The organism is Phytomonospora sp. NPDC050363 (genome assembly GCF_040655735.1).
Classification (GTDB): domain Bacteria; phylum Actinomycetota; class Actinomycetes; order Mycobacteriales; family Micromonosporaceae; genus Phytomonospora.
Genome location: NZ_JBFAKK010000001.1, coordinates 172248 through 228897 on the forward strand (window position 1 = coordinate 172248; position 56650 = coordinate 228897).

The 56650-nt window shown below is 72.4% G+C and carries 50 protein-coding genes (2 of these 50 only partly in view); 24 read left to right on the forward strand and 26 right to left on the reverse strand.

Annotated features, from left to right (window positions below):
- On the forward strand, nucleotides 1-1566 hold the 3' portion of the coding sequence (locus tag AB0I28_RS00720; RefSeq protein ID WP_357488561.1) for a glycoside hydrolase family 2 TIM barrel-domain containing protein. Its footprint begins 1299 nt before the window's first position; 1566 of the gene's 2865 nt are visible here — the last part of the coding sequence; the start codon falls outside the window, past its left edge; the stop codon is at nucleotides 1564-1566.
- A gap of 41 nt (nucleotides 1567-1607) precedes the next feature.
- On the opposite strand, the gene AB0I28_RS00725 is transcribed toward AB0I28_RS00720, so the two are convergent.
- Nucleotides 1608-2138, reverse strand: a complete 531-nt coding sequence (locus AB0I28_RS00725) for a hypothetical protein (protein WP_357488562.1) — start codon at nucleotides 2136-2138, stop codon at nucleotides 1608-1610.
- 274 nt (nucleotides 2139-2412) lie between these two features.
- Here AB0I28_RS00725 and AB0I28_RS00730 point away from each other — a divergent pair, with 274 nt between their 5' ends.
- Nucleotides 2413-3660 (forward strand): ROK family transcriptional regulator, encoded by a 1248-nt coding sequence (locus tag AB0I28_RS00730; RefSeq protein WP_357488563.1) that lies wholly within the window; start codon nucleotides 2413-2415, stop codon nucleotides 3658-3660.
- Between the two features lie 26 nt (nucleotides 3661-3686).
- On the opposite strand, the gene AB0I28_RS00735 is transcribed toward AB0I28_RS00730, so the two are convergent.
- Together AB0I28_RS00735 and AB0I28_RS00740 are read right to left on the reverse strand one after the other, a co-directional pair.
- The gene (locus AB0I28_RS00735) at nucleotides 3687-5129 is read right to left on the reverse strand and encodes an RICIN domain-containing protein (RefSeq protein ID WP_357488564.1); all 1443 of its coding nucleotides are present in this window, start codon (nucleotides 5127-5129) and stop codon (nucleotides 3687-3689) included.
- 285 nt (nucleotides 5130-5414) lie between these two features.
- On the reverse strand, nucleotides 5415-6038 hold the full coding sequence (locus AB0I28_RS00740; RefSeq protein WP_357488565.1) for a hypothetical protein: 624 nt from the start codon (nucleotides 6036-6038) through the stop codon (nucleotides 5415-5417).
- Between the two features lie 170 nt (nucleotides 6039-6208).
- On the opposite strand from AB0I28_RS00740, the gene AB0I28_RS00745 reads away from it, so the two are divergent.
- Nucleotides 6209-6997, forward strand: coding sequence for an FHA domain-containing protein (locus tag AB0I28_RS00745; RefSeq protein WP_357488566.1), 789 nt, complete (start codon nucleotides 6209-6211; stop codon nucleotides 6995-6997).
- Here AB0I28_RS00745 and AB0I28_RS00750 read toward each other — a convergent pair.
- Nucleotides 6994-7326 (reverse strand): hypothetical protein, encoded by a 333-nt coding sequence (locus AB0I28_RS00750; protein ID WP_357488567.1) that lies wholly within the window; start codon nucleotides 7324-7326, stop codon nucleotides 6994-6996. The two genes, AB0I28_RS00745 and AB0I28_RS00750, sit on opposite strands and share 4 nt — an antisense overlap.
- 207 nt (nucleotides 7327-7533) lie before the next feature.
- Here AB0I28_RS00750 and AB0I28_RS00755 point away from each other — a divergent pair, with 207 nt between their 5' ends.
- Genes AB0I28_RS00755 through AB0I28_RS00790 form a run of 8 tightly spaced genes read left to right on the forward strand, consistent with a single transcriptional unit; the run spans nucleotide 7534 to nucleotide 13597 of the window.
- Complete coding sequence (locus AB0I28_RS00755; RefSeq protein ID WP_357488568.1) at nucleotides 7534-8811, forward strand: sugar ABC transporter substrate-binding protein; 1278 nt, start codon at nucleotides 7534-7536, stop codon at nucleotides 8809-8811.
- A 6-nt stretch (nucleotides 8812-8817) separates the two neighbouring features.
- On the forward strand, nucleotides 8818-9747 hold the full coding sequence (locus AB0I28_RS00760) for a sugar ABC transporter permease (protein ID WP_357488569.1): 930 nt from the start codon (nucleotides 8818-8820) through the stop codon (nucleotides 9745-9747).
- The gene (locus AB0I28_RS00765) at nucleotides 9747-10604 is read left to right on the forward strand and encodes a carbohydrate ABC transporter permease (protein ID WP_357488570.1); all 858 of its coding nucleotides are present in this window, start codon (nucleotides 9747-9749) and stop codon (nucleotides 10602-10604) included. The genes AB0I28_RS00760 and AB0I28_RS00765 overlap by 1 nt, the downstream gene beginning before the upstream one ends.
- Nucleotides 10601-11170, forward strand: coding sequence for a hypothetical protein (locus tag AB0I28_RS00770; RefSeq protein ID WP_357488571.1), 570 nt, complete (start codon nucleotides 10601-10603; stop codon nucleotides 11168-11170). Before AB0I28_RS00765 ends, AB0I28_RS00770 begins: the two co-directional genes overlap by 4 nt.
- A 26-nt stretch (nucleotides 11171-11196) precedes the next feature.
- Complete coding sequence (locus tag AB0I28_RS00775) at nucleotides 11197-11412, forward strand: hypothetical protein (RefSeq protein ID WP_357488572.1); 216 nt, start codon at nucleotides 11197-11199, stop codon at nucleotides 11410-11412.
- 31 nt (nucleotides 11413-11443) lie between these two features.
- Nucleotides 11444-12064 (forward strand): DJ-1/PfpI family protein, encoded by a 621-nt coding sequence (locus AB0I28_RS00780; RefSeq protein ID WP_357488573.1) that lies wholly within the window; start codon nucleotides 11444-11446, stop codon nucleotides 12062-12064.
- Nucleotides 12061-12519 (forward strand): MarR family transcriptional regulator, encoded by a 459-nt coding sequence (locus AB0I28_RS00785; RefSeq protein WP_357488574.1) that lies wholly within the window; start codon nucleotides 12061-12063, stop codon nucleotides 12517-12519. The genes AB0I28_RS00780 and AB0I28_RS00785 overlap by 4 nt, the downstream gene beginning before the upstream one ends.
- The gene (locus tag AB0I28_RS00790; RefSeq protein WP_357488575.1) at nucleotides 12509-13597 is read left to right on the forward strand and encodes an epoxide hydrolase family protein; all 1089 of its coding nucleotides are present in this window, start codon (nucleotides 12509-12511) and stop codon (nucleotides 13595-13597) included. Before AB0I28_RS00785 ends, AB0I28_RS00790 begins: the two co-directional genes overlap by 11 nt.
- Here the strand turns inward: AB0I28_RS00790 and AB0I28_RS00795 are convergent.
- Complete coding sequence (locus tag AB0I28_RS00795) at nucleotides 13594-15993, reverse strand: Hsp70 family protein (protein WP_357488576.1); 2400 nt, start codon at nucleotides 15991-15993, stop codon at nucleotides 13594-13596. The two genes, AB0I28_RS00790 and AB0I28_RS00795, sit on opposite strands and share 4 nt — an antisense overlap.
- Before the next feature lie 84 nt (nucleotides 15994-16077).
- On the reverse strand, nucleotides 16078-16794 hold the full coding sequence (locus AB0I28_RS00800) for a hypothetical protein (protein ID WP_357488577.1): 717 nt from the start codon (nucleotides 16792-16794) through the stop codon (nucleotides 16078-16080).
- 30 nt (nucleotides 16795-16824) lie between these two features.
- Between AB0I28_RS00800 and AB0I28_RS00805 the strand changes: the two genes are divergently transcribed.
- From AB0I28_RS00805 to AB0I28_RS00820, 4 genes are all read left to right on the forward strand, one after another.
- Nucleotides 16825-17454 (forward strand): hypothetical protein, encoded by a 630-nt coding sequence (locus AB0I28_RS00805; RefSeq protein ID WP_357488578.1) that lies wholly within the window; start codon nucleotides 16825-16827, stop codon nucleotides 17452-17454.
- A gap of 69 nt (nucleotides 17455-17523) precedes the next feature.
- The gene (locus AB0I28_RS00810; RefSeq protein WP_357488579.1) at nucleotides 17524-18078 is read left to right on the forward strand and encodes an isochorismatase family protein; all 555 of its coding nucleotides are present in this window, start codon (nucleotides 17524-17526) and stop codon (nucleotides 18076-18078) included.
- Between the two features lie 95 nt (nucleotides 18079-18173).
- On the forward strand, nucleotides 18174-18944 hold the full coding sequence (locus AB0I28_RS00815) for a 3-hydroxybutyrate dehydrogenase (protein WP_357488580.1): 771 nt from the start codon (nucleotides 18174-18176) through the stop codon (nucleotides 18942-18944).
- On the forward strand, nucleotides 18941-20818 hold the full coding sequence (locus tag AB0I28_RS00820) for a helix-turn-helix domain-containing protein (RefSeq protein ID WP_357488581.1): 1878 nt from the start codon (nucleotides 18941-18943) through the stop codon (nucleotides 20816-20818). The genes AB0I28_RS00815 and AB0I28_RS00820 overlap by 4 nt, the downstream gene beginning before the upstream one ends.
- On the opposite strand, the gene AB0I28_RS00825 is transcribed toward AB0I28_RS00820, so the two are convergent.
- From AB0I28_RS00825 to AB0I28_RS00845, 5 genes are read right to left on the reverse strand one after another with little or no spacing between them, the layout of a single operon-like run.
- Nucleotides 20804-21772, reverse strand: a complete 969-nt coding sequence (locus tag AB0I28_RS00825; RefSeq protein ID WP_357489265.1) for a branched-chain amino acid ABC transporter permease — start codon at nucleotides 21770-21772, stop codon at nucleotides 20804-20806. The genes AB0I28_RS00820 and AB0I28_RS00825 overlap by 15 nt on opposite strands.
- 29 nt (nucleotides 21773-21801) lie before the next feature.
- Entirely contained in the window at nucleotides 21802-22662 is an 861-nt protein-coding gene (locus AB0I28_RS00830; protein WP_357488582.1) for a branched-chain amino acid ABC transporter permease, read from the reverse strand.
- A 48-nt stretch (nucleotides 22663-22710) separates the two neighbouring features.
- The gene (locus tag AB0I28_RS00835) at nucleotides 22711-23973 is read right to left on the reverse strand and encodes an ABC transporter substrate-binding protein (protein ID WP_357488583.1); all 1263 of its coding nucleotides are present in this window, start codon (nucleotides 23971-23973) and stop codon (nucleotides 22711-22713) included.
- Between the two features lie 12 nt (nucleotides 23974-23985).
- Complete coding sequence (locus tag AB0I28_RS00840; protein WP_357488584.1) at nucleotides 23986-24678, reverse strand: ABC transporter ATP-binding protein; 693 nt, start codon at nucleotides 24676-24678, stop codon at nucleotides 23986-23988.
- Nucleotides 24665-25420, reverse strand: coding sequence for an ABC transporter ATP-binding protein (locus AB0I28_RS00845; protein ID WP_357488585.1), 756 nt, complete (start codon nucleotides 25418-25420; stop codon nucleotides 24665-24667). The genes AB0I28_RS00840 and AB0I28_RS00845 overlap by 14 nt, the downstream gene beginning before the upstream one ends.
- A gap of 361 nt (nucleotides 25421-25781) precedes the next feature.
- Here AB0I28_RS00845 and AB0I28_RS00850 point away from each other — a divergent pair, with 361 nt between their 5' ends.
- Nucleotides 25782-26366: a hypothetical protein gene (locus tag AB0I28_RS00850; RefSeq protein ID WP_357488586.1), complete on the forward strand. Its 585-nt coding sequence runs from the start codon at nucleotides 25782-25784 to the stop codon at nucleotides 26364-26366.
- Nucleotides 26367-26600: 234 nt separating this feature from the next.
- Nucleotides 26601-27626 carry a hypothetical protein gene (locus AB0I28_RS00855; RefSeq protein WP_357488587.1) on the forward strand — a complete coding sequence of 342 codons (1026 nt, stop codon included), beginning with the start codon at nucleotides 26601-26603 and terminating at the stop codon, nucleotides 27624-27626.
- 7 nt (nucleotides 27627-27633) lie between these two features.
- On the opposite strand, the gene AB0I28_RS00860 is transcribed toward AB0I28_RS00855, so the two are convergent.
- From AB0I28_RS00860 to AB0I28_RS00875, 4 genes are all read right to left on the reverse strand, one after another.
- Complete coding sequence (locus AB0I28_RS00860; RefSeq protein WP_357488588.1) at nucleotides 27634-31836, reverse strand: hypothetical protein; 4203 nt, start codon at nucleotides 31834-31836, stop codon at nucleotides 27634-27636.
- 129 nt (nucleotides 31837-31965) lie between these two features.
- Nucleotides 31966-32406, reverse strand: coding sequence for a hypothetical protein (locus tag AB0I28_RS00865; RefSeq protein WP_357488589.1), 441 nt, complete (start codon nucleotides 32404-32406; stop codon nucleotides 31966-31968).
- A gap of 167 nt (nucleotides 32407-32573) precedes the next feature.
- Entirely contained in the window at nucleotides 32574-34073 is a 1500-nt protein-coding gene (locus tag AB0I28_RS00870; protein WP_357488590.1) for a serine/threonine-protein kinase, read from the reverse strand.
- Nucleotides 34074-34278: 205 nt separating this feature from the next.
- A complete protein-coding gene (locus AB0I28_RS00875; RefSeq protein ID WP_357488591.1) occupies nucleotides 34279-34902 on the reverse strand; it encodes a class I SAM-dependent methyltransferase in 624 nt (207 codons plus the stop codon).
- Nucleotides 34903-35043: 141 nt separating this feature from the next.
- On the opposite strand from AB0I28_RS00875, the gene AB0I28_RS00880 reads away from it, so the two are divergent.
- Together AB0I28_RS00880 and AB0I28_RS00885 are read left to right on the forward strand one after the other, a co-directional pair.
- A complete protein-coding gene (locus tag AB0I28_RS00880; RefSeq protein WP_357488592.1) occupies nucleotides 35044-35928 on the forward strand; it encodes a sigma factor in 885 nt (294 codons plus the stop codon).
- Nucleotides 35929-35990: 62 nt separating this feature from the next.
- Nucleotides 35991-36386 (forward strand): nuclear transport factor 2 family protein, encoded by a 396-nt coding sequence (locus AB0I28_RS00885; protein WP_357488593.1) that lies wholly within the window; start codon nucleotides 35991-35993, stop codon nucleotides 36384-36386.
- Nucleotides 36387-36521: 135 nt separating this feature from the next.
- On the opposite strand, the gene AB0I28_RS00890 is transcribed toward AB0I28_RS00885, so the two are convergent.
- Nucleotides 36522-37091 (reverse strand): TetR/AcrR family transcriptional regulator, encoded by a 570-nt coding sequence (locus tag AB0I28_RS00890; RefSeq protein WP_357488594.1) that lies wholly within the window; start codon nucleotides 37089-37091, stop codon nucleotides 36522-36524.
- A 191-nt stretch (nucleotides 37092-37282) separates the two neighbouring features.
- Here AB0I28_RS00890 and AB0I28_RS00895 point away from each other — a divergent pair, with 191 nt between their 5' ends.
- A complete protein-coding gene (locus AB0I28_RS00895; protein WP_357488595.1) occupies nucleotides 37283-38278 on the forward strand; it encodes an NADPH:quinone oxidoreductase family protein in 996 nt (331 codons plus the stop codon).
- Between the two features lie 55 nt (nucleotides 38279-38333).
- Here AB0I28_RS00895 and AB0I28_RS00900 read toward each other — a convergent pair whose 3' ends face one another.
- The 4 genes from AB0I28_RS00900 to AB0I28_RS00915 form a co-directional block, all read right to left on the reverse strand.
- A complete protein-coding gene (locus tag AB0I28_RS00900) occupies nucleotides 38334-39377 on the reverse strand; it encodes a CU044_5270 family protein (RefSeq protein ID WP_357488596.1) in 1044 nt (347 codons plus the stop codon).
- Complete coding sequence (locus AB0I28_RS00905; protein ID WP_357488597.1) at nucleotides 39374-40015, reverse strand: RNA polymerase sigma factor; 642 nt, start codon at nucleotides 40013-40015, stop codon at nucleotides 39374-39376. The genes AB0I28_RS00900 and AB0I28_RS00905 overlap by 4 nt, the downstream gene beginning before the upstream one ends.
- 130 nt (nucleotides 40016-40145) lie before the next feature.
- On the reverse strand, nucleotides 40146-41336 hold the full coding sequence (locus tag AB0I28_RS00910; RefSeq protein ID WP_357488598.1) for a glycosyl hydrolase: 1191 nt from the start codon (nucleotides 41334-41336) through the stop codon (nucleotides 40146-40148).
- A 62-nt stretch (nucleotides 41337-41398) separates the two neighbouring features.
- Nucleotides 41399-42310, reverse strand: coding sequence for a MurR/RpiR family transcriptional regulator (locus AB0I28_RS00915; RefSeq protein WP_357488599.1), 912 nt, complete (start codon nucleotides 42308-42310; stop codon nucleotides 41399-41401).
- Nucleotides 42311-42408: 98 nt separating this feature from the next.
- Between AB0I28_RS00915 and AB0I28_RS00920 the strand changes: the two genes are divergently transcribed.
- Together AB0I28_RS00920 and AB0I28_RS00925 are read left to right on the forward strand one after the other, a co-directional pair.
- Nucleotides 42409-43401 carry a BadF/BadG/BcrA/BcrD ATPase family protein gene (locus tag AB0I28_RS00920; protein WP_357488600.1) on the forward strand — a complete coding sequence of 331 codons (993 nt, stop codon included), beginning with the start codon at nucleotides 42409-42411 and terminating at the stop codon, nucleotides 43399-43401.
- A 76-nt stretch (nucleotides 43402-43477) separates the two neighbouring features.
- Complete coding sequence (locus AB0I28_RS00925) at nucleotides 43478-44023, forward strand: dihydrofolate reductase family protein (RefSeq protein WP_357488601.1); 546 nt, start codon at nucleotides 43478-43480, stop codon at nucleotides 44021-44023.
- A 10-nt stretch (nucleotides 44024-44033) separates the two neighbouring features.
- Here AB0I28_RS00925 and AB0I28_RS00930 read toward each other — a convergent pair whose 3' ends face one another.
- Nucleotides 44034-47072, reverse strand: a complete 3039-nt coding sequence (locus AB0I28_RS00930; protein ID WP_357488602.1) for a BTAD domain-containing putative transcriptional regulator — start codon at nucleotides 47070-47072, stop codon at nucleotides 44034-44036.
- A gap of 68 nt (nucleotides 47073-47140) precedes the next feature.
- Here AB0I28_RS00930 and AB0I28_RS00935 point away from each other — a divergent pair, with 68 nt between their 5' ends.
- Together AB0I28_RS00935 and AB0I28_RS00940 are read left to right on the forward strand one after the other, a co-directional pair.
- Nucleotides 47141-47896: an alpha/beta fold hydrolase gene (locus AB0I28_RS00935; protein WP_357488603.1), complete on the forward strand. Its 756-nt coding sequence runs from the start codon at nucleotides 47141-47143 to the stop codon at nucleotides 47894-47896.
- Nucleotides 47897-47968: 72 nt separating this feature from the next.
- Nucleotides 47969-48730 (forward strand): TIGR03089 family protein, encoded by a 762-nt coding sequence (locus AB0I28_RS00940; RefSeq protein WP_357488604.1) that lies wholly within the window; start codon nucleotides 47969-47971, stop codon nucleotides 48728-48730.
- 6 nt (nucleotides 48731-48736) lie between these two features.
- Here the strand turns inward: AB0I28_RS00940 and AB0I28_RS00945 are convergent, their stop codons facing one another.
- The 5 genes from AB0I28_RS00945 to AB0I28_RS00965 all read right to left on the reverse strand — a co-directional run.
- The gene (locus AB0I28_RS00945) at nucleotides 48737-49897 is read right to left on the reverse strand and encodes a hypothetical protein (protein WP_357488605.1); all 1161 of its coding nucleotides are present in this window, start codon (nucleotides 49895-49897) and stop codon (nucleotides 48737-48739) included.
- The gene (locus tag AB0I28_RS00950) at nucleotides 49894-51327 is read right to left on the reverse strand and encodes a hypothetical protein (RefSeq protein WP_357488606.1); all 1434 of its coding nucleotides are present in this window, start codon (nucleotides 51325-51327) and stop codon (nucleotides 49894-49896) included. Before AB0I28_RS00950 ends, AB0I28_RS00945 begins: the two co-directional genes overlap by 4 nt.
- 221 nt (nucleotides 51328-51548) lie before the next feature.
- The gene (locus AB0I28_RS00955) at nucleotides 51549-55325 is read right to left on the reverse strand and encodes a S8 family serine peptidase (RefSeq protein WP_357488607.1); all 3777 of its coding nucleotides are present in this window, start codon (nucleotides 55323-55325) and stop codon (nucleotides 51549-51551) included.
- A 104-nt stretch (nucleotides 55326-55429) separates the two neighbouring features.
- The gene (locus AB0I28_RS00960) at nucleotides 55430-56461 is read right to left on the reverse strand and encodes a hypothetical protein (RefSeq protein ID WP_357488608.1); all 1032 of its coding nucleotides are present in this window, start codon (nucleotides 56459-56461) and stop codon (nucleotides 55430-55432) included.
- Between the two features lie 136 nt (nucleotides 56462-56597).
- Nucleotides 56598-56650: the 3' end of a beta-eliminating lyase-related protein gene (locus tag AB0I28_RS00965; protein ID WP_357489267.1), read on the reverse strand. It continues 907 nt past the right edge of the window; 53 of the gene's 960 nt are visible here — the last part of the coding sequence; its start codon lies off the right edge, out of view; its stop codon occupies nucleotides 56598-56600.

Genomic DNA, 56650 nt, shown 5'->3' on the forward strand with positions numbered 1-56650 from the left:
CGGACGAGCCGCCACACCGACGTCTACAGCCGCATGTACGCCGACCACGCCGAGGTCGAGCGGATCGGCCTGGGCACCGAGGACCGGCTGGACGATCCGGGGCTGGACGCCCGCCGGCGGGCGATGCCGTTCATCCTCTGCGAGTACGGGCACGCCATGGGCAACGGGCCCGGCGGCCTGTCGGAGTACCAGCGGCTCTTCGAGCGCTTCGAGCGCTGCCAGGGCGGCTTCATCTGGGAGTGGATCGATCACGGCATCCGCACCCGCACCGCCGACGGCCGCGAGTTCTTCGGCTACGGCGGTGACTTCGGCGAGGAGCTGCACGACGGGAACTTCGTCTGCGACGGGCTGCTGTTCCCCGACCGGACGCCCTCGCCGGGCCTGGTCGAGTACAAGAAGGTCATCGAGCCGGTCCGGATCACCGACGGTGGCGGGGGATCGGTGCTGGTCGCCAACGGCCACGACTTCGCCGACCTGTCCCACCTGGCCTTCGTCTGGACGCACGAGGTCGACGGCGAGGAGATCGCATCGGGGACCTTGACCTGTCCCACCGTCGCGGCGGGCGAGCGGGTCGGCTTGCCGATGCCCGTGGTGGCCGCCCCCGCCACGGGCGAGGCGTGGTGGACCGTTCGTGCGGTCCTAGCCAAGGACACCGAGTGGGCGCCCGCCGGCCACGAGGTCGCGTGGGGGCAGTGGCCGGCCCGCCCGGCCGTGCGCGCGTCCCCTGCCGTCGTGGCCACAGCAGTCGAGCCGGCCACCGGCGGGCACCGGCTCGGTACCGCCGCCTTCGGAGAGAACGGCGACCTCACCGCGTTCGCGGGCCTCGCTGTGGTGCCGCCCAGGCTCGACCTGTGGCGAGCGCCCACCGACAATGACGACGACGGGTGGGGCATCCGGCTGGCGAAACGCTGGCGGCACAACGGACTGCATCGCGTCGGCCACCGGCTCGTCGGCGTCGACGCCGAGTCCTCCGCCCTGGTCGTGCGCACCCGCGTCGCGCCTGCCGCCGTCGACTTCGGTCTGCTCACCACCTATCGGTGGAGCGCCGAGGGCGACCGGCTCCGTCTCGACGTGACGGTCGATCCCGACGGGGACTGGCCGGTTCCGCTGCCGCGTCTGGGAATCAGGCTCGGCCTGCCCGGCGCGCTCACCGCCGTCGAATGGTTCGGCGGCGGTCCCGGTGAGGCATACGCCGACAGCCGCGCCGCCGCCCGGGTCGCACGGCACACCGCCACGATCGACGAGCTCCAGACCCCGTACGTCTACCCGCAGGAGAACGGGGCGCGCATCGACGTGCGGCACCTCATCCTGCGCGACGGCGACGGGCGAGGGCTGCGCGTCGACGGTGATCCCGCGTTCATGTTCAGCGCCCGCCGCTGGACCTCCGAGGAACTGGCCGCGGCCCGCCACCCCACCGACCTGGTGCCCGGCGAGCACGTGTGGCTCAACCTCGACCACGCCCAGCAGGGTCTCGGCAGCAACTCCTGCGGCCCGGCCGTGCTGCCGCGGCACGTCCTCGAAGCCGGTCCGGCCGCGTTCGGTCTGGTCTTCTCACCGGTCGGCTGAGCGAGGCGGGTCCGGGGCGCGGCGCCGCGCCCCGGACCCGCTCATTCGCCGTGGTACCAGCCGGTCGGGTAGTGGGTCGACTGGACCCGCGCCCAGACTGAGGGGTCGCAGCGGCCCCGGCGCCTGTCGAGGCCGCCGTCGTCGACGGTGTAGACCTCGTTCAGGTAGAGGTAGCTGTTGCGGTCGCGCCTGCGGTCCCAGCCGCGGGTGTTGAGGATCTCCAGGTACCGGTTGTCGCCGGACTTGTCCTGGCCGGTGCTCTTGAGGACCTCGATCTGGTTCCAGTAGGTGCGGATCACCAGCGCCGGGCGCCATTTCCCGTCGCCGGGCATGTCGTGGTGGGGGACCCAGACCTGCCAGATGTCGCCCGGCGCCGGTCGTTTGCGCCAGGAGGAGTCCGGTGGCGCGTTCCCGAACGAGGCCGCCCAGCGCTGCCGTTCCCGGTCCCGCTCGGCCTGTTTGCGGGAGTTGAGGTTGACCAGCGTGACGATGACGCCGACGACCGCGATGACCAGCAGACAGCAGAAGCCGAGGAGGAATAAGCCGCCGGCGTCGGAGGTACCTGTGTCCATCGTCGGATTATGCCCTTGGCGTGCGAAGCCGTACCGAGCGCCGGTGCCGGCGAGTCCGACGAGCCGGCCGGCGCATCACGTCCACCTCACTGGGAGACGCCCGAGATCACCGCGCTGATCGCCGCGACCGCCGACCACGCCGTGGGCGAGTTCGACCGGTGGGAAGGTCGACGACTCGGCCGCCGACACCACCGCCCAGTGGAGCACCGGTCATATAACGGAACCGTTAGAACAACCGCTTTACTATCCTCGCGGCCGATCATAGGCTCCCTTGGTGAAACGAACCTCCCGCGACATCAGGCTCGCCAACACCTTCGAGATCCTCCAGCACATCGCCGCGTCCTCGCCGGTCTCCCGGCAGGTCCTGGCGGGCGAGACGGGTCTGAGCGTGGCCACCGTCTCCACGTTGGTCGGTGAGCTCGTCGCGCTCGGCGTCGTGCGGGAGGTCGGCTTCGAGGAGTCCGGCGGCGGGCGCCCGCGAGGACTGGTGGCCGTCGACTCCGGGGGCGGCGCCCTCGTGGGCGTCGACATCGCCGAGACCTATGTGCACGTCGAGGTCTACGACCTCGGCCTGCAGGTGCTGGCGACCGCAGAGGAGGAGCTTCGCGCTGACGAGAACACCCCCGCGCAGGTCATCGCGCACATCGTTTCCACGATCACCGGCGCCGCCGGGTCCGGCGGACCGCGACTGCTCGGCGTCGGCGTCAGTGTTCCCGGCCAGGTCGACCGCGAGGGCGGCGTCTCGGTCTTCGCCCCCAACTTCAACTGGCACGACATCCCGCTGCGCGAGGAGCTGGCCACCGCGCTGCGCGCCGAGGGCGTCGACCTGCCGATCTACCTCGACAACCCGCTCAAGGCCGCCACGGTCGCCGAACTGTGGTTCGGTGCGGGCCGCAAGCGCCGCGACGTGGCGGTCGTCAACCTCGGCACCGGCGTGGGCGCGGGTCTCGCCCTCGGCGGAGAGCTCCACAGGGGAGTGACCAACAGCGCCGGCGAATGGGGCCACACCACCCTCGTCCTCGACGGCAGGCTCTGCCGCTGCGGCGCCCATGGTTGCGTCGAGGCCTACATCGGAGCGCCCGGCATCATGCGGCAGCTGCGCGAGACGGGCCCGGACTCGCTCCTTCTGGCCGGCGACGACCAGACCGCGACCATCGAGGCGATCGCCGCCGCGCACGCCGACGGCGACCCGGTGGCGATCGCGGTCGTCGCCGAGACCGGCCGCTACCTCGCCGCCGCCCTCGCCGGGCTGGTCAACCTCATCAACCCCGAGGTCATCGTCCTCGGCGGCTGGGTCACCGACCGCATCGGCGAGGCGCTGCTCGCCGAGTGCCGCGCCGCGCTGCCCCGCTACGCGCTGCGCCTGCCGCTGGAGCACGTCGAGATCGCCGTCGGCAAGCTCGCGCTGAACACGGTGAGCCTCGGCGCGGCGACCTTCGCGCTGGAGGGCTTCCTCGGCGCGGTCGGCACGACCAGCGCGCCGGTCAAGGCCCGCACGGCCCGGCCGGCGCGCCGGGACTGAGCGGGCCACGCAGGCCGGGCGCCTGGTCACAGGGACGCGCGGGTGAACTGCTGGTTGGCCGAACCGTTGCACGGGTACTGCTTGAACTGCGCGTTCTCGGCCGTCGATGAGTTCGGCAGGTCGACGCACTTGCCGGAATGCCGCGCCACCAGTGAGATGTAGCCGCCCGAGGCGCGCAGCGTGAACTGCTGGTTGTGCCCGCTGCCGCAGGAGTACTGGAGCACCCCCGCGCCGTCGGCGGTGCTCGCCCCGTTCACGTCGAGGCATTTGGCGGAGTTGCGGGCGACGATCTGCACGTACCCGCCGCTGACGGTCTGGATCCGCCACTGCTGGTTGGTGCCGCCGTTGCAGCCGTACTGGACGACGGGCGCGCTGTCGGCCGAGGACTGGTTGGAGACGTCGAGGCACTTGCCCGAGTGCCGCGCCGTGAGCCGGTCGTGGCCCGAACCGGTCGCGGTGAGCGCGCCCGTCGCGGTGTCGACGGTGATCTCGCGGGCGTTGCCCAGGGTCATGCTCGTCGAGCCGGGGAAGCCGATCGGCAGCCACACGTAGCGGGAGTCGTTGACCGGGCCGCCCCAGGCACCGGCCCAGCGGTCGCCGAGGTAGAGGTAGGACGTCGTCTGGGAGCCCTGGACGGGGAGGACGTAGGTCGGCTGGGAGCCGTGGGTGAGCGGGTCGCCGACGTTCTGCCAGCCGCTCCAGGCGCCGGTGATGCTGGTGGCGGTGGCGTACTTCGCCTGGTTGGGCGACCAGCCGGTGGCGCCGGAGGTGAGCATGAAGTACACGCCGTTGCGCTTGAACAGGGCCGGCGCCTCGCGATGGTCGCCGTCCCAGGCCCGGACCAGCGCGGCGACGCCGGTGTAGTCGGCGGTGAGCCGGTAGACGTGCAGGTCGTAGTTCTCGTCGGCGGCCGAGACCATGTACCCGGCGCCGTCGGTGTCCACATAGGCCGTGATGTCGCGGGACATGTGGCCGAGGGGCCGGAAGCTGCCCCGGTAGGAGTAGGCGCCGTCCACCGTGGACGACACGGCGACCGCCGCGCGGGCCTCGCCGTAGTCGCGCCCGTTCTCCTTGTGCATCCACATCACGAACTGGCCGGTGCTCGCGTTGTAGATCACCTTGGGCCGCTCGATGTTGGCGACCTGGAGTTCGGCGTGACTGGCCTGCGTGAGGACGTGGCCGCGGAACTGCCAGGACCTCAGGTCGGTCGAGCGGTAGGCCGACACGTAGCGGAAGGTCCCGTCGGCGTTGCGGTTCTCGCCGAAGAGGTAGAAGTAGGAGCCGACCTTGAGGACTCCGCCGCCGTGGGCGTGGAGGAGCGCGCCGGAGGTGTCGGTGAACTGGGTGCCGACGGGAATGGTGACGGGCGCGGCGGCCGCGGGCGTCGAGGGGAGTAAGGAGGCGGCCAGCGCCGCCACGCATACCAGGGCCGTGCGCAGCGCCCTGGGGATCTTCGCTGCGGGTTTCATGCCGGTGAAGCTATCGTTTCCGGGCGGGGTTTGTAAACGCCTTCGTAAAACGATCAAAAAATGTCGGGGAGCGCCAGGTTTGGACCTTGACGCTGAGGTCGCGGTCGCAGGGCGGCGGGGACCGCTGCTTGGCCTACGCCTCGGCGAAGGCCGCGATCGACGTGAACGCCGGGCCACCCTAGCCGGTCGGACGCCTCGCGAAAAGGCTGCCGGCGCCGGAGTGACCATCCGCCACGCGCACGGGCACCCGGGTTCGCCGGGTGCCCGTGCGATCCCGCCCCGGGATCAGTGGCCGCCGAGTTCCGGCAGGGCCGCGAACGACGGCTCCACCACCGCGCTGCGCGCCGCGTGCGTCGCCCAGCGGCGTGCGCGCGACAGCGGGTGGTCGGGGAACTGGGCGTCCCAGCCCGGTTCGTCGCCGCGGTGGAAGGGCAGCTTCGTGCGCAGCTCGGGGTCGTAGGGGTGCGGCCGGGTCCAGTCGGCGGGGGTCCCCAGGCGCATGAACAGCATGGACTCGCGGACGCCGGTCGTGCCGCGCTCGGGGGCCTGGTAGATCAGCTGCGCGTAGGCCGGCGACTTGGTCAGCGTGAAGATCGCCAGGAAGACCTGCCCATGGGCGGCGTTCGGCATCGGCACCTTCACGAGCTGATACACCGCCCGGGCACCGCCGAACGGGACCAGGTCCGCCTCGATGAGGCAGCCGGCGTCGGCGAACATGCGCGCGAAGCCCTTGCGGAGGGCGGCGAGGCCGGACATCCACGACGCGTCGAAGGGCGGGCCGTCGTTGACCTGGAGGCTGACGGCGTCGCCGGAGGCGGAGTCGACCCAGGTCCGCCCGTTCTCGTGCGGCCGGAGGCCGCTGGTGTCGAAGACGATGGGCATCGCCGGGCGGTGCTGCTGGGCGGGCATGGGACCTCCAAAAAGGGGAGAGGGGATCAGGTGGAACTCCGCCCTCACGCGCATCCGCCTCCCCTCGACCGTGAACCGTGCCGTCAGGCTAGGAGCGCGCGAGGGGGAGGGGTCCCGGCCTGCTCTCGATAGCCTTGAGCTCGTCCGCGTCGAGGAAGAAGGGCGAGAACGTGGTGAAGGACTTCCTGCCGCAGGTGCTGTCGCCGTCCACCCGCAGGCTCGCCGACGGGGTCCCGTCGGCCCCGCCGGGCACGATCTTCGCGCTCGCCGACGCCGGCGGGTACGCCGTGCCGCTGCGGAAGTTCACGCTGCACTTCGGTCGCGGACGCGATGACGTACATGTGCCGATCGGTGTCAACGACCCCTCCGTGAGCCGTCTGCACGGGGTGCTCAGCTGCGACGGGAGCGAGTGGTGGATCCGCAACACGGGCCGGCTGCCGATCGAGATCCCGGGCGCGCCGATGCTGCTGTCGGGCCACGAGGCGCTGATCAGCCCGGGGTACACGCCGATGCTGATCGCCTCGCGGCGCAGGCCCTCGCACCTGCTGGAGATCCACGTGGTCGGCTCGGGACCCACCGATTCCAGCGAGGACCCGCACGTCGAGACCCGCCCGCCCGACGTGTACGACCTGAGCCTGGTCGAGCGCATGGTGGTGACCGCTCTGGCGCAGCGCTACCTCCGGCAGGAGCCGCATCCGCAGCCGGTGTCGTGGCGCCAGGTCGCCGACGACCTCAACCGGCTTCCCGACGGGCGGACGTGGACCCCGAAGTCGGCCGAGCACAAGGTCGGCGGAGTCCGCGAGCGGCTGGCCTCCGGCCGTGACCCGATCCCCGGGATCCTGCGCGAGGAGGTCGGCGAACCGGTCGGCAACGTCCTCAACCACAACCTGATCCAGGCGCTGCTGCGCACCGCGACGCTGATCCCGGAGGACCTGGCGCTGCTCGGCGACGAGATCTAGCCGCCCAAAGCGCTTCCGACGGGGCTCGCGCACGCCGCCAGCGAGATCACCGTGGCCACGGCGAAGCCCGCGGCGGCGAAGGGGAAGCGGCCGCGCAGTGCGATGCCCAGGCCTGAAGCGGAACCGCCGACGGCGACCACGGCGGCCGATACGGCGAGCACTTCGATCTCCCGGTGCATCCCGCCGGTCTGGAGGGCGTTGACGAACACCGCGACGTAGACCAGACCGAGAAGCAGCAGCGACCCCAGCCAGGCCGGAGTGAAGATCCGCAGCGTTCGCGCGGCGCGCTCGCGACGGTCGTCGACGGCGCCGTCGGGGGGCGGCTCCATGGCGGCTCCTCTCTCCGGGGCCGCAAGCATGCCAGGCGTCCGCCCGTGGCGCCGGCGGCCGGCCCGACTGAAGTCGCTTTCGTTGGGTCGATCAACCAACTAAAGACGCGAAAACCTTGACAGGTCGGCGACCGCGTCCCTAGCGTCAGAACGACCGTGCGCCTGAATCGTTTCATCCCGCCGGGACGACGACCGAGGAGACCGAACATGACCGCCCGACGAACCATCAGATCAACCGCGGCCGCCTTAGCCGCGCTCGCCTTGACCGTCACGGGCCTCGTCGCCTGCGGCGACGACTCCGGCGAGACCACGATCCGCTTCTCCTGGTGGGGCAACGCCGACCGGGCCGCGGTCACCCAGCAGGCGATCGACCTCTTCGAGAGCCGCAACCCCGGCATCACCGTCGAACCCGACTTCTCGGAGTTCGCCGACTACTGGCAGAAGATGTCCACCCAGGCCGCCGGCGGGGGTCTGCCCGACGTGCTCCAGATGGACTACTCCTACCTGCGGCAGTACGCCGACCGCGGCCTTCTGCTCGATCTGGGCACACAGTCGGCGCAGATCGCCACCGACGCCTTCCGTCCGGGCCTGCTCGACACGGGAGTCGTCGACGGCAAGCGCGCCGGGATTCCCATGAGCGCCAACACGCTGGGCATGTTCTACCGTCCCGACGTCTTCGAGCAGGCCGGTGTCGAGCCGCCGAAGGCGGGCTGGACCTGGGACGACTACCACCGGCTCATCGGCGAGGTCTCGCGCGCCGAGGTCGCCGAGGGCATGACCGGCGGCGGGGACTACACCTCGCAGTACCACTTCATGGAGCTCTGGCTGAGGCAGAGCGGCGGATCCTTCTACACACCCGACGGCGCGTTCGCCTTCGGTCCGGAAGTCTTGAAGCAGTGGTGGACGAGGACCGAGCAACTGCGCGCGGAGAAGCTGGTGGTCTCGCCCGAGACCGCCACCCAGATAGACCCGAAGGGCGCGATCTCCTCGAACGTCGCGGCCACCGAGATCTCCTGGGACAACTTCATGGCCCGCTACATCGGCGAGGGCCCCGACGGCGAGTACGCCCTGGCACCGGTGCCCAGCGACGATCCGGCGGTGTCGGGCCAGTACCTCAAGCCCTCGATGCTGCTGAGCGTCTTCTCCGGCACCGAGGAGGCCGAGGCCGCCGCGAAACTGGTGAACTTCCTGGTCAACGACGCCGAGGCGGCCAAGATCCTGGGCGTCGGGCGCGGCATCCCCGCCACGACGACGGCGTTGTCGGCCGTCACGCTCAGCGAGACCGACCAGAAGGTCGTCGAGTACGAGGAGTCGATCGCCGCGCTGATCTCCCCGCCGCCGCCCCCGCCACCGGCGGGCGCGGGCAGCGTCGAGCAGACCTTCCGCACGATCCACGAGGCGCTCTCCTTCGGGGAGATAACCGTCGACGAGGCCGTCGAGCGCTTCTTCGCCGAGGCGCAGCAGGCGCTCGACGCGGCGAAGTAGGCGCTCGTGGCGGCAGCGCGCACGGCCGGCCGGCCCCGGCGGACCCGCGGGTCCAAAGGGGACGGTCCGGTCGCCTACCTGTTCATGACGCCGTGGCTGATCGGGATGGCCGGCCTGACCCTCGGCCCCATGCTCGCCTCGCTGTACCTGTCCTTCACCGACTACAACCTGTTCACCGCGCCGGAGTGGGTCGGCCTCGACAACTACCGGCAGATGCTCGCCGACGACCAGTTCCGCCAGGCCTCGAAGGTCACCGGCGTCTACGTCCTGCTCGCCACGCCGCTCAAGCTCGGCGCCGCGCTGGCCGTGGCGATGATGCTGGTGCAGCGGCGGCGTGGCATAGGCCTGTACCGCTCGGCGTTCTACGCGCCCTCGCTGATCGGCGCCAGCGTCGGCGTGGCGATCGTGTGGCGGGCGCTGTTCTCCGACGGCGGCGTCCAGGACTCCGCGCTCGGCGCGGTCGGCCTCGACACCGGCGGCTGGATCGGCAATCCCGACTACTCGCTGCTCATGCTGGTGCTGCTGGCGATCTGGCAGTTCGGCGCGCCGATGGTCATCTTCATGGCGGGGCTCATGCAGGTCCCCACCGAGCTGTACGAGGCGGCCGAGGTGGACGGAGCCGGGCCCTGGCGGCGCTTCCGGCGCATCACCGTCCCGATGATCTCGCCGGTCATCTTCTTCAACCTGCTGCTGGAGACCATCCACGCCTTCCAGGTCTTCGCCTCGGCCTACGTCATCTCCACCGGAGACGGCCGCCCCGCCGGTTCGACGCTGCTGTACACACTGCACCTCTACCGGCGGGCCTTCACCGACTTCCGGATGGGCTACGCCTCGGCGATGGCGTGGACGCTGCTGGTCGTCGTCGGGCTCATCACCGTGCTGATGTTCCGCGTTTCGCGGACCCGAGTGCACTACGCCGGAGAGGACGACCGCTGATGGCCACCCGCTCTTCCGGGCCGCGCCGCGGCCTCGGCGCCGTCGCCTGGCACCTGTCCATGCTCGCCGGCCTCGCGCTGGTCCTCTACCCGCTGCTGTGGCTGGTCGCGTCCTCGCTGAAGCCCTCCGGCGAGATCGTCGGCGACCTGGAACTGATCCCGGAGTCCCCGACCGCCGCCAACTACGGCTCGGCGATGGAAGGGATCGGCCGCGTACCCGCCTGGACCTTCTTCCTCAACTCGCTCGTCCTGTCCAGCGGCGCCGTCGTCGGGATGCTCCTGTCGTGCACGATCACCGCCTACGCCCTGGGGCGCATGCGTTTTCGGGGGAGGGGCGTGATGTTCGCGGCGATGATCGCGACGCTGCTCCTGCCCTTCCACGTCATGCTCATCCCGCAGTACATCGTCTTCCAGCGCCTCGACCTCGTCGACACCTACATCCCGCTGCTGATCGGCAAGTTCCTCGCCGCCGACGCGTTCTTCGTGTTCCTGTTCGTCCAGTTCCTGCGCGGAATACCCCGCGAACTCGACCAGGCCGCCCGCATCGACGGAGCCGGGCACTGGCGGACCTTCTGGAACGTGCTGCTGCCGCTGATGCGACCGGCGCTGATCACCGGCTCGATCTTCACCTTCATCTGGACCTGGAACGACTTCCTCGGCCCGCTGATCTACCTCAACAGCCCCGACCAGTACCCCCTCCCGCTCGCCTTGAAGCTCTACATCGACCAGCAGGAGTTCTCCGACTACGGCGCCATGATCGCGATGTCGGTGCTGTCGCTGGTGCCCGTCGGCCTGTTCTTCCTGGCGTTCCAGCGATTCCTGGTCGGCGGCATCGCCACCTCCGGGATCAAGGGGTGAGCGCTCCGGCGGTGAAGGCCGCCGCCCGGTTCGCGCTGCTCGCGGAGTGCGCACTGACCGGCCTCTGGGTCGCGCTGACGGCCTGGCCGGTGGTGACCGCCCCGGCGGCCTTCGCGGCCGGATGCGCCCACCTGCGGCGGCACCTCGACGGCTACCGGTGCGGCGTGCGCGAGTACGCGTCCGACTTCGCGTCGAGCCTGCGCGGGTCCTGGGCCCACGGGCTGGCGGCGCTGGCCGCGCTCGGTCTGCTCGCGGTCGACGCGGTCGCCGTCCGCAGCGGACTCCCCGGCGGGACACCGGTCCTCGCCGGGCTGGCGGCCCTCACCGCCGCGACGGCGGTGGTCGGCCTGCGCGCCTCGGCCGACTGGCGTCCGGGGGCGCGGTGGAGCGAGCTTCTGCGGGACGCGCGGTCGGCGGCGCTCGCCGACGCGGGCGGCTCGGGCCTGCTCCTGGGCGGGCTGCTCGTCGTCGCGGTGGTGACCTGGCAGCTTCCGCCGCTTCTGGTACCGGCCGTGGGGTGCCTGGTGGGCGCGGCGGTGGCGGTGGAGCGTCGCAGGGAGGGTTAGCGCCTGTTCCCTGTCGCTTCCCTGCGATGCGGGCAGTCCACAACCGCATCGGGCAGTACGTGCAGCCCGACGGTCCCGTCCTGACCGGACATGACGCCCAGCACAGCGTGAGGCTGGAATCCTCACGGGCTTCGAGCGTTGGCGTACCTGCCTGCGCCGCCGGCCGCCGCGAAGGGCTCCGGGTCGGCGAGGGTGACCGGGTGCTCGCCGAGATCGGCGTCCGCGCCACCGGAGACATTTGACAGCACCCTGTCAAAATGACAGGATACTGTCATGAGTACCGAGACCGTTCACCTCGCCCTGTACGACGACCTCGCCGACTGGGAGGCCGCCCACGCCGTCGCCGCCCTCAACTCCGGCTTCGCCCACCGCGAACCCGGCCGCTTCCGCGTGCGCACGGTCGGCGCCACCCTCGAACCGGTGACCACCGCCGGCGGGGTCCGCATGCTTCCCGACGAGCTCCTCGCCGACCTCGCCCCCGCCGACAGCGCGATGTTGATCCTCCCCGGCGCGGGCACCTGGGCCGAGGGCAACGACGCCTTCGGCGGCAAGGCCCGTGAGTTCCTCGCCGCCGGCGTACCGGTCGCCGCGATCTGCGGAGCCACGGCGGGTCTCGCCCGCGCGGGTCTGCTCGACGACCGCGACCACACCAGCAGCGCGCCCCAGTTCCTCGACGGCACCGGGTACGCCGGCGCCGACCGCTACCGTGACCTTCCGGCCGTCACCGACGGCGACCTCATCACCGCGAGCCCGGTCGCGCCGGTGGAGTTCGCGCGCGAGATCCTGACCCGGCTCGACGTCTTCGACGCCGGCGCCCTCGACGCCTGGTACCGCCTCTACGGGCGGCAGGAAGCCTCCGCCTTCTTCGAGCTCGCCGCCGCGGACGCCCGGTGAGCGGCGCCGGCGAGCCGACGGCCGGCGCGCTCATGGGCGCGACCGCGATCGCCGCGTTCCGCCTCAACGGGCAGTTCCTCGCCCTCGCCGAGACCCTTGCCCGCCCGGCCGGGCTGACGGCGGCCTGGTGGCAGGTCCTCGGCGCGGTGCTGGACGAGCCCCTTCCCGTCGCCGGCATCGCGCGGGCCATGGGCATCAGCCGGCAGAGCGTCCAGCGCGTCGCCGACCTGCTGGCCGACAAGGGAATGGCGGAGTACCGGCCCAACCCCGCGCACAGCCGGGCGAAGCTGCTGGCGCCGACCCCGGACGGGCTCGCCGCCGTTCGCCGCATCGCCCCGGCACAACTCGCGGTGGCCGAGCGGCTCGTCGCCGGGCTCGGCCCCGGCGGACTCGAACGCGCCCTCGAAGCCCTCGGCACGCTCTCCCGGGCATTGGAGGAGATCGATGGCGAGTGAGTTCACGCCCTTCCGGATCGCCGTGCCGGAAAGCGAACTCGCCGACCTGCGCGACCGCCTCGCCCGCACCCGCCTCGGCGCGGAAGCACCGGCGCCCGACGGGTCGGCCGCCTACGCAGAACGGCTCCTCCGACATTGGCGCGACGGCTACGACTGGCGCCGGTGGGAGCGCGCGCTCAACGCCCACCCGCAGTACACGACCGTGATCGACGGCCAGACCGTCCACTTCGCACACGTGCGCTCCGCGCTGCCCGGCGCCTTCCCTCTCATCCTCACCCACGGCTGGCCGGGCACCTTCGCCGAATACCTCGACATCATCGAGCCGCTCACGACAAGCAGCCCCGCCTTCGACCTCGTGATCCCCTCGCTGCCCGGCTTCGGCTTCTCCCGGCCGAGCTCCGGCGGCTGGAACCGCCACCGTACGGCGGCGGCCTGGGCCGAACTCATGCGGCGCCTGGGATACCGCCGTTACGGGGCCGTCGGCAACGATCTCGGCACCGCCGTCGCCCTCGAACTCGGCCGCGCCGATCCCGCGCACGTCGTCGGCAGCCACGTCACCCAGATCTTCTCCACGCCCGGCCCGGACCCCGCCGAAGCGTCCGGACTCGGCGAGGAGGACTCCCGCCGCCTCGCCGCCCTCGGCGACCACCTGCGCCACCGGGGCGCCTACCTGGCGCTGCACTCCACGCAACCGTGGGTTCTCGCACCGGCGCTCACCGACTCCCCGGCGGCCCTGCTCACCTGGCACGCGCAGCTGTACGGCGACTCCGTCGACGACGACCTCGCCCTCACCAACATCGCGATCCACTGGCACACCGCGACCGGAGGCTCGGCCGTCCGCTTCTACTACGAGGACGCCGTCGCCGCGCACCCCGCCGAGCCGACACGGCATCCCGTCGGGCTCGCCGAGTTCGGCGGCGACGTCTTCGCCACCATCGCGCGCTTCGCCCACCGCGACCACGCCGCGATCGTGTCCTGGAGCCACCACGAGGGCGGCGGACACTACGCCGCGCACCAGTCGACCGTCGCCTTCACCGACGACGTCCGCGCCTTTTTCGAGGGGCTTCGGGAGCCCTAACCGGCCACTGGGCTCATCCAGGTGTGGATCCGGTCGTCCACGAAGACCGAGGCCACCACCACGAGCCGTCCGCCGACTACACCGCAGGCGACCTGCTGGAGTCCGAAGGCGTTGTCGATGTCGCTCAGGTCGTACTCGGCCAGAGTCTCGCCGGCGGTGTCCCACACGCGCACGACGTCGTCGGCGCCGGAGACCACGACCGTCCGGTCGTTCCACTGCACCGCGTCCAAGTGGGTCAGCGCGGCGCTGTGGCCCTGGAAGTCGCCGAGGCGCGCACCGGTGGCGCTGTTCCACAGCTCCGGCGTGGCGTTCCCGTCGACGGTGACCAGCGTGGGCTGCTCGCCGCCGCCGACGCCCACGAGCGCGCTCATCGGATCGCGATGCCGGTCGCCCCCCGCGACGGGCTTGAGGCCGGTGACCGAGTCGCCGTCGGGCATGGCGAGCACGTCGACCCGGAAGCGCTCGTCGGCGTCGAGCCCGGCGAGGACCACCACCGGTTCGCCGCCGACCTCGGCGACGGCCAGGTCGTTGGCGTTGATCGGGGCGTCCCAGTCGGCGACGGCTTTTCCGGTCGCCAGGTTCCACACCCCGACGTTCGTCTCCGGCTCCCCGTCGATGTTCGTACCCCCGGAAACGCCGACCACGACCGGCTTGCCGTCCATCTTGCCGGTGGCGATGTAGCTGGGCGAGCCGATCTGCTCGGCCGTCGCGATCTTGCGCACCACCTTCCCGTCGGCGGGGTTCCACACGAAGATCTCGTCGTTCATGAACCCGTAGGAGGCCACCACCGGACCGCCGTCCTTGCCTTCCCCGACGGCCAGGCCCTCCACCATCCCGCCGTGCTCATCGAAGGAGGTGATCTCGACCCCGGTCGAGGCGTCCCACACCTGAATGGTCTCGTCCTTGGATCCCGACACCACGACCGCGCGGCCGTCGAGGTCGGCGACCGCGAGGTGTTCCACCAGCCACGTGTGCCCGGTGTAGACGGTGGTCGGGTCGGCGCTGTCACCGAGCGATCCGTCGCCGGCGGCGCCGCCGGGCAGGCCGTTGTAGACGTAGTAGGCGATCCCGACTGCCGAGAGCAGCACCAGGGTCAGCGCGATCGACCCGAAGGTGCGCAGCACGGCCTTCGCGCGTCCGCGCTCGCGCTCCGGAAGCGGCGGCGGCACGTTCGTCCAGGCGGGGGCCGGGGTCTCGACCTGCCGCGTGAGCGGCGGCGGAAACACCGGCGCGTAGACCGGCGACGCGTGAACCTGCCCCGACGGCGGCGGATACACCTGCCCCATCGGCGGCGAATGGACGGCCGGTGTGGCGCTCGCCGTCGCCGAGGTGTCCAGGAGCGCGCCGTGCGCGACCACCTGCTCGATCTGGTCGATCACCGTCGGGGGAGTGCCCAGCTCGCGGTGCAGCATCGTGGCCACCAACGGCATCCGGCTCGATCCGCCGACCAGGAACACGCCCGCGATCGCCTCGCGCGGCGCGCCCGAGACTCGGATGACGGCCTGGACGACCCGGACCGCCCGCGCCAGCATCGGCGCGGTGATCTCCTCCAGCTCACCGCGCGTCAGGTGCACGTCGGTGTCGAACAGCGGGAGGAACAGATCGGCGCTGGTGTGCCGGGAGAGGCGCTCCTTGGCCAGCCGCACGTCCTCGGCGAAGGTGCGCCGGTACCGCGCCTCGGCCGCCGAAGCGGGGTTCAGCAGCCGATGCCACAACTCCGGACGCCCCACCCGCGACCGTAGGTGGCCGACGATCGCCTCGTCGACGTCCACACCGCCGAGGTCGTCGAGACCGTCGACGGCCAGCACCTCGAAACCCTCGGCGGTCCGACGCACCACCGACGCGTCGAAGGTCCCGCCGCCGAAGTCGTGCACGACCACCGCCGACCCCAACGGCACCTCATGCTGGAGATGCCGCGCGAAGTACGTCGCCGCGGCGACCGGTTCGGGCACCAGCCGGGGCTCCGGGAAGCCCGCCTGCCGGGCCGCGTCGGCCAGCACCAGCCGCCGCGCCGGACCCCACGCGGCCGGGTAGGTCAGGCTCACCGCCGGCGGCAGCGCGCCGGTCACCTCGACGCATTCGCGGCGCACCCGGCCGAGCACGGCGGCGAAGAGCTCGCCGACGGGCAGTTCGCGCTCGCCGAGCAGGACGGTCCCGTCGTCGATGCGGCGCTTGGGGTTCGGCTCGAAGCGGGAAGGGTCCCGGCGGGCGGAGTCGAGGGCGTCGCGGCCGACGAGCAGCGTGCCCTCGGCCGGCGCGAACACCGCCGACGGAAGCAGGGGGGACGAGTCGAACATCAGCGGTTCGACGCGGCCGTCGAAGCGGCGCAGCATCGCGACGGTGTGCGAGGTGCCGAAGTCGACGCCGAGTCCGGCGGACTGAGGGGAGGGGAGCACGCGCGGAGTGTATCGGCCGGATCCGACAACGTCCGCGCCGCGTGGATGCCCTTTTCGGGCAAGGGATCCCGCCTCACCCGGGCTCTAGACCGATCGGTCGCCGAGCCGGCCGGTCCACGCCTCGACCGTCGCCGGGAGCCAGCCCGGAGCCCCGTCGAGATCGCCGTCGGGCTGCGGCAGCAGACCCTGTGCGGCAAGAGCCGACACGGTCGCGGGGTCCACGCCGATACGGGCGGCGAGGGCGTCGTGTCCGTACACGGCGGGAAGGGTGACCTGGACGCGTTTCGGGCCACTGGGAACGAGTGCCGCCCGCCCGCCGGTGGCGGCCGCGATGTCCTGGGCGTCCATCCCGAAACGGTCCATCGCCGAGGCGTGGGCGTCAAGAGCCGCCAGAGCCCTCCGGAAGGCCGTCGAACCGGGTGCGGTGGCGTCCAGGGCCGCGCGCAACCGCGAGGCCTTCTCGGCGAAGCGGGTGTGGAGGCGCCCGAAGGCCGATTCCCAGGCCGATCTCGCCGCCCGTTCCGAACGCTCGCCGTCGACGACGGCCGCGGCCGCGGAGCGGATCTCGTCGAGTCCGGGCTCACCGGGTCCTTCGACGCGCACGGTCGCGTCCGGAAGGCCCGCCCAGCGCGTGTGGCGAGTGTGGTCGCCGTGGACCGGACGGCTCACCGTCCATCCCACCGCGGACGCCCCCGCGTCGCCGTCCAGCTCGCACAAAGCCGTGAGCCGCCTGCGCCGGCGGATGTCCACCCGCACACCGTCCGCGCTGACCACCGAGGTGTCATCCTGCCCGATCTCCATCCAGGAACCCTAGGACGTATGGTCGCGGACATGCGTGATGTGCGGGTCATCCTCATCGGCGGGACGTCGAACGTCGGCAAGTCGACGGTCGCGCGGGCCCTCGCCGCCGAACTCGGCTTCGAGTACCGCTCCACCGACGGCATGGCCCGCCATCCCGGGCGCCCGTGGCATACACCGGAGTGGCGGGTGCCGCCGCATGTCGCCGAGCACTACCGCACCCTCACCCCCGAAGAACTGACCGACGCCGTCTTCGAGCACTACGAGCGCCTGTGGCCGCGCGTGGCCGAGCTCGCCGAAACCAACGCCGCCGACGGCCCGGGCCTCGTCCTCGAAGGCTCGGGCGTCCTCCCCGGCCGTGTCGCCGAGCTGACCGACCCGCGCGTCGCCGCGGTGTGGATCACCGCCGACGAGGACCTCATCCGCGCGCGCGTCCACGACGCCTCCGGACACGCGGCGGCCACCGAGGACGAACGCCTCCAGGTGGCGAAGTTCCTCGCCCGCACCACCCTCTACCAGTCCCGGATGCTCAAGACCGTCGACGCCCTCGGACTCGACCGCCTCCACGCCGGCGACCGCACGCCCGCCCAGCTCACCGAGGCCGTGCTCGCCGCCGTCGCCGAACAGGAGTCTCCGGGACGTTCCCGGGCATCACGGGCCTGACCGGCCGAGATTGTCGGAGTGCGGGTCTAACGTGGTCGGGTCAGCGGCCCACACGAGCAAGGGAAGACCATGACCACCCTGGACAACAGGCCCAACACCGCCCTGCTCGTCATCGACGTGCAGAACGGCGTCGTCGAAGGCGCGCACGAGCGCGACGCCGTCGTCGCCAACATCGCCCTCGTCGTCGACAAGGCCCGCGCCGGCGGCGTCCCCGTCGTCTGGGTCCAGCACTCCTCCGAGAAGCACCTCCCCATCGGGAGCGAGGGCTGGGGGATCGTCCCCGAACTGGTCCCGGGCGAGGCCGAGCCCGTGGTCGCCAAGACCTACGCCGACTCCTTCGAGGAGACCACCCTCGAAGAGGTGCTCGCCGGCCTGGGCGCGGGGCGCCTGGTGGTGACCGGCGCGCAGACCGACGAGTGCATCCGCTCGACCCTGCACGGAGCCGTTGTGCGCGGCTACGACGCGACCCTGGTCAGCGACGCCCACACCACCGAGGACCAGAGCGAATGGGGCGCGCCGACACCCGACATGGTCATCGCGCACACCAACCTCTACTGGAGTTACCACACCGCGCCGGGCCGCACGGCCGGCACGGTGGAGTCGGCGAAGGTCGACTTCTCCTAGAAGCCGCGACACGGCCCGGGCCCACACAACCCGCCGCGAAGGTGTGTGGGCCCGGCCCATGGGAGCGGACCCGGCCTGCCCATAGATTCGCGAGCATGAGCAGCCCGCGCAGGCAAGCGCCCACTTTGGACGGACGTACCGCGCTGGTCACCGGCGGCGGCGGCGGGATCGGGCGCGCCTGCGCGCTGCGGCTCGCCGAGGACGGGGCCAGGGTCGTCGTGGTCGACGTCGACGCCGAGTCGGCCGCCGCCGTCGCCGCCGAGACCGGCGGGGAGTCCGTGGTCGCCGACCTCGGCGATCCCGGCGCATGGGAGAGCCGACTCCCCGAGCGGGTCGACATCATCGTCAACAACGCCGGCGTCCAGCACGTCTCACCGATCGAGGACTTCCCACCGGAGGTGTTCGCTCGTATCCTGCGGCTCATGGTCGAAGCCCCGTTCCGTCTCGTACGCCAAGCCCTGCCGGGCATGTACGAGCGCGGCTGGGGCCGCGTGGTCAACGTGTCCTCGGTGCACGGCCGCCGCGCCTCCCCCTACAAGTCGGCCTACGTGGCCGCCAAGCACGCCCTCGAAGGCCTGTCGAAGGTGATCGCACTCGAAGGCGCCGGGCACGGGGTCACCTCGAACTGCGTCAACCCCGGATACGTGCGCACGCCCCTGGTGGAGAAACAGATCGCCGCCCAGGCCGCCGCACACGGGATCAGCGCCGACCGCGTCGTCGCCGAGATCATGCTCGCGCCCTCGGCGATCAAGCGCCTCGTGGAACCCGAGGAGGTCGCCGAGGCCGTCGCCTACCTCTGCGCACCCTCGGCGTCGTTCATCACCGGCGCCTCGCTGATGATCGACGGCGGCTGGACCGCGCATTGAGCCCTTCCCCCGACGCCTCGGCCTACCTCGACCTCCTCGCCCGCGACGCCTCGGCCGTCGAGTTCGAGGGCCCGGTGCTGGCCGCCCGCGCCGCCGGCGCCTCCGCCGAGTCCCTGGACGCCCTGGAACGCGCCAAACTGGTGGCCCTGCGCGTCCGCGCGGCACTCGCCCGCCGCGCTCGCCGGGGCGCCGAGCTGTCCGCGCTGTTCCAAACCGCCGGCGACCTCGCCGAGCTGCGCGACCTCGACGCCGTACTCGACGCGATCGTCAGCCGCGCCCGACAGCTGCTGGGCACCGACGTCGCCTACATGACGCTCTACGACGAGGACCGCGACGACAACTACATGCGCGTGACCGACGGTTCCGCCTCGGCCGACTTCCAGAAGCTTCGGCTGCCGATGGGCGCCGGCCTCGGCGGCCTGGTCGCCCAGAACGCCAGCCCGTACGCGACCGCCGACTACTTCGCCGACGAGCGCTTCGACCATCTGCGCTTCATCAACGACGCCGTCCGGGAGGAGGGCCTGGTCGCCATTCTCGGCGTGCCCCTGCGGCTCGGCAGCCGCGTCATCGGCGTGCTCTTCGCCGCCGACCGCAGCGCGCGGCCCTTCGTGCAGGAGGAGGTGGCGCTGCTCGGATCCTTCGCCGCGCACGCCGCCGTCGCCATCGACAACGCCCGCCTGCTGGAGGGGACCCGCGCCGCCCTTGACGAGCTCAGCGCGGCCAACGAGGTCGTGCGCGCCCACAGCAACGCCGTCGAGCGGGCCGCGCTCGCCCACGACCGGATGATGGACCTGGTCCTGCGCGGCGGCGGAGTCGCCGACGTGGCCGCGATGGTCACCGAGGTCCTCGGCGGGTCCCTGCTGGTCCTCGATTCGGCCGACCGCCCGCTGGCGTCCGTCGGCGCGGTCGGGGACTTGGAGTCGGGCGTCTTCGAGACCGCCGGCACCGCCCGCGCGCTCGGCCGCAGCGTCCGCCGCGGCGACCTCACGATCGCCTCGGTCGACGTGGGCGCCGAGACCCTGTGCACGCTGGTGCTGCGCACCGGCGCCGACGTCGTCGACACCGACCAGCGGATCCTGGAGCGCGCGGCGCTGGTGACCGCCCTGCTATTGCTGGAGCGGCGCAGCGTCGCACAGGCCGAGGACCGCTTCCGCGGTGAACTGCTCGACGACCTGATCTCCCGCGAGATCACCGATCCCGGTCATCTGCGCGAGCGGGGGCGCCGTCTCGGCGTCGACCTCGACCGGCCGCACGTGCTGGTCGTCGCCCGCCACGACGGGCCGCGCGAACGGGTCGGTTTCTGGGCCTCCGCGCAGGCGACCGCAGAGCACGGCCTGGCCACCGCCGGCAGCACCCAGGTCGCACTCCTGCTGCCCGGCGAGGACCCGGGCGCGACCGCCCGCCGCGTCGCCGCCGACCTGTCCAACGCGCTGGGTCGCCCCGCCACGGCCGGGGCCTGCGGACCGGTGGCCGCCCTGACGGGGATCGCCGCCGCCCACCGCGAGGCCCAGCGTTGCGCGGACACGCTGGTGGCCCTCGGCCGGACCGGTCACGGCGCCGGTGCCGCCGACCTCGGCTTCGTCGGCCTGCTGATCGGCGACCACCGCGACGTCGACGCCTTCCTCGACGGCACGATCGGCCCGATCGTCGCCTACGACGCCAAGCGCGGCACCGAACTGGTCGCCACCGTCGGCGTCTACTTCGGACACGGCGGCTCGCCGGCCCGGACCGCGCAGACCCTGCACATACACGTCAACACCGTCGCGCAGCGCCTCGAACGCGTGGGGCGCCTGCTCGGGGAGGACTGGCAGAATCCGGAGCGCGCGCTGGAGATCCAGCTCGCGCTCCGGCTGCACCGGCTACGGCGCCCCTGACGGCACGGGGTCTTCCTTCTCAGCGGCCGGCTCGGCGGCCTTCGCCCGCCGTTCGTCGCGTCGCGCGAGCAGGTCCACGACGGTGCCCCACAGGCCGCGCCGGAAGAGCAGCACGATCACGATGAGGACGCCGCCGGTGACCAGCTCGATCCCGTCGAAGCCCGCGGTGGACAGGAAGTCGTTGAGCTGCACCATGATCAGCGACCCGAGGCCCGGACCCCACAGCGTGCCGATCCCGCCGAGTACCACCATGATCACGACCTTGCCCGAGGTCGTCCAGTTCACCTCCTGGAGAGAGGCGAAGCCGTGCGAGATGGCGTAGAGCCCGCCCGCCAGACCCGACAGGCCCGCCGAGAGGACGAAGGCGAGCAGCTTGTACCGGTCGACGGGATATCCCAGTGCCCGCGCACGGGCCGGGTTGTCGCGGATGGCGACCAGGACCCGCCCGAACGGCGAGCGCACGATCCGCCACGCGGCGAGCAGGCCGAGCAGGATGACGGGGAGGCCGTAGTAGTAGAAGAAGAAGGGGTCGGACAGGTCGGCGCCGAACAGCTCGCGGGGAATGCCCTGCAGCCCGTTCTCTCCGCCGGTGAGGCCGCGCCACTGGTTGGCCAGGAAGTAGACCATCTGCGCGAAGGCGAGGGTGACCATCGCGAAGTAGATGCCGGTGCGGCGGACCGAGAGGAACCCGATCGGCACCGCGAGGGCCGCGGAGGTGACGGCGGCGCCGAGGACGGCGACCGGGAACGGCACTCCGTAGTGGACGGCGAGCAGCCCCGCGGTGTAGGCGGCGGTGCCCCAGAATGCGGCGTGGCCGAAGGACAGCAGCCCGGTGAAGCCGAGCAGGACGTCGAGGGCGACGGCGAACAGCGCCCAGCACAAGACGTCCATGGCCACCGGCGGGTAGATGAGCCAGGGCAGGGCCACGACGGTGACCAGCCCGGCGGCGAGCAGGAGGGGGCGGCGGGCGAGACGGGTCCAGATCACGTGAAGGCCTCCTCGCGGCCGAAGAGTCCGGCGGGGCGCCACAGCAGGACCGCGGCCATCAGGATGAACACGATCGTCTGGGACAGGGTCGGCACGTAGAGGTTGGCCAGTGCCGTGATCAGGCCGATGGCGAAGCCCGCGGTGACCGATCCGAAGATGGAGCCGAGCCCGCCGATGACGACGACGGCGAAGACGGTGATGATCAGGTCGCCGCCCATGAGGGGGTTGACCGCGCGCATGGGCGCGGCCAGGACCCCGGCGAAGCCGGCCAGGGCGACGCCGAAGCCGAACATCGGCGCCACGTAGCGGCCGACGTCGATGCCAAGGGCGCGGGTCAGGTCGGGGCGCTCGGTGGCGGCGCGGACGATCACGCCGACCCGGGTCCGTGACAGCACCAGCCACACCGCGAGGCACACGATCACCGAGATGCCCAGGACCATGACCTGGTAGGCCGGGTAGGTGAACAGGCCGAAGTCGACGGTCGCGCTCACCGGGGAGGGGTAAGGCCGCGACTGGACGCCGTACTCGCGGCGCACGAGGTCCTGGAGCACCAGCGCGAGGCCGAAGGTGAGCAGGAAGTTGTACAGCGGGTCGAGCGCCGACAGGCGGCGGATGAGCAGCCGCTCGACGAGGGCGCCGAACAGGCCGAGGAGCAGCGGGACCGCGGCCAGCGCGATCCAGTAGTTCACGCCGAACTCCGACAGCAGCAGGTAGGCCCCGAAGGCGCCGAGCATGTAGAACGCGCCGTGGGCGAAGTTGACCACGCCGAGCATCCCGAAGATCACCGCGAGGCCGAGGGCGAGCATCGCCAGGAACGAGCCGCTGACGAGGCCGTTGAAGATGTGTTGCACCGTCACTCCTTCGGGCCCGGGACCCGTCCGCCGTGGACGGGCCCCGGGCGTGCGTCAGAACTTGCAGCCGCTGTCGGCGACCGGCCGGAAGGCCTCGGCGGCGGGGATCGTCTCGACGATCTCCTCGTAGTCCCACTCCTCGGTGACCTGGTCAGGGGACTTGACCTCGGCGAGGTAGGAGTCGTGGATCATCCGGTGGTCCTCGGCGCGGACCTGCCCGTTGGTGGCGAACACGTCGTTGAAGGCGTAGCCCTCCAGGGACTTGACGACCTCGTCGGATCCGTCGGTCCCGGCGCGCTGCACCGCTTCGAGGTACTGGAGGGCGGCGGAGTAGTTGCCGGCGTGCGCGAAGCTCGGGCGGGTTCCGGTCTTGGCGGTGAAGCGGTCGGCCCAGGCGCGGTTGTCGGGGTCGGCGTTCCAGTACCAGGCGTCGGTGAACGTGGTCCCGGCGAAGGCCTCCACCCCCAGGGAGTGGATGTCGGTGATGAACATCAGCCCGACCGAGAGGTCGACGCCCTTCTCCCGCAGCCCGAACTCGTTGTACTGCTTGACGAGGTTGACCAGGTCGCCGCCGGCGTGCATGGTGCCGAGCACCGAGGGCTTCGGCGACATCTCGGGGGCCTTGAGCAGGAAGGTCGAGAAGTCGTCGTTGGGGAACGGCGTCGGGTCGGCGGCGAGGACCTGCCCGCCGCCGTTCTGGATCGCCGTCGTGAAGCTCTTCTGCATGTCCTGGCCGAAGGCGTAGTCGGGGTAGACGATGTACCAGTCCTTCGCCCCGGCGGCGGTGACGCTGGTGCCCGTGCCGTTGGCGAGCATGTAGGTGTCGTAGGCCCAGTGGAACGTGTACTTGTCGCACTTGGCGCCGGTCAGCTCGGTGGTCGCGGCGGTGACGTTGATGTGCAGCTTCTTCTTCGCGGCGGCCTGTCCGGCGACGGCGAGCGCGGCGCTGGAGGTCGGCACGTCGAGGATGACGTCGGCCTTCTGCCGGTCGTAGAGCTCCTGCGCCTTGGTGTTGGCCACGTCGGGCTTGTTCTGGTGGTCGGCGGTGACGACTTCGATGTTCGAGCTGACGGCGTCCTCGCCGTACTTGGCCTTGAAGTCCTCGACGGCCATCTCCACGGCCGTGACCGAGTTCTTGCCCGACAGTTCGGAGTAGACGCCGGACTGGTCGTTGAGCACGCCGAGGACGATCTTGTCGTCGCTGATCTTGCCGCCGCCGCCACCGGGTCCGCCGCCGCAGGCCGCGACGGTCGTGGTGAGCGCGGCGGCGAGGGCGACGGCGGACAGCACGCGCCACTCTCTGATGTTGCGGGGCATGGGGTCTCCTAATCAGATGCCGAGGTAGTCGAGGAGTTCGTGTTCGCGGGAGCGGACCTGGTCGTTGTCGAGGCGCTCGACGATCCGGCCTTCGGCCAGCAGGTGGTGCCGGTCGGCGACGGTCGCGGCGAAGTGCACGTTCTGCTCGATGAGCAGGACCGTGACGCCGGCGGCCTTGACCTCGCGGATGATCTCGCCGATGCGCGACACGAGCAGCGGGGACAGGCCCTCCGTCGGCTCGTCGCACAGCAGCAGCCGGGCGCCCATGCGCAGGACGCGGGCGATCGCGAGCATCTGCTGCTCGCCGCCGGACAGCCGAGTGCCGGGGGAGCCGCGGCGGTCGGCGAGGTTGGGGAAGGTCTCGTAGATCCGTGCCAGCGGCCAGGGGCCGGGGCCGACGGCCTTGGGGAGGGTGAGGTGTTCGTGGACGGTGAGGGTGGCGAACATGCCGCGGTCGTCGGGGACGTAGCCGAGGCCGCGCCGCGCCCGCTGGTGCGGTGCGAGGCGGTCGAGCGGGGTCCCGTCGAGGGTGATCGTCCCGGTGGCCTTGGGGTGCAGGCCCATCAGCGCGCGCAGCAATGTGGACTTGCCCGCGCCGTTGCGGCCGACGATGGTGACGACCTCGCCGGCGGCGACGTCGAGGGACACCTCGCTCAGAGCCCGGGCCTGTCCGTACCAGGCCGACAGGCCGTCAACGCTCAACATCGGCGTCTCCCAGGTAGGCGGCCACGACGCGCGGGTCGCGGCGGATCTCGGCGTAGGGGCCTTCGGCGAGGACCTGCCCGTGACGCAGCACGGTGACGGTGTCGGCGAGGGCGCCGACGACGTTCATGTTGTGCTCGACGAGGATCACCGTCCGTCCCGAGCGGACCCGCGCGACCAGTTCGACGGTCCGCTCGACGTCCTCGGCGCCCATTCCGGCCGTCGGCTCGTCGAGGAGCAGGATGCGCGGTTCGAGGGCGAGCGCGAGGGCCAGTTCGAGGGCCCGGCGCCGGCCGTAGGAGAGGGTGTCGCTGGTGGTCTCGGCGAGCGCGGCGAGGCCGACCTCGTCGAGGAGTTCCATGGCCCGGCCGGCGAAGCGGCGCAGGGTCTTCTCGGAGCGCCAGAAGCGCCAGCCGATGGACGTGCCGGCGGCGAGGGCGAGTTCGACGTGCTCGCGGGCGGTGAGTTTGGCGAAGAGGTTGGTGATCTGGAAGGAGCGGGCCAGGCCGAGGCGGGCGACCTTGTCGGGCGGCAGACCGGTGATGTCGCGGTCGCCCACAACGACGGCTCCCGAGGTGGGGCGGTGGAAGCCGGTGAGTAAATGGAACAGGGTGGTCTTGCCGGCGCCGTTGGGGCCGACCAGGGCGTGCACGCTGCCTTCGGCCACGTCCAGGTCGACGCCGTCGACGGCGCGGAAGCCGCCGAAGGCCTTGACCAGCCCGCGGGTGGTGAGTATCGACGCCACCGGCTCGGCTCCTTTGCGCTGGGTGACGGTGGGACCGTGGGGAGCGGTCCACTGCTGCCGTGTGGGTGAACGCTAGGGGAGCGGCGGGGCGGGAGCCATGGCGTGCGGCCACACAAAAGCCGGGGAATGGGGATGGTGCGGGCACATGGGGGCAGCGAGTGCGCGGGTCGAAGGCGTACGGGTCCGGCGCGGCGCTCGGGTGGAGGGCATTAACGAAGCCCGGCTCAGTCGGTCGGCATTTCTGCCTCGCGATCGGGTCGGGCTTCACTACTTAATGTAGTACAGATTTCACTTTCTGTCAAGGTAGAGTTTCCGCGGGCTCGGTCCGCGCGTGGTCGCACCCCCGGGGGATGATCGCCCGATGACCTTCACCGTCCGTCCCCTGCGCGACCGTGACGAGCTGCGGCGCGTCCTCGCGACGACCCTCGACCGACTGGGCCCCGGCTTCGACTTTCGCCTCGTCGGCACCGGTGCCGCCCTTCTCCAGGGCGTCGGTCTGGCCGCGGGCGATATCGACATGCTCGTCACCGAGCGGGCCGACGTCGACCGCCTCGCCGCCGCCCTGTCGGACTACGCGTGCCTCCAGGCGCCGGTGTGGCTCCCCGAGGCGCGGCAGTACTTCGCGTCCTACGCCGTCGACGGCGTCGAGGTCAGCATCAGCACCGTCGAATGGGACCCGCCCGAGTCCGACACCTTCGAGTGCGTCGGCGCCGGGCCCTGGCGGCACCACGTCCGCGTCGACTGCGGCGGTCACGCCGTCGCGGCGGTCGCCTTGGAACTGCGGCTGGTGGCCGAGATCGTCCGCGACCGCCCCGACCGCCTGGAAGCCATCGTCGCGCACATGCGCGCCCACGGCGCCGACCTGGACCTGGCCGCCCGCGCCCTCACCGACGGCGGCGTGCCGCCGGAGCGGCGCGAGGAGGTGCTGAGGGCGTTGCGGGGGTGAGGGACGGGCGCCGACGGGTAGGGAAGGGCGGGAACGGCGTGGCGGTCTCCAGGGCGTCTACCGCCCCGCCGAGGAGTCCGCCGCCGCCCCCACCTCACCCCCACGGCCACCAATCCCACCCACCCCCACCCCCACCCCCACCCCCACCCCCACCCCCACCGAGCCGTTTCGCCCACATAGGACCCCCGGTCTGCATAGACTCCTTCCGCGTACGCGCGATGGAGGGGGACCGGCATGCCGAAAGGCCGGACTGTGGGGGTGCTGGCGCTCGCGGTCCTCGCGGCGGGGGCCGTGTGGCTGGGGACATCGGCCTTCGCGTCGGAGAGCGAGTGCACGGTCAACGGTGAGGAGGTCTCCGGCACGCTGATCGAGGGCACCGACGGCGACGACCTCGTCGACTGCCCCGAGGGCATCGGTCCCGACGTCACCGTCAGCACGGGCGCCGGGGAGGACACGGTGACCGCGACGGGCGTGGCTGGTCGCGGTGAGCCGGGCACGGCGGCCAACCAGGGGACCATCGAGACCGGCGACGGGGCCGACACGGTGACGCTCACCGGCGCGGCCCGCCGCACCGAGTCGCTGCGGCGCGAACTTCTCAACTCCCAGGCCAACTCCGGGACCGTCGACACCGGCGACGGCGAGGACACCGTCACCCTCACCGGCGGCTCGGGCGGCCGGCCGGGCGCCGGCGGCACCGGTTTCGCCGGCAACACCGGCACCGTCCTCGCAGGTCCGGGGGACGACCACGTCGACGTGATCGGCGGCGCCGGATCGAGCGGCGGCGACGGCAACGCGGGCACCCTCGACGGCGGCGACGGCGCCGACGTCATTCGCGCCAAGGGCGTGGGCGCCTACCCCGACGGGCTCGACGGCGACGGGGGCATGGGGAACACCGGCCTCATGGACGGTGGACCGGGCCCCGACCGCCTCGTCGCCACCGGCGGGGACGGCCACAGTGGCGGCGACGGCAACGCCGTCCCCGGTGACGACAGCGAGCGGCGCGCGGTGATACACGGCGGCGACGGCGACGACGTCGTCATCGCCGTCGGCGGCAACCCGCGCATGGACGTCGGCCGCTCCGGCAACGGGACCGGTGAGTTCGGCGAACTTCACGGCGACGCCGGCGACGACTCCATCGAGGCCGCGCCGGGCATCGGCGGACGCCGGGGCGAGGGCAACGCCGACGGCGTCTTCGGCGGCCCGGGAACCGACGCCTGCGAGGTCGACGACAACGGCGGGACGCTCGACGGCTGCGAGTAGCGGGCGCTCAGCGGCCCGCCGCGACCTCGGCGCCGGCGAGCGTCGACCGGGCCTCGGCCAGCTTCGCGGTGAACACTCCCGGCTCGGCTTCCTCGGCCACACCGAGCAACTCGACGGCGCGCGCGGCCAGTTCGACCGCCCGTTCCGGGTCGGAGGCGGTGGCCAGCTCGGCGGCCGTTCGGAGGGTCTCGGCGAGGGCCGGCCGATGCACGGCGGGGAACTCCCGGGCCAGCTCCTCGAAGTGCTCCAGCGCCTCGGCGCAGGCGTCGCGGGCCTCGCCGTCGCGGCCGTTCTCGGTCAGGCGCCGCGCGTGTTCGCGCAGGGTCTCGCCGAGTTCGTCGCGCAGGCCGGGACCCTCGCCGCAGGCTCCCCGCATCAGTGCGAGGCCGCGCTCCGACAGGGCCAGCGCCGCTGCGGGATCCCCGCCGGCGGCCACCGACCACAACGCGCGATGCCGGTGGGACCACGCGATGTCGGTGGCCCCGCCGAGCCCTTCCCAGAGCACCAGCGCCTCCTCCGACAGTGCGATCGCCGACCGGTGGTCACCGAGTTCGGCGACGCACGCGGCATGCCCGTCGAGCGCGTGCGCGAGGTCGCGGTGGCTTTCGGGATCGTCCAGCTCCCGCGCCAGCGCGAGGCAGGCGGCGGAGGCGTCGCGGGCGGCGCCGTGCCGGGCGGCCAGCGAAAGGACCCACGCCTGGACGGAGAGCACGTCGCGCAGCAGCGGCGCGTGCTCGGCCCGGTCCTCACCGGCGAGACGCTCGGCGATGACCAGGGCCGCGTCGACTGCGGGAATCGCGCCCAGCCGGTCACCGACTCCCACGCGATGGCGGGCCAGGCCCTCCCCGCGGCTCGCCAGCTCCGGCAGGAGCTCGGTCCGGCCGTCGTCGACGAGCCGCCGAGTGCGGTCGACGGCCTCCGCTGCCCGTTCGGCGCCGCGCTCGCGGTTCCCCACCCGCGCCTGGAATCCGGCCTGCCAGTACGTGGAGGCGGCCAGCTGCTCCGCCCATTGCTCCGGGTCGAGCTCGCACGCCCGGTACCAGGTCCCCATGGCGTCCTCGGCCACCGTGCCGGCCTCCGCAAGACGGCCGGCGAGCCGCAGCGAATAGGCGTGGAACTGCTGCGCCCAGGCCAGTTCGTCGAGTTGGGCGGCGGGATCGTGCCCGGCGAGTTCCCGCCGGTCGGCCACCCACTTCCCGGCGATGTCGACGGCCTCGGCGGCGCGGCCCGCGCGGTCGAGGCGCCGGGCGTGGTTCTCCCGATCCGCTGCCAGCGCGGGAAGCCACAGCCCGCGATCGGCGGCGACGAGCCCGGCCCTCAACTCCACGACGCGGGCGGCGCTGTCCACGGCGTCGTCGAAGCGGCCGAGCCTGTCGAGGTAGACGATCCGGTTGCGCAGCGCCCTCGCGAGCAACTCGACACTGCCCGGATGGCCGTGGGCGGCGAGTTCCTCCAGCATTTCGACGGCGCGCCCGGTGTGGGCCAGCGCCTCGGCGAACTCGCCGAGCGTGTCGAGCAGGTGGCCGTGGTTGAGCAGCGAGATCGCGAGCAGCTCCCGGAAGGGCGCCTGCCCGCCGGCGGCCAGCTCCTCGCGCATCCCGAGGACGCGCAGGGACGGTGCGACCGCCTCGGCGGAGCGGCCCGCGTCGACCAGCCGGTTGGCGTGGTTGGCGATCGAGGTGCTCAGGGAGCGCGGATCGACGACCTCCCCGGCCGCGAGTTCTTCGAACATCGCCAGCGCGGCCGCGGAGTGCGCGACGGCCTCGTCGTGGCGGCCCAGATCGGAGAAGCGGCCGGCGTGGTTGTCAAGGGAGGCCGCGGCGGCGGGGAGGTGGAGGTGCCGGTCGGCGGCCAGGAGCCGGGTGCAGATCTCCTGCGCCCGTTCGGAGAAGGTCAATGCCTCCTCATGCCTTCCGAGGCCGGCCAGCGCGACCGCGTGCCTGTCGAGGCAGGAGGCGAACTGCGCCAGCCCGCGCGGGCGCAGATCGCCGGCGTGGCCGTCGAAGGCGGCGACAGCTTTGGCGGTGTAGTCGAGGGCTTCCCGGGGGCGTCCGTCGTCGCCCAGGCAGATCGCGTGGTTGGCGTAGACGAGCGAGGCCTCGACGGGATCGCGCCCGGCGAGTCCGCTTTCGAGGCCCACGGCGGCCTCCGAGGCCGCGAGCATCTCGGCGACCGGGCGGCCCAGCCGCTGGACGATGCCGAGGCGGTTCGTCCAGGCGTCGATCAGGTCCGGGACACGCCGCTCGCCGAGTTCGCCGGCCAGCTCGGCCGCCAGGTCGACGGCGCGGTTCGACCAGGCGAGCGAGTCCTCGTCCCGCAGGTCGCCCAGCAGGCCACCGAGGGCCCGGTAGGCGTCGGCGAGGTCGCGCCGGTGGTCGCCGCCGTCGAGGCCCTCGTAGATCGCGATCGTCTCGCGGCAGTGGTCGATCGCCTCGGTGTGCCGCCGCAGCGACGCGAGGGCGGCCTGGCGGACGAAGAGCGCGTTGGCCAGCGACGGCGAGCGGAGGGGATCGTCCTCGACGAGTTCGCGCAGCGTCGCCACCGACTCCGCCGTACTGGCGAGCGATTCGGCGTAGCGGGACAGGTGATTGAGCGCGATCGCGCGGTTGGTGAGCGCTTCGGCGTGTCGTGCGCGCAGCTCGCCCGCACGGTCGGCACGTGCTTCGCCGAGGGCCTCGGCCCAGGTGGCCAGTTCGCGGTCGGACCAGGCCAGCGCGTCGCGGTGGCGCCCGGCGTGGACGAGCCGGGCGACCAGGGAACCGAGGGCCTCGGCGAGATGGATCTTCGTGGCGTCGGTGTTCTCGACGGCGCCCTCGGCGACCTCGACGGCTCGCATCGAGGCGTCGACGGCCTCCTCGTCGCGGCCGAGCGCGTGCAGCCGCTCGGCGAGGACGCTCAGCGCCGCGCTGTAGCGGACGAAGGACCGGTGCGGTCCGGCGACCTCCTTCCACACGGCCACGGCCCGCTCGGCGGCGGCCCGGGCGCCCTCGTGGTCGCGCAGGTCGGCGAGCAGCCGTGAATGCAGCCCGAGATCCTGGGCGAGGGCGGGCACGGCGTGCAGTTCCTCGCGGACCGCGACGGCCCGCGCCGAGGGCGTACGCGCCGCGTCGAGTTCGCCGAGCGCGCGCAGCCGGTCGGCGTGGTTGCGCAGTGCCGTGGCCAACCTCTCGCGAGGCCCCTGCGCGGAGCCGTCGGCGGCGCGCTCGCAGATGTCGATGACGCGCTCGGACGCCGCGACGGCCGCGTGCGGCAGGCCCGCCCGGGTGAGCAGCGCGGCGTGCCGTTCGAAGGCCGCGGCGGCCTTGCGCAGGTCGACTACGGGATCAGCGGCCAGCAGTGGTTCGTACCAGTGCAGCAGCCGCTGCGAGTGGCGCAGCGCCTCGTCGACGCGGTCGAGGAAGCGCAGGATGCCGACGTGGCAGCTCAGCAGCTCCTGCAGCGAGGAGAGTTCGGCGGCCGACCGCGGGGGAGTCCACCGCGACAGCGACTCCAGCGCGCGTGCCGAGAAAGCGGCCGCGACGGTCGAGCCGGACTTCTCCTGGAGCGCCTCGGTGGCCCGGCGCAGCCAGCGCACGACACCGGCCGGCGGCGCCGGACCCCGTTCGGCGAGGTCGAGGCAGAGTTCCAGCAACTCCTCAGACCACTCCGTCAGCCGCCGGTCCAGCTCGGCGCCGTGCGCCGGATCGTCCTCGTCCGTCTCGTCGAAGACCTCGACCGCGGTCTCGATCAGCTCCACCAGCGCCTCGGCCAGTTCCGGCCGCACCAGATCGGGGTCGGGGCCCGACAGCGCGCGGTACTGGTCGACCAGGTGCGACTGCACCTCGGCCGTCGTCTCCAGTTGGTAGCGCTCACGGCTCCACGTCATCAACCGCGACAGCAACTCCAGCCGCGCCGACGGATCCGGTTCGGCCAGCGTGCCGCGCAGCGCGGCCCGGTAGAGCGCGAGCGCCACCGCGAACATCGCGCCGCCGTCGTCGGCGGGAAACCCCGGCAGGTAAGCGGCGGCACGGTCGAGCTCGCCGAAGCCCGCGCAGCGGCCGAGCGCGGCGGCGAGGGTCTCCGCGGGGCCGTCGTCACCCTCGGACACGCGGGCCCAGACGGCGTCGGCGAGCAGCACGCCGAGCCGCGCGGCCGTGAAGTCGGCGAGCGCGGCGTCGTCGGCGCCTCCCAGGAGGCCGCCGAGGCGGGTGAACAGGTCGTCGGTTTCCATGTCCTGCCGGGGTTGCGTCGAGGTCCGGGCGTGTCCATGCGAACGCTACGTCGTGGTCGCCACCGGGGCACGTGAGAACAGAGCGGGCGGGCCGCCGAAGCGCCCCGCCCGCCGTCGCGAGAGGCGCCGTCAGTCGGCCGAGCCGACGGGCACGACGCACATCTCCCAGCGCTTGCCCCTCTTGCCGTTGCTCTCGTTGACGGCCTCGCCCTCGGGGTAGCCCTCACAGGTGCCGAGGTCGTAGTCGTAGCTGCCGCGGGCGGTGGCCACGACCTCGTACACGGCGGCCGGGTCGGAGCACTCGACGATGCTCCATCCGGTGAAGGTCTCGTCGAGGTTCTTCAGGCAGTCCCCGCGTTCGGGATTCCCGCCGTGGACGAAGAAGAAATAGCCGAACAGGCCGCCCACGAGGACCAGTGTGAAGCCGATCCTCAGGCCCCAGCGCGGGCCGCGACGGCGAGGCGCGGGCGGCGGGTACTGCGGCGGAGGGTAGCCGTAACCCTGCTGCGGGGGCGGGTAGCCGCCCTGCTGGGGATACTGCTGCGGGTACTGCTGTGGTGGGTAAGTCACGTCGTCCTGCTCAAAGTCCAGGGGATTCGGCGGCATCGCACGCTCGCTGCGCACGCGACGCCGATCAGCTTGAGGGAAGTCTCACCGACGGCCCCGCTCCCGGCCGTCCCGACGGCCCACGGCGGCACGATCCCGGGAGACGGCCGGTGGCCTCGGGCCCGGCAACGCTAGAACCCGTTGTCGACGCCTTCGCAGGGTGGCCAGGACTCGTTGTAGAAGAAGGTGATGACGGCGTCGACCTCGATGAGCGTTCCCGGCGCGGGGGACTGTTCGAGGACCACGCAGGTCTCGTCCTGCCAGGTGCCGCCCGGCTCGGACTTGGAGTTGCGGAAGCCGAGCGCGAGCAGTTCCCCGGCGACCTGCTCGGTCGGCACGCCCGTCAGGTCGGGGACTTTTTCCAGCTTGGGACCGTCCTCCCCGCCGGGATCGCCGTTCCCATCCCCATCCCCGTTCCCGTCGCCGTCTCCGCCGTCCGTCGGATCGGGCCGGCCTCCGGTGTCGTCGGCGGCGGGCTTCTCGTCGGCCGACGGCGAATCGGACACCGGCGGATCGGATCGCGGCGGCTGTCCGCTCGACTGCTCCGACACCGGCGAGCCGCTGCCGGCCAGCGCGCCGCCGTCCCCGCCGGGACCCTCGTCCTTCGCCCACGTCAGCCACAGCAGAGCGGTGGCGAACAGGACGACGACCGTGAGCACCGCCAGCGCCGGGACGAGCGCCCGGCGCGACCCGCTTACGCGAACGGGCTCGTCGTCGGGCAGCTCGGTGGTGTCGACCTCCTCGGGCTCGGGTTCGGGCACCCGGCCGACCACCGCGACGGCGGCGAGCGGAGCCGAGTCCGGGGCGGTGGAGGCGATCGCCGCGCGGCAGGCCTCGGCGAACGCGCGGGCGCTCGCCCACCGCTCGCCGGGTTCCTTGCGCAGCGCGGTCATGACCGCGTTCGACACCGCCGGGGGTACCGAGGCGGTGAAGGGCGCGGGAGTCTGGTGCAGGTGACCGTGCAGGATCGCCGGGGCCTTGTCGGAGACGAAGGGCGGTGCGCCCGTGAGGCACTCGTACGCGACGATGCCCAGGGAGTAGACGTCGGCCGCGGGGGCCGGGTCCTCGTCGGCGAGCTGCTCCGGGGCGGTGTAGGTGAGGGTCCCGATGACCATGCCGGTCTCGGTGAGTCCGGCCTCACCCAGGGCGCGGGCGATGCCGAAGTCGATGAGCTTGACCCGGCCCTCGTCGGTGATGAGGATGTTGGCCGGTTTGACGTCGCGGTGGACGATCCCGGCGCGGTGTGCGGCGTGCAGTCCCTCGGCGGCCTCGGCGATCACGCTCATCGCCGCGGCCGGCGCAAGCGGGCCGCGAGCGCGCAGGACGTCGGCGAGGGACTCGCCCTCGACGAGTTCCATGACCAGGTAGGACCTGGGGCCGTCGGGGGTCTCGTCCTCGCCGTAGTCGTGGATCATGGCCACGGCGGGTGTGTTGAGGGCGGCGACGAGCATCGCCTCGGCGGTGAAGCGATCCCGGAACCGCTCGTTGTCCGACAGCAGCGGGTGGAGGAGTTTGACCGCGACCCGGCGGCCCAGCCGCGTGTCGGTGGCACGCCAGACCTCGCCCATGCCGCCCGAGCCGAGACGGCTCTCCAGGCGGTAACGCCCGCCTACCGTGTCCCCGCCAGGCACCCCGATGTCCCCTCACTGCCGGTGTGGAGTCTTCCTCCTGCGGCACGGGCGCCGCGAGTGCTCCGAGTGGTCCGGCCACGGGCGGCGGAGCGCGGAGGAGAACAAGTCCCTGGAGCCGATCTCCAGGCTAGCGGCCGGTTTCGAGGGCTGTCAACGCGGACGCCGCCGACCCGGTCGCACGCCCGCGACCTGGTGTTCCATGCCTTCAGCGTCGCCGGGCTCGGATGCGTTCGACCGCGCCGAGCCGCGACCGTTCACTGTCGACGATCTCGAAGCCGGCGTCCGCCAGTTGCGGCAGTGGCCGGTGGTGGAAGTGCTCGCCGGCGAGGGGGACGCTGACCCGGTCGACGAGCCACTGCACGGCCCTCAGCGGCCAGAAGGTGCTCGACACGTGGTCGAGGAGCAGCAGGCTGCCGCCCGGCCGCAGCACCCGGGCCATCTCGGACAGCGCGCGGGCCGTGTCGGGGATCGAGCAGAGGGCGAAGGTGCACACGACGGTGTCGAAGGATCCGCCCGCGAAGGGCAGGGCCAGCGCGTCACCCTGGCACAGCGCGACCGGGCTCGCGAGCGCGTCGGCCCGCGCACGCGCCTGGGCGAGCATGGCCGGACTGAAGTCGAGCCCGGTGAGCGAGACCCCGGCCGTGTAGTACGGCAGGTTCAGGCCCGTGCCGACCGCGACCTCCAGGACCCGGCCTTCGGCCGCACCGCAGACCAGTGGACGGTGCTCGCCGAGCAGACGGCGCTCGAAGCGGCCCATCTGCCGGTCGAAGGTCTCCGACTGCCGGTCCCAGAGGCGGCGCAGGCGGGCGGGATCGGGTCCGGTCGGCATGGTGCTCCCTTCGGTCGTCGCTTCAGGGTCGCAGAAGCGGCGGCCCCGCGACGGCGTTCCCGGGCGCCGCTGTGAGGATGGCCTGTCACATCCGGGGCCCCTCGCGGGTCGAGTCACCGAAGCCCGTGGAGAGGAAGCGACGTGACCGGCGAGAGCGCATGGCTGACCGAGCGTTTCGAGGAGCACCGGCCGCGTCTGCGCGCGGTCGCCCACCGGATGCTGGGTTCGGTGGGGGAGTCCGACGACGCGCTGCGGGAGGCCCGGCTGCGGCTGGGGCGGGCCGGGCCCGGCGGCGTCGAGGATCTGCCGGCCTGGCTGACGACCGTCGTCGCCCGCGTCTGCCTGAGCATGCTCCGCGCCCGCCGGGCCCACCCCACGGAAGGTGTCGACGGCGGCACGACGCGGTCGGCGGCCGATTCCGCCGACGACGATGCCGGGCAGGAGACGCTGATGGCCGACTCGGTCGGCCTGGCACTCCTCGTCGTCCTCGACACCTTGACGCCCGCCGAGCGTCTCGCCTACGTGCTGCACGACATGTTCGCCGTGCCCTTCGACGAGATCGGACGGATGCTCGACGGCGACGCCGAGGCGGCCCGGCGGCTCGCGAGCCGTGCCCGGCGCCGGGTCCGGGGCGGCGCACCGGCGCCCGACCCGGACCTCCTCGGCCAGCGCCGCGTCGTCGACGCCTTCCTCGCCGCTTCACGCGACGGCGACCTCGAAGCCCTCGTCGCCGTCCTCGACCACGACGTCGTACTGCGCGCCGACGCGGGCGCCAATCCCATGGGGAAGCCGGTCGTGCTGCGTGGCCGGCACGAGGTCGCCGAAGGCGCCAACGCCGCGGCCGGTCGCGCCCGCTTCAGCCAGCCCGCGCTGGTCAACGGCGGCGTCGGCCTGGTCATGGCGCCGCAGGGCAGGATCTTCGTGGTCCTCGGCTTCGCCATCGCCGACGAGCGGATCACCGGCATCGACGTCATCGCCGACCCCGGCCGGCTGCGCGAACTGGACCTGGCGGTGCTGGACATGTGACGCTCGGTCGTCCACAGTGGAGGAGCGGGGGAACCAGCGCAGTTCGTGGAAGGCAGGTCCCCATGGCACCGACCGCCCCCTACCGCCGCACGCCCAAAGGCCGCGACGTCCGCGCCGTCTTCGCCGACATCGACACCTTCGATCCCGCGCGCTTCGTCGCCCACCTCACCGAGGACGCCGAGTTCCGCTTCGCCAACGCTCCCGTGGTCAAGGGCCGCGAGGCGATCGGCGAGGCCGTCGCGGCGTTCTTCGCCACCATCGACGGACTCACCCACCACGTGCACCACGTGTGGGAGGTCGGCGACACCTCCATCGCCCAGACAGACGTGGAGTACCGCCGCAAGGACGGGCGGACGGTGATCGTGCCCAACGCCGACATCCTCGTCTTCGAGGGCGAACTCGCCCGCGACTGGCGGATCTACATCGACCTGGCACCGCTGTACGCCGAGGTGACCTAGCCTCGGCGCGTTTCCTCCGGCGCTTCGGCGAGGGAGCAGTGGTCGAGCCCGCACGGGTTATCCGCTGCACCCCGCGCGGGCGCGGTGATCATGTCCCTGTAGTGGCCGGCGACGAGTTGAGGAGCGGCGCCCCGGTCAGTCCCCGCAGGCGGCGTCGACCAGCACGCGGGCGGCGTCCTTGGCGGCGAGCGCGATGGCGGGCTCGGCGTGCAGGACTCCGGCCGACAGGGTGCCGTCGATGAGGACGCCGAGCTGCCGGGCGAGGCGCTCGGGGTCGGCGGCGTGGGCGCGGCGTGCGATGTCGGTGATCCAGGCGGCGACGACGCGCTTGTGCTCGACGCCGCGCGCGTGGACCTCCCCGGCGGGGTCGGCCTCGGCGGCCGCGTTGATGAAGGCGCAGCCGTGATGGTCGCCGCGGCCCGCGGCCTCCGTGAGGGCGTCGAAGAGGCCGACGAGCTGGCCGCGGGGATCACCCCCGGCGGCGCGGGCGGCGGATCGCAGGCGCGCGAACCAGTCCCGGTCGACCGCGTCAAGGTAGGCGAGCACGAGGTCGTCCTTGCGGGGGAAGTACTTGTAGAGGGTGGCCTTGCAGGTTCCGGCCTCGGCGATGACGGTGTCGACGCCGACACCGCGCGGGCCGTGCGCGTAGAACAACCGCACGGCGGTCTCCAGGATCCGCTCCTTCGTCCGACCGTGCTCGGGCATGCGCCCACCTCTCCTCTGCGGAGACCCAGTCTACAGAGCGACCTGTCTTCCTCAGATCGCCGAGCTACCAAGGGATCACGTGACGATCCCGACAGATCGTGGGCCGAACTGTAGACAGATCTGTCTGCTAGCTTGAGTTTCGGCTCGGAGCCCCGGGCCGCCGGCGACGAAGCGGATGGAGTCCGATACCTGTGAGCAGCCTTCCCACCACCATGCGAGCCCTGCGGCAGCCCTCCCTGACCGGCCCGCGGGATTTGCGGCTGGTCACCGATGAGCCCGTGCCCGCGCCGGGAGCCGGCGAGGTCCTGATCCGAGTCGGCGCGGCGGGCGTCAACTTCGCCGACACCATGCAGACCCGCGGCACCTACGGCGGCGGCCCGCAAGCGCCCTACCGGGCCGGCTTCGAGGGCGCCGGCGAGATCGTCGCCCTCGGCGCCGACGTGACCGGCGTCGAGGTCGGCGACCACGTCATCGGTGCCGGCCATGGCGCCTTCGCCGAGTACATGACCCTGCCCGCCGCCGGTGCCGCGCCCGTCCCGGCGGGCTGGACCGATGAGCAGGCACTCGGCCTCGTCCTCAACTGGGCCACCGCCCTCGCCGCCCTCAGGCCCCTCGGCCGCCTCACCGCCGGTGAACACGTCCTCGTCCACGCCGCCGCCGGAGGCGTCGGGCAGGCCGCCGTGCTCATGGCCAAGCACTATGGCGCGACCGTCATCGCCACCGCGTCGGCGGGCAAGCACGACACCGTGCGCGAACTCGGCGCCGATCACGTCATCGACTACCGAAGCGCCGACGTCACCGCCGAGGTCCTCCGCCTGACCGAGGGCCGCGGCGCCGACCTCGTCCTGGAATCGGTCGGCGGGGACACCTTCGCCGTCAGCCTCGCCTCCACCCGGCGGGTCACCGGCCGCGTCGTCGTATTCGGCATGGCCGCCGGCGAGGCCTCGATCAGCAACCACGACCTCACCTTCACCCACCAGATCCACGTCATCGGCCTGCACATCGGCACCCTCATCGCCGCCGCGCCGGAGATCTACGCCGAGATCACCGCCGAACTGGCCGCCCTCCAGGCCGCGGGGGTCTACCGGCCCGGCACGCCGACGGTCTACGAGCTCGCCGACGGCGCGAAGGCGCTCATCGACCTGGAGTCGGGCTCGACGGTCGGCAAACTCGCCATCCGCCCCTGACGGACGCGAAGCGGGGCGGACCGGTCTCGGCCCGCCCAGCTGTCACGTCACCGGATCAGAGGGTCTGTCCCTGCTTGCCGACGATTCCCGCGGCGAGCCGCACGGTGGCCCACTGGAGCTCGTCCTTCTCGATGTGGATCGCACCGTCCGGGCCCTCGTACTCGTGATCGGCGACGGCGACCGAGCGGTAGCCGACGTAGGCGTGCGTTTCGGGGTCGAGCAGCAGCTGGTCGAAGCGCCAGCCGTCCTGGACCCGCCCGGCCGCGATGACCTCTCGCCCGTCGATCTCCACGGTCTCCTCCGACACCTTGGCGCCGGGGACCAGGCCCGCTGCCCTCCACAGCGCCGCGGTCACGTCGGGCGGGAGAAGGTGGGAGTCGAGGATGACGGAGATCCGGGTGAACACGGCGGCGTCGAGATCCTCCTCGGCATCCGGTCCGGTGGCGGGCGCTTCCTCCCGGCCGTCGGCCGGCGACTCGACGTCCTCGCGCAGCACCGCCAGCAGTTCGGCCGGATCGGTCGGCAGCGCGCACAGCCAGGGGTACTCGTTGTCCTGCTCCCAGGTGTCGAGCTCGCCGATCTCCTCGTTGAACGAGGCCATCTTCGTGCCGTCGGCGCTGAGCCACAGTTCCGTCGTCACGTCCGGCAGCTGTCCCTTGGACTCGGCGATCGCCCCGACGGCGAGGCTCTGCTGCTTGACGTAGATCCACTGGTCGTCCGTCGGCGCCGTGTAAGGACTCTGCAGCGCGTATGCGGCGGCCAGTTCGAAGGCGTTTCCGCCGGTCGCCGGCTGACCCGTGTGCGGGCCGGCCGTGTCACCGACGGTCCCGGGAGCGTCCTGGCCGGTGGTGGTCACGACCACGCCGACCGCGACCGCGGCGACGGCGGCCAGCGCGGCGGCGGTCAGGAGCAGCCGGCGTCTCGGTGCCCGGCGTGGAGCCGCCGGCGTCGCGGAACGGTCTTGCTCGATGTGGTTCATCACGAACTCCTGGAGTCGACTCCGGCTCTCGCTCGGCAGGTCCCGTCCCGCCGGTTTCGGCAGCAGCCGGGCCAACTCGTCGTGTTCGTTCGAGGTGGGCTTGTTCGGGGTGTCGTTCATCGGGTGATCTCCTGAGCGAGCCGGACCGCTGTTTCGCGGTCACCCTTTACCTGTCCGCGAACTCGCGCGGGTTCCCGTTCCTCGTCGACGGCTTCCAGTTTTCCGGCCGCGACGAGCTTCGCGAGTCTCTTGCGGGCTCGCGACAGCCGGGAGCGGATCGTGCCGACCGGGACGTCGAGCGCCTCGGCCGCCTCGGCGTAGTCGAGGCCCGACCACACGCACAGTGCCAGCACCTCCCGCTCGGGCTTGCGCAGTGCGGTCATGGCGGCCTTCACCCGGGCGAGCCGTTCCCTGTCGTCGACGCGATCGGCGACCTCGTCGGCCACGTCGGGCAGCGGCTCCGTGCGCGGCATTCGCGCGACGGCACCGTCGTAGCGCCGGGCCGCGCGGCGGGTGTTGCGGGCCACGTTGGTCGCGATCCCGAGCAGCCACGGCCTCAGCGACCCGGCCCCGGGGCTCACATCGAGCCGTTCGCGCAGCCGCCACGCCTCCAGGAAGGTCAGCGAGGCGACGTCCTCGGCCGCCGACCAGTCGCCGGTGAGCCGGAAGCCGTGGTTGTAGACCGCGCGAACGTACTCACCGAACAGTTCTGCGAACGCGTCCGGATCGCCGGCGCGGACGCGGGCACGCGAAATCATCTTCACATCCGGTGACTGTCCGCCCAGGGCCCCCGGTTCCCGCTTCCGGCGGACTTTCTCGCCGCGAACCTACCCCGCAACGCCGGCGGGGCCGTCGGCCGTCTCCGCCGGCGGCCCCGCCTCCTACCCGTCAGCAGCGCCCGAGGTCCTCCCAGACCCCGGTCCAGCCCGGTTCCGAGCCTTGCGTCCACCAGCGCGCCCGCCACAGATGCGCGCCGTCACCCGACGGCGGGCCCGACGGATTCCCGTTGGCGCTGCGCTCGTGGACCACCAGCGAAGCGCCCTGGTAGACCCCGCCGAAGGTCCACTGGGGAGCGTCGTCGCAGTCGGTCGGCTGTCCCGTCGGCGACGGTGTCGGCGACGTGGTCGCCGTCGGGGTCGGGGACGGTCCGGTGCAGGGGCCGCCGGCGTCGACGGTGTCCACGAACGATGTGCCCGCCTGCCGGTAGGCGGCCGCGCGGGCGGTCGCCTGGCTCGGCGAGAGCACGTCGTTGTCGGTGTAGAGGACCCAGTCGACCTGCTCGACGTAGGTGCTCAGCGAGCCGGTGTGCCCGGCGGTGTCGATGAACCACAGGTTGAAGTTGATCGTCATCGTCTGGCGCGGGAAGTACTTCCCGGAGTGGTCGCCCAGCAGGACGCCGTCGATGTAGTACTTCACGTGCCCGCCGGAGACCTGCGCGACCAGGTCGTGCCAGCCGTTGAAGCTCTGCCGCTGCGAGGAGTGCACGTTGTCGGCGAACCACGGATCGGCCCGGTAGGTGTACCAGCTCGTCTGGTAATTGATCGGGCCCTGCTCGCCCCAGCCGCCGTTGGGCAGGTACTCGGTGAAGTCCAGTTCGCTGTAGGTCGGGTCGAGATCGCCGTTGAGCGGACTGATCGAGAAGAAGGTCTGGACGATGTGGTCGCCGTCGGCGCCGCCGGTCGGGGCGTCGCTGAAACGGATCCGGCTGGCGTAGGTGCCCTCCAGATACCGCTTCCGGCTCGTGTACAGCTCCGCCTGGCGGGTTCCCGCGCCGGTGCCGTCGGTGCTCGCCGTCAGCTGCATGATGCCGCTGGACGGGAAGGTGATGCTCGACGGCGACCAGGTGGCTCCCGGGACGCCCGGACCGCCCGGGTAGGACCGGGGGACCCAGCCGTGGGCCGCGAGCGCGGGATCGCTCGACGAGGTGTAGGCGAAGTCGTCGAAGAGCGCGCCGCAGTCGGCGGCGGCGACGGCCTCGTCGGCCGCCGCGGTGGTGATGGCGGCGCCGGTGAGCGCGGTGGCGAGTAAGACGGTGGCGAGACTGAAGACGGTCGATCTCTTGGCGCGTAAGGGTGACATGGGGAGTCCTCACGGTCGGGACGGTCGGGCCGCGCCGGTGCGGCCCGCGGTTCGGGGGAGGGTCAGGGCCGTTGTTCGCGGTTGCGAGGGCGGCCGCCGGGTTCGGGGAGTCGGTGCGCGGCCACGGCCCGGACGGTGACTTCGAGGGCCTCGGCGGTGCGTTCGTAGGTGCGCTGGGCGACGGCGACGTAGATCAGGTCGAGGACGAGCAGCTGGGAGTGCAGCGCCGACAGCGCGGCCAGCCGGAAGGTCGTCTCGTGGACCGAGGTGGTGAGGACGACGTCGGCGACCTCGGCCAGCGGTGAGCGGCCGAAGGAGGTCACCGCGACGGTGAGCGCGCCGTGGTCGCCGGCCTCGGAGAGGGTCTCGATGACCTCGCGGGTGCGGCCGGAGTGGGACAGTCCGATGGAGACGTCGCCGGGGCCGAGGAGGGCGGCGTTGGTGAGGGCGCTGTGCGAGTCGGGGCGAAACCACACCGGCACGCGGATGCGTTCGAGGCGGAAGGCCATCTCCCGCCCGGCGGTGCCGCTGCTGCCCATGCCGAACAGTTCGACGCGGCCGGCCGTGGCCACGGCTTCGGCGACCCGATCGATGCCGTCGGTGTCGAGACCGGCGGCGGTCGCCTGGATCGCGCGGGTGTCGGCGGCGGCGATGACGCCGAGGACCTGGTCGAGGTCGTCGCCGGGGGCGATGTCGGCGCTGATGTCGGTCTGCCAGCGGGCCTGCTCGGCGCGGCCGGTCTCGGTGGCGATCGCGACCCGGAGTTTGGCGTAGCCGGCGTAGCCGAGGATGCGGCTGAAGCGGGTGACGGTCGCCGTGGAGGTGCCGGCCAGTTCGGCGAGGTCGACGATGCCGGCGCCTGCGGCGGTCTCGGGATCGGCGGTGATCAGGCCGGCGATCCTTGCCATGGCCTCGGGCATCGTCGGCCCTTCGATGCGCAGCCGTCCGAGGAGGCCGCCTCCGTCACCTGCCATCGCGGGTATTCCTTTCATAGAAGACCCGAGGTAATGAAAATAAGTTACATCCTTAAAGGAAGCTGGTCAATGACCCGCGCACGTGCTTCGATCTCGGCATGGAACTGGTCCTCGGCGTCGACGCCGGCGGCACCGCCACCCGCGCGGTCGCCGCGACACTGTCCGGAGAGGTGGTCGGGCGTGGAGACGCCGGGCCGGGAAACCCCATCGCGGTGGGAAACCACGCCGCCGCCGACGCGCTCGCCGAAGCCGTCGGTGCCGCCCTGAGCGGCCACGACGCCGGCGCCGTCCTCGCCGGGGCCCTCGGCCTCGCCGGATCGAGCCGCCTTGAGGACCCCGAGGCCGCCGCCGTCTACGCCGCCCGCTGGCAGGGCCTCGGTCTGGCCTGTCCCATGCGGACCTACCCCGACGTGATCACCGCCTTCACCGCCGCCACCCCCGCCCCGACCGGCAGTGTGCTTATCGCGGGCACCGGCGCGGTCGCCGCCCGGGTCGAATCGTGGCGCGTCGCGGGTGTGGCCGACGGCCTCGGCTGGTTACTGGGCGACGAGGGCTCCGGCTTCTGGCTCGGTCTGCGAGCCGTTCGCTCCGCCGCCCGAATGTGGACACAAGCGTCCTTCACGTCCTGTCCGCGGCCGCTTCCCGCACTGGTGGGCCTCGTCGCCCGCCACGCCCGCGCCTGCGATGTCGACACGCTCGTCGACTGGGCGCACCAGGTTCCGCGCGGCCGGATCGCCGCACTGGCACCCCTCGTCTGCGCCGCCGCCGATGACGGCGACCCCGACTGCGCGCGCCTCGCCGACGAGGCCGCCGCGAGTCTTTTGGCGACACTCGGCCGGCTCGACGCCGTCGCCGGGCCGGTCGTCCTGTCCGGCGGACTGCTCATGACCGAGACCGCCGTCCGCGTCCGTGTCGTCGACGCCCTGCGCGCCGGCGGCATCACGACCCTGACCGCCCGCGACGCGGCCATCGGCGCCACCTGGCTCGCCGCCCGCGCCGGCGGCGGGCTCGACGACGCGAGGTCCACCGCGCTGCACGCTCGACTTCTGGCGGCGGCGGGCCCCGGCGGGCTCGCCGGTAAGCCCGCTTGAAGAGAACCGTAAGAGGCGCCTGGCAATGTTCCGGGTGTCAGCAGCGACCACCACCGCTCAATACGGGAGACCTCCGATGCGCAAGCTCACCAACCTGACCTTCATCACCCTCGACGGCGTCATCGAGAACCCGATGTGGTCGATGCCCTATCACGACGCCGACTTCGTCGCCGCGCAGACCGAGGCCGCCGACGCGCTCCTCATGGGCCGCGCGACCTACGACGGCTTCGCAGCGTCCTGGCCGGGCCGTGACGAGACCGACCCGGCGACCGGCGCGGCCTACTTCAACAACGTCAAGAAGTACGTCGCCTCGACGACCCTGACCGACCCGGAGTGGAACAACACCGAAGTACTCCAGGGCGACCTTGTCGAGGCCGTCAAGGCGCTGAAGGCCACCGAGGGCGGCAACATCCTCCAGTTCGGCTTCGGCACGGTCACCACCGCGCTGATCGAGGCCGGACTCGTCGACGAGGTCCACCTCTGGATCCACCCGATCATCGTCGGCGGCGACAGCGTCTCGGCGCCGCTGAAGGACTTCAAGGCCACCTTCGAGCTGATCGACACCAAGATCAACCCGACCGGGCTGATCATCGCCAGCTACCGGCCGACGGCCGCCGAGTAGGCCGTCCCGCTCAGACCTGGGCCCGCGCCTTCGCCGGGCCCAGTTCGGCGCCCTCGGCAAGCAGCGCCTCGAAACGCTCGCGGCCCAGCGCGGCGACGAGACGTCCGGTCACCCGGTCGATCTCGTCGAGCTCGGCCGGCGCCGCCGGGGTCTCCAGCTCCGCCCGGCCCGCGGCGGCCGCGCCCAGCAGCCTCGCGGCGACCTCGGGCGATTCGACCGCCGAGGCCATTCCCTCCAGCGTCCCGAGCGCGTCGCGCGAGCCGAACCCCAAAGCCTCCGCCGCCTCGTAGGCCTCGACCTGCACCGCCAGTGCCCCGGCCCGGTCGCCGGACTGCTCGACGGCATAGCCCAGTTCCACCAGGACCATCGTCAGGTACAGCGCCGACTCCGGATCGGCGCGGCCGCGATCGGCCAGCCGGGTCAGGTGCGTCCTCGCGACGTCGAGCTTCCCTTCCCGGCGGGCGGCGATGCCGAGGCCCAGCTCGGCGAAGACCACCGCGGTGGGCGCGCCTTGTTCCACGGCGAGGCGATAGGCGCGCTCGCCGAGTTCGCGGCCGAGCGCGTAGTCGCGGTTCTGCACCGCGATCCAGGCCAGCCAGGACAGCGTGCCGCCCACCTCGGGCCACAGCGACAACTCCTCGGCCCAGCGCAGCCCTTCGCGGTGCAGCTCGGCGGCACGGTCGAGGTCGCCCTTCATCTCGGCGAGTCCGCCGACCCAGTTGTTCGCCTGGAGCCAGCCCCAGCGGTCCCCGAGCTCCTCGAACAGCGCGGAACTGCGGCCGGCGATCTCCTCCAGCAGGGGGAGATCGCCGGCGGCGTGCGCGATCATGGCGCGCGAGGCGAGCACGGCCGCCTCGACCCACGGATCGTCGGTGCCGGTGGGGAACAGCCGCGCCGACAGGGCGAGGTCACCGTGGTCGAGGACGACGTGGGCGGCGAACCACACCGCGCGGTCGTCGGCGGCAGAGGCGATCGCGGCCTCCACTTTCTCGACCACCAGCGGCTCACCTTGCAGCAGCGCGAATCCCAGCCGCCACACGGCCGCGCGGGCCTCCTCGGCGGGCCCGCCGTACGCCGAGAGCGCCCTGCGCGCCTCGGTGAGCCGGCCGCGCAGGTACCAGTACCAGGTCAAGGCCAGGGCCAGGCGCAGGCCGCCGCCGTGGTCGAGCGCCGAACGGAGGTTGGCGGTCTCGGTGTCGAGACGTGCGAGCCATTCGCGCTGGCCGGAGGAGCGCAACCGCGGGTCGGCGTCCTCGGCGAAGCCGGTGAAGTACTCGGCGTGCCGGGCGCGCACCCCTTCGGCGTCGTCGAGGCGGCCGAGACAGAACGCGGCGACCGACTCCAGCAGCCGGTAGCGCGGGCCGGCGGGGCCCTCGTCCATGACCACCAGTGAGCGGTCGACGAGCCGTGCAAGGGTGTCGAGATCGGCGTCGCACACCCGCTCGGCGGCCTCGGGGCCGGCTCCGTCGCCGAACACCGCGAGCCGCGCGAGGACCGCGCGGTCGGGTTCGTCGAGCAGGTCCCAGCTCCACTCGATGACGGCCGTGAGGGTTCGCTGTCGAGGCGGGACGTCGCGCTGGCGGGTGGCCAGCAGCTCGAAGCGGTCGTCGAGGCGGTCCACGACGCCCTGCACACCGAGCGAGCGCACTCGCGTCGCGGCCAGTTCCAGCGCGAGCGGCAGGCCGTCGAGGCGGCGGCAAAGCTTGGCGACGGCCGGCGCGTTCTTCTCGTCGAGCAGGAAACCGCGCTGTCGCGCGGCCGCGCGGGCGGCGAACAACCGCGCGGCGGACGAGCGCCGGACCGCGTCGAGGTCGCCGTCCCCGGGCGGCACGGCCAGCGGTGGAACCTCCCAGAGAACCTCGCCGGCCAGGCCCAGGGCCTCGCGGCTGGTGGCCAGCACGGTCACCCCGGGCGCGTCCCGCAGTAGCCGCGCGACCAGCTCGGCGACGGGCTCGACGACGTGCTCGCAGTTGTCGAGCACGAGCAGCGATCGCTGTTCCCGCAACGCAGCCGAGAGGCGGTCGGCGGGCGACAGCGCCACGCCCGCGGCGTCGTGCAGGCCCAGCGCGCCGAGCACCTGGTCGGCGACCCGCTCGTCACCGGCCGGCAGCGGCGCCAGCTCGACGAGGTGGGTGCCGTCGGGGAAGTTCTGCTCACGCGCGGCCTCCGTGGCCAGCCGCGTCTTGCCGACCCCGCCCGGCCCGATCAGCGTGACCAGTCGCTGCCCGGGGAGCAGCCCGCGCAGCTCCGTCAGGGCCTCCGCCCGCCCGACCAGTTCATCGAGGCGAGCGGGAAGGCTGTTCCGGACCAGCGCCGCCCTCGGAGGCGCGTTCAGCCCCGAGTCCTGTTCGAGGATCTTGCGGTGCAGCGCCACCAGTTCGGGACCCGGGTCGAGCCCGAGTTCGTCGGCCAGCCGCTCCCGCAGGTCGGCATAGCTCTCCAGCGCCTCGGCCTGCCGGCCCGACGCGTACAGCGCCCGCAAGTGCAGTGCCCGCAGCCCTTCCCGCAGCGGATGCCGCGACACCAGGTCGGCCAGCTCGGCGGCGACCAGGTCGTGCTCCCCGCGCGTGAGCCGCGCACCGGCGAGCCGCTCGTGGACCCCGAGGCGCTGCTCGGCGAGGCGGGCCGCCTCGGCGCGCGCGAACTCCTCGTCGGCGAAGTCGGCGTAGGGCTCGCCGCGCCACAGGGCCAGCGCCGCGCTCAGACGGTCGACGTCGGCGGCCCCGGCGAGCTCGGTGAAGCGCTCGGCGTCCACCGACGCGGCGCGCAGCAGATAACCCGGCGGGCGCGACTCGACGAGGTCTCGCGCGCCCGGCTCGGCGTCGTTGAGCGCCTTACGCAGCTGCGAGACCCGGACCTGGAGCGCTCCGCCGGGATTGGCCGGCGCGTCCTCACCCCACAGGTCGTCGATCAGCCGGTCGGCGGACACGACCCGGTTGCGGTTGGCCAGCAGGTCGGCCAGGAGCATGCGGACCTTCACGCCGGGAACGACGACCGGATCCCCGGCGTCGGTGGTGGCGACGACCGGACCGAGCACCCCGAATTGCACGACGGCGACCCCTTCGACGGTAAGGCGAGCTGAAGCCGATCGTAAGCGGCGCCGCGCATCGTGTGGCCATGGACATCTACCACGAAGAACACGGCATCGGCGAAGGCCGCCCGCTCGTCCTGATTCACGGTGCCTTGTCGGGAATCGACTCCTCCTTCGGTGCGATCCTGCCCCTCCTGGCCAAGAACCGCCGCGTCATCGCCGTCGAACTCCAGGCGCACGGACGCACCCCCGACACCGACCGCCCCTTCACCATCGAGCACTTCGCCGCCGATGTCCTCGAACTCCTCGACCGCCTGGACGTCGAACGCGCCGACCTGCTCGGCTGGAGCATGGGCGCGTCGGTCGCGCTGCGCATCGGCACCGACCACGCCCACCGCGTCGGGCGCCTCGTACTCGCCTCAGTGAGCTTCGAACTCGCCGGCGCCCACCCGGGACTCCTCGACGGCATCCAGGACCTCCAGCCCGAGCACCTGCACGGCTCGGAGTTCCACGAGGAGTACCTTCGCGCCGCACCCGACCCGTCCGGCTGGGCCGGCCTGGTGAACAAGATGAAGGTGCTCGACGCCGCTCTGCCCGAATGGACCCGCGAGCAGATCAGCGCGATCACCGCGCCCACGATGATCGTGCTCGCCGACTCCGACATGGTGACCCCCGAGCATGCCGTGGAGATGTTCCGGCTGCTCGGCGGCGGGGTCGTCGGTGATCTGGTGGGGCTGCCGGACAGCCGCCTCGCGGTACTTCCGGGGACGATGCACACCACCGTGCCGCACCGCGCGGACTGGCTGGCGCCCATGGTCGACGAGTTCCTCGACGAGGGGTAGCGCGGCGCCGGCGCGCGGGCCCGGGCTTAGGCTGGGTCCGTCAACGGTCACCGCACACCCGTGGAGCTCACCGTGCCATCGACCCGGATCGATCCCCTTGTCAGTGACGCGCTCGATCGCACCGGTGACAGTCCGCTGTTCACCTACATCGACGCGGCCAACGGAGAACGCACCGAGCTGACCGCCGCCGCCTTCGGTTCCTGGGTCGCGCGGACGGCGGGACTGCTCCGGGACGGCTGCGGACTCGGTGCCGGTGACCGCCTGGCCACCTTGCTGCCGGCGCACTGGCAGACGGCGGCGGTGCTGCTCGGCGCGTGGTCGCTGGGCGTCCAGGTCTCCCACCGTCCTTGGGCGACGGCGGGCCTGCCGGCCGGCCCCGGCCAGGATGAGCCGGTCGACGCGGTGTTCGTCTCACGCAAGCGGATCGGTGGATGGCTGGAGACGGTGCCCGAGGCGCGGCACCGCTTCGCGCTCGGCCTGGAGCCGGGCGGAGCGCCCATGGCGGAGGTGCCGGAGGGCTACCTCGACTTCGTCGCCGAGATCGGCCGCAGCCGGCAGGATGCGCCCGACTACGACATGATCCGGGGCGGGGACGCCGCGACTCCCGACGGCACGAGCTACCGCCAATGGAGCGACCTGGCCCGGGGAGTGGCCGACGCGCGCGGCATCACCCCCGGCGACCGGATCCTGGTCGACGTCGCGGTCAACGAGGAGCCCTCGCTGTGGCTGCTGGCGCCGATGATGGCCGGAGCGTCGATCGTGCTGGCGGCCGGGGTCACCCCCGGCGACCTGGACTCCGTCGTCGCCGCCGAGGGCGTCACGCACGTCCTCTAGGGCGTGTCACCCACCGGGCACGCCCTGGCGGCGCGCACGCTTGCGGTAGCCGTCGAGCACGTCCTGGCGCAAGAGGTGGCCGAAGCCGGCCGCCTCAATGCGCAGCCCGAACCTCGCTTCGTCGAGGCCCATCGAGGCAGCGGCGTCGGCGAGGTTCCAGTCGGCGTCGGCGAGAAGGTCGAGCAGGTGGCCGCGCCGGGTCTGGGCCTCTGAGAGGCGGAAGGTCTTGAGGTAGACCGCGCGGCCCTTCTCGTCGGTGATCACCTCGCCGAGGTGGTTGTTCAGCTTCGGGCGAAACGGCGGCATGAGCCGCGAAAGCGTGAAGCGGTCCAGCCGGTACACGTGCTCGGCGCGGTAGTCGACGCCGAGCAGGCCGCCGGCCATGGTCTCGTCGTGGAACGCCGCCCACGCGCGCTCCTGCTCATCGGCGGCCGCGCGCAGGCCGGCGAGCGAGGTGATCCCGCCTTCGGGGACACGCGCACGGAAGTCGGGAACGGCCGCGGCGAAGTTCGTGTAGTGGTGGATCAGGTCGCCGTAGAGGTCCAGCAGCAGGCTGGAGTGCAGGGCGCGGTAGTCCTGAGGGTGCGGGACGGCGAAGGCCGAGGCCAGGGCGTCGGCGACGTAGACGAGCACTCCGCACTGTCCGGGGTGGATCTCGAAGACGCGCAGGGCGTCGGAGAGTCCGGTGACCTCGGCTCCGGCGTAGGCCTGCTCGGCGCGCGGGGAGAGGCCGCGGTCGATCGCCCGGCGCGACCACTGCTCCCACAGAATGAGCGGTCCCCGGAAATGCAGTGACAGGTAGCCGTCCAGCGCCAGGTGCAGGGGCAGGAAGCGCAGGCGGCCGTGGCCGTCGCGACGGGCCATGCGACGGTGGAATCGCAGCGGCAGCACCTCGGCCGGTGTCTCGTCCTCGTCCGTGCTCAAGTGCGTCCCGTATGCAGCCGCGGGCGAGCCGTCGCGGGTCCAGGTCGCGACGAAGCCGTGCGGGATGTAGGAGATGTACGCCCGCTTGGCGCCCGTGGCGACCACACCGGCCGCGCCGGCGTAGAGCCGCTGGTGCAGCCGCAGGTCCTCGACCGGTTCGTCGCGGACGAGCGGGACCAGCCGCACACCGCCCCACACCTGGGAAGGGCCCGTGCTCAGGCCGGTCAGGTCGAGTCCGGTCATCGCATGCTCCCCGGGCCGGCGAGCATGCGCGCGGCCCGCTCGGCGAGGTAGGCGGTCAGTTCGGCCAGGCCGGTGCCGCCTTCGGCGAAGCGGGCCAGCTCGACCAGCGCCGGCAGGTCCTCGGCGTCGCGGACACCAGCGGTCGGGACGCTCGGCGACAGGCGGCGGACGTCGAAGCCGGCGGCGTCGTAGACCGGGTTCAGGTGCACCACTCGGGTGCGGTGGTGCGGATCCAGGCGCGTGCGCCAGATCCGCAGCACCTCGGCCGCCAGCCCGGCGGGAGCGTTGTCCCAGCCGTCCGAGACGATCACCAGCCGCTGCGGCCCGTGTTCGAGGGCGTCGAGGATCCGGCGGCCGAGCGGCGTCGTGCCGTACGGGTGGACCAGCAGCGCGTCTTCGCGACCGGAGGTCCACAGCGGTGTGTACTTCACGGCGAGTGCTTCCAGCAGGTGGTGCGCCGCGAGCGCGACGGCGAGCGGGCGGCGGCGTTTCTCCCCGGAGCCGTAGGAGGAGAAGCTGTCGTCGAGCACCGCGGCGACTTCACCCCACGTTCCGGCGCGCTCTCCCGCGACGCGCAGCGCGGCGGCCCGCAGCGCGCAGGTGAGTTCGGTCCGCCGGCCGGCGCGGTCGTCGAGGGACAGCGACAGCACGTAGGCCGCGAGCCGGGTGAGCGGCATGGCGGAGAGGTCGGGCGCCGGGATCGGTGCCCCGCTGCGCACGGCGGTCTCCCGCATGCGCTGGCCCTCCGCGCGGGTCATGCGCGGCGCGATGCGCTCCAGGAACACCTTCCGGGGCACGCGGTGCTTTGCGGCGAAGCCCTCGGCGACCGTGTAGGGCAGTTCGTAGAGCGCCGCCTGCTCGTAGTGGGCGCGGCGCCAGGCGTCCAGCAGCGGCGTGGAGTAGCGGCCCCTGCCGCCGGGGGAGAACAGGAACGTGCCCACTTCGGGGTCGCGCGGCGGGAGGTGGGCGTGCCGCAGCGTCGCCTTGAGGCCCGCGCGGTACTTGACGGCGTCAAAGGCGGGGTCGGGGCGCGCGGCGAGCCAGTCGCGCATGATCCGGCGGGTGCGGCGGTTGTTGACCTTGTCGGCGCGCAGCCGGCGGAAGAGCCGGTACACGCGCTGGGGCGGCAGCGTGGCCAGACGCCGGGCGATCAGCGGGCCTTCGGCGCGCCGCTGCTCGGGGGTGGCCTCGGCGCCGGTGGCGAGCAGGCGGTGGACGATCATCGCGGCGTTGTGGTCGTTGACGCCGAGCGCGAGGACACCGGAGTACAGCTCCCGGTAGTTGCCGAGCATGTAGGAGTGCAGGAAGTCCAGTGACAGGCGCTGCCGGCCGGCTTCGGCGTGGAACTCCCGCTGCCCGGTCGCGGTGAGGGCGGCGTTGACGAACAGCAGGACGTCCTCGGCGGCGACGAGGTCGGCGGCGGTCTCCATGGGCACCCGTTCGGTTCGATGCGGAAAGGCCGGCCGGGGAATGGGGGCGCGAACTGCGAAGCACTTCAGCTCAAGGAGGTCTCGGAAGTCGCGCCGGAGTCCCGCGGCCGGCATCGGGACCGTAGCAGGACGGCGCTGTGCGGTGCCCGGTGGTTTTCGCCCGGCCCCACAGTGGACGGGCCGAGGGCGCCGCCCGCCGAAGCGGGCGGCGCCCTCCTTCCTCAGATCAGCGCGTAGGCGCGCAGGATCGTCTGGACCGTGCGGTTGCCCGCGTCGTCCCAGACCTCGATGCGCAACGCGACGAAGCCGTTGGTGGCCGACAAGCGGGGGTGTTCGACCTCCACTTCGTGGCTGCCGCGGCGGCCGAGGTCGACTTCCGCCTCCGTCCACGTGGCACCGTCGTCGTAGGACACCGAGACCGTCGCACCGCTGATCCTCGCGTCACCGGTGTAGCCGGTGGCCCGCGAGGTGAGCAGGTCGAACTCCAGGTCGCGACCGGCGCGAGCCTGGTTGTGGAGGTCCAGCGGCAGGTCGTAGCCGGTCAGGATGATCGGCAGGACACCGCAGTCGACGCCTGGAGCGAAACGCTCGCACTCGGCCGACTCGACGCCCGACGGATCGGCCGACCGGAACGACCAGGCCGTGCTCGTGGACGTGCCGTGAGTGCTGCCCGGCCCCTGCGCCCTGGTCATGTCGTACTCGACGCGGTAGTCGGCGGTGCCCGGTGTCATCACCTCCCCGTCGGTGACGAGCACACCGTTGCGGAAGATCCGCCCGGCGGCGGCCGCGACCCCCATGTCGCCGTAATGCGAGGGGTCGGAGTCTCCCCAAGGTGTGACGGCGAACGCCCACGCCGTGTCCGTGCGGCAGAACCCGCACGGCACCGGCGAGACACCGGGGTGCACCGGACCACCGAACCAGTCCTGCTCATGCCGTTCACCGGGCCGGTAGGAGTTCATCCCGCCGTACATGCGGATCCCGGGCTGGCCCGAGTACACCGTCTGCTGGTAGGTCATGTCAGGCGCGTACACGTACTCCTCGCGTACCGACGGTGCCAGCAGGTAGGCCGCCGTCCGGTAGGAGGTCCGCTGGAACGAGTGCCACGAGCCGGTGTGCTCCCACGCCAGGCGCGACGAGCCATCGGAGTGGTAGGAGTTCTCCACCACCGCGAACTTCCGCTTCGGCGCTGTGTACTCCGGCCTCGCCGGAAGTGAGTCGCCCACCCAGGCCGCGGGGACCAGGTAGGTGAAGCGGCTCTCCGAGCGCGTCGCGAGTTCGACGGTCACCGTCCCCTTCGCCATGCGCGCGAGCAGGGCACGCCCCGACTCATAGGTCGCGGCCATCGCCGGAATGCCGGGCCCGGTGTAGATGAAGCTCGGTCCGGCGTCGGGCCGCACGAACAGGACGGCGGCGGCGCCCTTCGCCGCGGCCAGGGTCATCAGCGGCCCGACCCAGCCGGTGCTCGCCGTGACGACCGCCAGGCGGTCCTTGACGTCCTTGCCCGCGTAGGCCTCCTCCGACCCGTCGCCGACCGCCACCGCCGTGAGCTTGCGCTTTCCGTCGGTGCGGGTGCCGAGCAGGGGGATCTGCAGGTCGAGGCGCTCGCCGCCGCGTCCGGCCACCTTGCCGGTGAGCAGCGGGTCGGCGAAGCCCCGGTCGTTGAAGAACTGGATGGAACCCGTCTCGGCGCGGCCCGGGCCGCGCACGACGCCTTCGACGACGTCGTCGTCGGAGAGCACGCCGAAGGAGCCGATCGCCACGCTCCCGTCACCGCGGTCGCGGACCACGGCGGTCGCCGTCCACGACAGGTCCAAGTCGCGCTTCTCGCCGCTCACACCGGTCTCGATGTCCACGGCGTCGCGCGCGTCCATGGTCAGCGACACGGGTGCGTCGACGACGACCTCGGGCGCGCTGTAGTAATCGACGGCCACGTCGGTCCAGCTCGCGATCTCGAGAGTGTTCAGCACCGCTTGGACGGCGTAGCGGCCCTTGGGCACCGAGGCGACATAGGTGTCACCCGTGCCCAGGCCGACGCCGACGGAGCCACTGGTGTAGACCGTGCCGCCGGTCGCCAGGTCGAAGACCTGCACGGTCAGGATGGCCGGGGCGTCCCCGAAACGGTCGATGCCCTTCAGCGAGATCTCGACCTCCGGCGGCTTTCGGACGTAGCCGACCGAGGTCGTCAGGGAGACGTCGGCGCCGGTGGCGGTCAGGTAGCCGTCGTGTGCGCCCAGCGCGCCCGTCATCGGGTCAACGGTGATCGTCACGTCGGCGCTCCCGCCGGCGGGGACGGTGAGCGTGTTCGCCGACAGGCTCACCTCGCCTGCACCCGGGATGGTGTCGCGGTCGAGAGCCAGAGCCAGGTCGAGGACGGCGTCGGCGGTGCCGATGTTGGTGTAGGTCACCGTCCGGGTGACCGGCGGTGTGCCGCCCTCCTTGGGCGTCAGCGTGCCGAAGTCGGCCGTCGCCGAGGCGAACACCGACGCGGCGGTGCCGGCAGTCAGGTCGACCCGGCCGGCACCCTGCTCATAGACGGTGTAGCCGGCGTGGTTCTTCGCGGTGCTGACCAGGGCGTTCTTGAGCTGCGCGGGAGTGAGCCCCGGGTGCAGCTGCTTCATGATCGCCGCCGCGCCCGCGACGTGCGGGGTGGCCATCGAGGTGCCGTTGAGCGAGGAGTAGTACTCGTCGACCGGCGTGCCGAGGCTCGTTCCCTTCGCGCGCGCGGCGATGATGCCGACGCCGGGCGCGGTGATCTCGGGCTTCAGCCCGTTGTCGCCGACGCGCGGCCCGCGGCTGGAGAAGCTCGCCAGACCGTCGGACTTGTCGACGGCGCCGACGGTCAGCGCGCTGTCGGCGGTGCCGGGGGAGCCGATCGTGGTGCCCCGCGGACCTGAGTTGCCCGCGGCGATGACGAACAGCGAGCCGTACTCGGTGGTGAGGGTGTCCACCGCGTCGGACATGATGTCGTCGGGGGTCGAGGTGTCACCGCCGAGGCTCATGCTGATGACGTCGGCGCCCTGCTGGGCGGCCCACTCCATGCCTGCGATGATCCAGGACGCCTGACCCGACCCGCCGTTGTCGAGGACCTTGCCGACGAGCAGTTCGGCGCCGGGGGCGACGCCCTTGCGCAGGCCCTGCGAGCCGTCACCGGAGCCGGCGATGGTGGCCGCGACATGCGTGCCGTGGCCTTGCCCGTCGGTGGTCTCCTCACCGGGGACGAAACTCTCCGACAGCGCGATGCGTCCGGCGAGGTCGGGGTGGGTGGCGTCGGCGCCGGTGTCGAGGACGGCGACCTTCACGCCCGTCCCGTCGTGACCGGCGGCCCAAGCGCCGGGGGCGCCGATCTGCGGGACGCTGTCTTCGAGGGCGACCTCGACGCGAGTGTCCAGCCAGACCTTGCCGACCGTGCGCGCGGCGAGCGTCCGCCGTCCTCCGCCGGTGCCCAGCGAGGCGAAGAACTCGGCGGTCGTGGCCTTGTCGACGCTCAGGCCGGCGGCGTTGAGCGCGGAGAGGGGGAGCGCTCCGCCGCTGGCGGGCAGGGACTCGGCGCGCTCGGCGAGGGTGGCGACCGAACCGCCGCTGTACTCGACGATGACCGGCAGCGTGCCGCGCGAGGCGTCGTCGTAGCCGGCCGCGGCGATCGCGGTGACGTTGAACAGCTCGGCGTCGAGGACACCCGAGCCGACCCCGGCCAAGGCGGCGCGCGGGTACACGTAGACGTCGCCGTCAGGGGCGGTCAGCGTCTGGAACGGAGCGGTGTTGCCGGGAGCCGGGGTGGCGTCGACCGAGGTCTTGCCGTCGAGAGTGGACACACTCACCGTGTCACCGGTGATCAGCGTGACGGTCGCGCTGAACGGAGTCGGCACCGCGGCGGGGATGGCCGTGGCCGGTGAGGCGGTGGCGGGCGAGGGGATCGCGGACAGGACGGCGAACGCGGTCGCGGCGGCCGCTGCTCCAGCGGCGAACCGGCGCGGGTTCCGTCTTCGGCTTGTGCGCATCGGGGATCCTTTCGGGCAGAGGTGATCAAGTCGAGATCCTGCCGACCCCGCCGAGCCCGATCAATGCCCTCGACTGGCCTCCATGCGCCAGTGGCGCAAGTGGGTCAGGCGCCGTCCCCGCCCGCTGCGGCCGGGATGTCGGTGCGCCGCAGCCCGTCGGCGCGCCAGGGCGCCGTCAGCCAGCCCAGCTGAGCCGCCTGCCAGCCCAGCTGCATCCGGGTCACCGCGCCGGCGCGGTCCATCAGGGCGCGGACCCGGCGCACGACCGTCCGCCGGGCCACGCCGAGCTGCCGGCAGATGGCGTCGTCGGTCAATCCGGACAGCAGCAGCGTCAGCAGCCGCTGATCCTCGACGGACAGGCCCGCCGGGTCGCTCCCGCCGGTCGCCGACTCCAGCGGCAGCGCGCACATCCACAGCATCTCGAAGAAGGAGGCGAACGCGTCCAGTAGCGGCGAACGGTGGATCAGCAGTGCGCCACCGTTGCGCTCGGGCAACTCCTTGAACAGTGGGAAGAGCCCGTACTCGCCGTCGACGACGGCGAACTTCGTGGCGATGTGATCGAGGACCCGCGCCTGCTCCCCGGCGGCGACGTAGGCGCGGGCACGCTCGTAGCCCCCGCTCATCTCCAGGCCACGCCGGCAGTACACGGTCCGGTAGGCCACGTGGGAGGCCAGCCGCTCGATCTGGGTCGGATTGGGAGGCGCCTCCCCAGCGGTGTACGGCGGCGCGTCGACGATGAGCACCTCGACGCGCGCCCGACTCTGGATCTGCGCGAAGCGATGCGTCACCGCGTGGCCCGGTAGCAGCTCGACGTACTCGTCGACGGCGGTGCGGGGCAGCCCGGACCGGTAGGCCTCCGCCAACCGCGCCAGCTCGGCCCGCGCCCGGTTCAGCTCGGCGTGCCGGCGGATGAGCAGAGCCTCACCGGCCAGGTCGGGTGGCGCGGCGACAACGATGTCCGGCTCCTCGAAATCCAGCATCCCGCGCTCGCAGAGGGACGCCACGGCGGCGCGGATCCGCCTCTCGGGCAGGCCGGAGAGCCCGCCGAGGACGGTCAAGGTGAGGACGCGGTGGGCGGCGGCCGTGGCGTAGATCCGCGCTTCGTCGGGGGCGAGGCCGAGCGATTCGAGTGGCACGGCGCCAGTGTGCCGGAAGCAGAACCACGGTCGAGGTGATGTGGATCACTGAGCCGCCCGAGATGCGCTCGTCCGCAAGAGATCCGGACCGCCCCTCGGGTTCACCCCCTACGCGCCCGGTCAACGAGCTCGCGGATCAGACCGGCGACCTCCTCCGGCGTGAAATCCAGCGTGTGCTCGCCGACGGTG

What these genes read in the sequence shown, in the direction of transcription:
- AB0I28_RS00925 (WP_357488601.1), top strand. Translation starts at nt 43,478, where the DNA reads ATGCGCAAGCTCACCAACCTGACCTTCATCACCCTCGACGGCGTCATC.
- AB0I28_RS00945 (WP_357488605.1), bottom strand. Translation starts at nt 49,897, where the DNA reads ATGACCGGACTCGACCTGACCGGCCTGAGCACGGGCCCTTCCCAGGTG.
- AB0I28_RS00840 (WP_357488584.1), bottom strand. Translation starts at nt 24,678, where the DNA reads ATGTTGAGCGTTGACGGCCTGTCGGCCTGGTACGGACAGGCCCGGGCT.
- AB0I28_RS00790 (WP_357488575.1), top strand. Translation starts at nt 12,509, where the DNA reads ATGGCGAGTGAGTTCACGCCCTTCCGGATCGCCGTGCCGGAAAGCGAA.
- AB0I28_RS00780 (WP_357488573.1), top strand. Translation starts at nt 11,444, where the DNA reads ATGAGTACCGAGACCGTTCACCTCGCCCTGTACGACGACCTCGCCGAC.
- AB0I28_RS00735 (WP_357488564.1), bottom strand. Translation starts at nt 5,129, where the DNA reads ATGAAACCCGCAGCGAAGATCCCCAGGGCGCTGCGCACGGCCCTGGTA.
- AB0I28_RS00900 (WP_357488596.1), bottom strand. Translation starts at nt 39,377, where the DNA reads ATGAACGACACCCCGAACAAGCCCACCTCGAACGAACACGACGAGTTG.
- AB0I28_RS00890 (WP_357488594.1), bottom strand. Translation starts at nt 37,091, where the DNA reads ATGCCCGAGCACGGTCGGACGAAGGAGCGGATCCTGGAGACCGCCGTG.
- AB0I28_RS00875 (WP_357488591.1), bottom strand. Translation starts at nt 34,902, where the DNA reads ATGCCGACCGGACCCGATCCCGCCCGCCTGCGCCGCCTCTGGGACCGG.
- AB0I28_RS00860 (WP_357488588.1), bottom strand. Translation starts at nt 31,836, where the DNA reads ATGGAAACCGACGACCTGTTCACCCGCCTCGGCGGCCTCCTGGGAGGC.
- AB0I28_RS00750 (WP_357488567.1), bottom strand. Translation starts at nt 7,326, where the DNA reads ATGGAGCCGCCCCCCGACGGCGCCGTCGACGACCGTCGCGAGCGCGCC.
- AB0I28_RS00755 (WP_357488568.1), top strand. Translation starts at nt 7,534, where the DNA reads ATGACCGCCCGACGAACCATCAGATCAACCGCGGCCGCCTTAGCCGCG.
- AB0I28_RS00935 (WP_357488603.1), top strand. Translation starts at nt 47,141, where the DNA reads ATGGACATCTACCACGAAGAACACGGCATCGGCGAAGGCCGCCCGCTC.
- AB0I28_RS00775 (WP_357488572.1), top strand. Translation starts at nt 11,197, where the DNA reads ATGCGGGCAGTCCACAACCGCATCGGGCAGTACGTGCAGCCCGACGGT.
- AB0I28_RS00800 (WP_357488577.1), bottom strand. Translation starts at nt 16,794, where the DNA reads ATGGAGATCGGGCAGGATGACACCTCGGTGGTCAGCGCGGACGGTGTG.
- AB0I28_RS00835 (WP_357488583.1), bottom strand. Translation starts at nt 23,973, where the DNA reads ATGCCCCGCAACATCAGAGAGTGGCGCGTGCTGTCCGCCGTCGCCCTC.
- AB0I28_RS00955 (WP_357488607.1), bottom strand. Translation starts at nt 55,325, where the DNA reads ATGCGCACAAGCCGAAGACGGAACCCGCGCCGGTTCGCCGCTGGAGCA.
- AB0I28_RS00815 (WP_357488580.1), top strand. Translation starts at nt 18,174, where the DNA reads ATGAGCAGCCCGCGCAGGCAAGCGCCCACTTTGGACGGACGTACCGCG.
- AB0I28_RS00920 (WP_357488600.1), top strand. Translation starts at nt 42,409, where the DNA reads ATGGAACTGGTCCTCGGCGTCGACGCCGGCGGCACCGCCACCCGCGCG.
- AB0I28_RS00915 (WP_357488599.1), bottom strand. Translation starts at nt 42,310, where the DNA reads ATGGCAGGTGACGGAGGCGGCCTCCTCGGACGGCTGCGCATCGAAGGG.
- AB0I28_RS00805 (WP_357488578.1), top strand. Translation starts at nt 16,825, where the DNA reads ATGCGTGATGTGCGGGTCATCCTCATCGGCGGGACGTCGAACGTCGGC.
- AB0I28_RS00855 (WP_357488587.1), top strand. Translation starts at nt 26,601, where the DNA reads ATGCCGAAAGGCCGGACTGTGGGGGTGCTGGCGCTCGCGGTCCTCGCG.
- AB0I28_RS00910 (WP_357488598.1), bottom strand. Translation starts at nt 41,336, where the DNA reads ATGTCACCCTTACGCGCCAAGAGATCGACCGTCTTCAGTCTCGCCACC.
- AB0I28_RS00885 (WP_357488593.1), top strand. Translation starts at nt 35,991, where the DNA reads ATGGCACCGACCGCCCCCTACCGCCGCACGCCCAAAGGCCGCGACGTC.
- AB0I28_RS00950 (WP_357488606.1), bottom strand. Translation starts at nt 51,327, where the DNA reads ATGGAGACCGCCGCCGACCTCGTCGCCGCCGAGGACGTCCTGCTGTTC.
- AB0I28_RS00725 (WP_357488562.1), bottom strand. Translation starts at nt 2,138, where the DNA reads ATGGACACAGGTACCTCCGACGCCGGCGGCTTATTCCTCCTCGGCTTC.
- AB0I28_RS00850 (WP_357488586.1), top strand. Translation starts at nt 25,782, where the DNA reads ATGACCTTCACCGTCCGTCCCCTGCGCGACCGTGACGAGCTGCGGCGC.
- AB0I28_RS00810 (WP_357488579.1), top strand. Translation starts at nt 17,524, where the DNA reads ATGACCACCCTGGACAACAGGCCCAACACCGCCCTGCTCGTCATCGAC.
- AB0I28_RS00905 (WP_357488597.1), bottom strand. Translation starts at nt 40,015, where the DNA reads ATGATTTCGCGTGCCCGCGTCCGCGCCGGCGATCCGGACGCGTTCGCA.
- AB0I28_RS00740 (WP_357488565.1), bottom strand. Translation starts at nt 6,038, where the DNA reads ATGCCCGCCCAGCAGCACCGCCCGGCGATGCCCATCGTCTTCGACACC.
- AB0I28_RS00765 (WP_357488570.1), top strand. Translation starts at nt 9,747, where the DNA reads ATGGCCACCCGCTCTTCCGGGCCGCGCCGCGGCCTCGGCGCCGTCGCC.